The 56,878-nt window shown below is 70.1% G+C and carries 49 protein-coding genes (1 of these 49 cut by a window edge); 25 read left to right on the top strand and 24 right to left on the bottom strand.

The features are described from left to right. The 3 genes from ABEA07_RS10235 to tsaE form a co-directional block, all read right to left on the bottom strand. Positions 1-2,087 carry the 5' portion of an indolepyruvate ferredoxin oxidoreductase family protein gene (locus tag ABEA07_RS10235; RefSeq protein ID WP_345537624.1) on the bottom strand. It extends 1,519 nt beyond the left edge of the window, so 2,087 of the gene's 3,606 nt are visible here — the first part of the coding sequence; the start codon lies at positions 2,085-2,087; the stop codon falls past the left edge of the window. A gap of 119 nt (positions 2,088-2,206) precedes the next feature. Continuing rightward, positions 2,207-3,706 carry an N-acetylmuramoyl-L-alanine amidase gene (locus ABEA07_RS10230; RefSeq protein ID WP_345537623.1) on the bottom strand — a complete coding sequence of 500 codons (1,500 nt, stop codon included), beginning with the start codon at positions 3,704-3,706 and terminating at the stop codon, positions 2,207-2,209. After that, positions 3,703-4,200, bottom strand: a complete 498-nt coding sequence (gene tsaE, locus ABEA07_RS10225) for a tRNA (adenosine(37)-N6)-threonylcarbamoyltransferase complex ATPase subunit type 1 TsaE (protein WP_345537622.1) — start codon at positions 4,198-4,200, stop codon at positions 3,703-3,705. Before tsaE ends, ABEA07_RS10230 begins: the two co-directional genes overlap by 4 nt. Between tsaE and queG the strand changes: the two genes are divergently transcribed. Continuing rightward, on the top strand, positions 4,186-5,250 hold the full coding sequence (queG, locus tag ABEA07_RS10220) for a tRNA epoxyqueuosine(34) reductase QueG (protein ID WP_345537621.1): 1,065 nt from the start codon (positions 4,186-4,188) through the stop codon (positions 5,248-5,250). The genes tsaE and queG overlap by 15 nt on opposite strands. A gap of 162 nt (positions 5,251-5,412) precedes the next feature. Continuing rightward, a complete protein-coding gene (locus ABEA07_RS10215) occupies positions 5,413-5,790 on the top strand; it encodes a hypothetical protein (RefSeq protein ID WP_345537620.1) in 378 nt (125 codons plus the stop codon). Positions 5,791-6,009: 219 nt separating this feature from the next. Here ABEA07_RS10215 and ABEA07_RS10210 read toward each other — a convergent pair whose 3' ends face one another. Then, entirely contained in the window at positions 6,010-6,564 is a 555-nt protein-coding gene (locus tag ABEA07_RS10210; protein ID WP_345537619.1) for a DUF924 family protein, read from the bottom strand. 110 nt (positions 6,565-6,674) lie between these two features. Between ABEA07_RS10210 and ABEA07_RS10205 the strand changes: the two genes are divergently transcribed. Continuing rightward, positions 6,675-7,124 carry a CHRD domain-containing protein gene (locus ABEA07_RS10205; RefSeq protein ID WP_345537618.1) on the top strand — a complete coding sequence of 150 codons (450 nt, stop codon included), beginning with the start codon at positions 6,675-6,677 and terminating at the stop codon, positions 7,122-7,124. 49 nt (positions 7,125-7,173) lie between these two features. Here ABEA07_RS10205 and ABEA07_RS10200 read toward each other — a convergent pair whose 3' ends face one another. Beyond that, a complete protein-coding gene (locus ABEA07_RS10200; RefSeq protein ID WP_345537617.1) occupies positions 7,174-8,133 on the bottom strand; it encodes a bifunctional helix-turn-helix transcriptional regulator/GNAT family N-acetyltransferase in 960 nt (319 codons plus the stop codon). A 174-nt stretch (positions 8,134-8,307) separates the two neighbouring features. Between ABEA07_RS10200 and ABEA07_RS10195 the strand changes: the two genes are divergently transcribed. Together ABEA07_RS10195 and ABEA07_RS10190 are read left to right on the top strand one after the other, a co-directional pair. After that, complete coding sequence (locus tag ABEA07_RS10195; RefSeq protein WP_345537615.1) at positions 8,308-10,644, top strand: YgiQ family radical SAM protein; 2,337 nt, start codon at positions 8,308-8,310, stop codon at positions 10,642-10,644. Positions 10,645-10,702: 58 nt separating this feature from the next. After that, the gene (locus ABEA07_RS10190; protein WP_345537614.1) at positions 10,703-11,608 is read left to right on the top strand and encodes a hypothetical protein; all 906 of its coding nucleotides are present in this window, start codon (positions 10,703-10,705) and stop codon (positions 11,606-11,608) included. Positions 11,609-11,627: 19 nt separating this feature from the next. Here ABEA07_RS10190 and ABEA07_RS10185 read toward each other — a convergent pair whose 3' ends face one another. Both ABEA07_RS10185 and ABEA07_RS10180 read right to left on the bottom strand, forming a co-directional pair. After that, positions 11,628-12,074 (bottom strand): universal stress protein, encoded by a 447-nt coding sequence (locus tag ABEA07_RS10185; RefSeq protein ID WP_345537613.1) that lies wholly within the window; start codon positions 12,072-12,074, stop codon positions 11,628-11,630. A gap of 103 nt (positions 12,075-12,177) precedes the next feature. Beyond that, positions 12,178-13,434 carry an MgtC/SapB family protein gene (locus tag ABEA07_RS10180; RefSeq protein ID WP_345537612.1) on the bottom strand — a complete coding sequence of 419 codons (1,257 nt, stop codon included), beginning with the start codon at positions 13,432-13,434 and terminating at the stop codon, positions 12,178-12,180. Between the two features lie 118 nt (positions 13,435-13,552). On the opposite strand from ABEA07_RS10180, the gene ABEA07_RS10175 reads away from it, so the two are divergent. Beyond that, positions 13,553-14,461 carry a protein NO VEIN domain-containing protein gene (locus ABEA07_RS10175; RefSeq protein ID WP_345537611.1) on the top strand — a complete coding sequence of 303 codons (909 nt, stop codon included), beginning with the start codon at positions 13,553-13,555 and terminating at the stop codon, positions 14,459-14,461. Between the two features lie 6 nt (positions 14,462-14,467). On the opposite strand, the gene ABEA07_RS10170 is transcribed toward ABEA07_RS10175, so the two are convergent. After that, positions 14,468-15,382 (bottom strand): LysR family transcriptional regulator, encoded by a 915-nt coding sequence (locus tag ABEA07_RS10170; RefSeq protein ID WP_345537610.1) that lies wholly within the window; start codon positions 15,380-15,382, stop codon positions 14,468-14,470. A gap of 223 nt (positions 15,383-15,605) precedes the next feature. On the opposite strand from ABEA07_RS10170, the gene ABEA07_RS10165 reads away from it, so the two are divergent. From ABEA07_RS10165 to ABEA07_RS10115, 11 genes are all read left to right on the top strand, one after another. Continuing rightward, positions 15,606-16,259 (top strand): hydrolase, encoded by a 654-nt coding sequence (locus ABEA07_RS10165; protein WP_345537609.1) that lies wholly within the window; start codon positions 15,606-15,608, stop codon positions 16,257-16,259. Positions 16,260-16,280: 21 nt separating this feature from the next. After that, a complete protein-coding gene (locus tag ABEA07_RS10160; protein ID WP_345537608.1) occupies positions 16,281-16,574 on the top strand; it encodes a XapX domain-containing protein in 294 nt (97 codons plus the stop codon). 104 nt (positions 16,575-16,678) lie between these two features. Next, positions 16,679-18,568, top strand: a complete 1,890-nt coding sequence (locus tag ABEA07_RS10155) for an amidohydrolase (RefSeq protein WP_345537633.1) — start codon at positions 16,679-16,681, stop codon at positions 18,566-18,568. Between the two features lie 2 nt (positions 18,569-18,570). Next, positions 18,571-18,969, top strand: a complete 399-nt coding sequence (locus ABEA07_RS10150) for a DoxX family protein (RefSeq protein ID WP_345537607.1) — start codon at positions 18,571-18,573, stop codon at positions 18,967-18,969. Beyond that, entirely contained in the window at positions 18,962-20,560 is a 1,599-nt protein-coding gene (locus ABEA07_RS10145) for an MFS transporter (RefSeq protein ID WP_345537606.1), read from the top strand. The genes ABEA07_RS10150 and ABEA07_RS10145 overlap by 8 nt, the downstream gene beginning before the upstream one ends. Positions 20,561-21,021: 461 nt before the next feature. Further along, entirely contained in the window at positions 21,022-22,242 is a 1,221-nt protein-coding gene (locus ABEA07_RS10140; protein ID WP_345537605.1) for a calcium-binding protein, read from the top strand. A 266-nt stretch (positions 22,243-22,508) separates the two neighbouring features. After that, positions 22,509-23,501 (top strand): FecR domain-containing protein, encoded by a 993-nt coding sequence (locus ABEA07_RS10135; protein WP_345537603.1) that lies wholly within the window; start codon positions 22,509-22,511, stop codon positions 23,499-23,501. A gap of 66 nt (positions 23,502-23,567) precedes the next feature. After that, positions 23,568-24,437, top strand: a complete 870-nt coding sequence (locus tag ABEA07_RS10130; protein ID WP_345537602.1) for a Tll0287-like domain-containing protein — start codon at positions 23,568-23,570, stop codon at positions 24,435-24,437. Positions 24,438-24,538: 101 nt separating this feature from the next. Continuing rightward, on the top strand, positions 24,539-26,071 hold the full coding sequence (locus tag ABEA07_RS10125) for a serine/threonine-protein kinase (protein WP_345537601.1): 1,533 nt from the start codon (positions 24,539-24,541) through the stop codon (positions 26,069-26,071). 12 nt (positions 26,072-26,083) lie between these two features. Next, positions 26,084-27,403 (top strand): type VI secretion system-associated FHA domain protein TagH, encoded by a 1,320-nt coding sequence (tagH, locus tag ABEA07_RS10120; RefSeq protein ID WP_345537600.1) that lies wholly within the window; start codon positions 26,084-26,086, stop codon positions 27,401-27,403. After that, positions 27,385-28,125 (top strand): PP2C family protein-serine/threonine phosphatase, encoded by a 741-nt coding sequence (locus tag ABEA07_RS10115; RefSeq protein WP_345537599.1) that lies wholly within the window; start codon positions 27,385-27,387, stop codon positions 28,123-28,125. The genes tagH and ABEA07_RS10115 overlap by 19 nt, the downstream gene beginning before the upstream one ends. Before the next feature lie 6 nt (positions 28,126-28,131). Here ABEA07_RS10115 and tagF read toward each other — a convergent pair whose 3' ends face one another. From tagF to ABEA07_RS10060, 11 genes are all read right to left on the bottom strand, one after another. Further along, positions 28,132-28,743, bottom strand: a complete 612-nt coding sequence (gene tagF / locus ABEA07_RS10110; protein ID WP_345537598.1) for a type VI secretion system-associated protein TagF — start codon at positions 28,741-28,743, stop codon at positions 28,132-28,134. After that, on the bottom strand, positions 28,737-32,057 hold the full coding sequence (gene tssM / locus ABEA07_RS10105; RefSeq protein ID WP_345537596.1) for a type VI secretion system membrane subunit TssM: 3,321 nt from the start codon (positions 32,055-32,057) through the stop codon (positions 28,737-28,739). Before tssM ends, tagF begins: the two co-directional genes overlap by 7 nt. Continuing rightward, entirely contained in the window at positions 32,054-33,187 is a 1,134-nt protein-coding gene (locus ABEA07_RS10100; protein ID WP_345537594.1) for a DotU/TssL family secretion system protein, read from the bottom strand. Before ABEA07_RS10100 ends, tssM begins: the two co-directional genes overlap by 4 nt. 68 nt (positions 33,188-33,255) lie before the next feature. Next, complete coding sequence (gene tssJ / locus ABEA07_RS10095; protein ID WP_345537593.1) at positions 33,256-34,599, bottom strand: type VI secretion system lipoprotein TssJ; 1,344 nt, start codon at positions 34,597-34,599, stop codon at positions 33,256-33,258. Positions 34,600-34,752: 153 nt separating this feature from the next. Further along, the gene (locus ABEA07_RS10090; RefSeq protein WP_345537591.1) at positions 34,753-35,364 is read right to left on the bottom strand and encodes an OmpA family protein; all 612 of its coding nucleotides are present in this window, start codon (positions 35,362-35,364) and stop codon (positions 34,753-34,755) included. 68 nt (positions 35,365-35,432) lie between these two features. Continuing rightward, positions 35,433-36,158, bottom strand: a complete 726-nt coding sequence (locus tag ABEA07_RS10085; protein ID WP_345537589.1) for a GIN domain-containing protein — start codon at positions 36,156-36,158, stop codon at positions 35,433-35,435. 37 nt (positions 36,159-36,195) lie between these two features. Then, entirely contained in the window at positions 36,196-36,612 is a 417-nt protein-coding gene (locus ABEA07_RS10080) for a hypothetical protein (RefSeq protein ID WP_345537588.1), read from the bottom strand. After that, positions 36,596-38,248, bottom strand: coding sequence for a DUF4384 domain-containing protein (locus tag ABEA07_RS10075; RefSeq protein WP_345537587.1), 1,653 nt, complete (start codon positions 38,246-38,248; stop codon positions 36,596-36,598). Before ABEA07_RS10075 ends, ABEA07_RS10080 begins: the two co-directional genes overlap by 17 nt. 29 nt (positions 38,249-38,277) lie before the next feature. Further along, complete coding sequence (locus tag ABEA07_RS10070) at positions 38,278-38,607, bottom strand: hypothetical protein (RefSeq protein WP_345537585.1); 330 nt, start codon at positions 38,605-38,607, stop codon at positions 38,278-38,280. A gap of 199 nt (positions 38,608-38,806) precedes the next feature. Continuing rightward, positions 38,807-39,376: a hypothetical protein gene (locus ABEA07_RS10065; RefSeq protein WP_345537583.1), complete on the bottom strand. Its 570-nt coding sequence runs from the start codon at positions 39,374-39,376 to the stop codon at positions 38,807-38,809. Between the two features lie 218 nt (positions 39,377-39,594). After that, entirely contained in the window at positions 39,595-40,167 is a 573-nt protein-coding gene (locus tag ABEA07_RS10060; RefSeq protein ID WP_345537582.1) for a hypothetical protein, read from the bottom strand. 166 nt (positions 40,168-40,333) lie between these two features. Here ABEA07_RS10060 and ABEA07_RS10055 point away from each other — a divergent pair, with 166 nt between their 5' ends. The 4 genes from ABEA07_RS10055 to ABEA07_RS10040 all read left to right on the top strand — a co-directional run bounded on the left by ABEA07_RS10055 (position 40,334) and on the right by ABEA07_RS10040 (position 47,999). Further along, positions 40,334-41,293, top strand: coding sequence for an alpha/beta fold hydrolase (locus ABEA07_RS10055; protein ID WP_345537580.1), 960 nt, complete (start codon positions 40,334-40,336; stop codon positions 41,291-41,293). 177 nt (positions 41,294-41,470) lie between these two features. After that, positions 41,471-45,922, top strand: coding sequence for a two-partner secretion domain-containing protein (locus ABEA07_RS10050; protein ID WP_345537578.1), 4,452 nt, complete (start codon positions 41,471-41,473; stop codon positions 45,920-45,922). Further along, complete coding sequence (locus tag ABEA07_RS10045) at positions 45,877-47,556, top strand: DUF637 domain-containing protein (RefSeq protein ID WP_345537577.1); 1,680 nt, start codon at positions 45,877-45,879, stop codon at positions 47,554-47,556. Before ABEA07_RS10050 ends, ABEA07_RS10045 begins: the two co-directional genes overlap by 46 nt. Next, positions 47,553-47,999, top strand: a complete 447-nt coding sequence (locus ABEA07_RS10040) for a hypothetical protein (protein ID WP_345537576.1) — start codon at positions 47,553-47,555, stop codon at positions 47,997-47,999. The genes ABEA07_RS10045 and ABEA07_RS10040 overlap by 4 nt, the downstream gene beginning before the upstream one ends. Positions 48,000-48,469: 470 nt before the next feature. On the opposite strand, the gene ABEA07_RS10035 is transcribed toward ABEA07_RS10040, so the two are convergent. The 3 genes from ABEA07_RS10035 to ABEA07_RS10025 all read right to left on the bottom strand — a co-directional run bounded on the left by ABEA07_RS10035 (position 48,470) and on the right by ABEA07_RS10025 (position 50,667). Next, positions 48,470-49,297: a caspase family protein gene (locus ABEA07_RS10035; RefSeq protein WP_345537574.1), complete on the bottom strand. Its 828-nt coding sequence runs from the start codon at positions 49,295-49,297 to the stop codon at positions 48,470-48,472. Positions 49,298-49,302: 5 nt separating this feature from the next. Continuing rightward, entirely contained in the window at positions 49,303-49,920 is a 618-nt protein-coding gene (locus tag ABEA07_RS10030; protein WP_345537573.1) for an anti-sigma factor, read from the bottom strand. 150 nt (positions 49,921-50,070) lie between these two features. Further along, complete coding sequence (locus tag ABEA07_RS10025; protein WP_345537572.1) at positions 50,071-50,667, bottom strand: RNA polymerase sigma factor; 597 nt, start codon at positions 50,665-50,667, stop codon at positions 50,071-50,073. Between the two features lie 212 nt (positions 50,668-50,879). Between ABEA07_RS10025 and ABEA07_RS10020 the strand changes: the two genes are divergently transcribed. Beyond that, the gene (locus ABEA07_RS10020) at positions 50,880-51,077 is read left to right on the top strand and encodes a hypothetical protein (RefSeq protein WP_345537571.1); all 198 of its coding nucleotides are present in this window, start codon (positions 50,880-50,882) and stop codon (positions 51,075-51,077) included. A gap of 318 nt (positions 51,078-51,395) precedes the next feature. Then, on the top strand, positions 51,396-52,454 hold the full coding sequence (locus ABEA07_RS10015; protein WP_345537570.1) for a class I SAM-dependent methyltransferase: 1,059 nt from the start codon (positions 51,396-51,398) through the stop codon (positions 52,452-52,454). A gap of 20 nt (positions 52,455-52,474) precedes the next feature. Here ABEA07_RS10015 and ABEA07_RS10010 read toward each other — a convergent pair whose 3' ends face one another. Further along, positions 52,475-53,689, bottom strand: a complete 1,215-nt coding sequence (locus tag ABEA07_RS10010; protein ID WP_345537568.1) for an MFS transporter — start codon at positions 53,687-53,689, stop codon at positions 52,475-52,477. Positions 53,690-53,787: 98 nt separating this feature from the next. Between ABEA07_RS10010 and ABEA07_RS10005 the strand changes: the two genes are divergently transcribed. Further along, complete coding sequence (locus ABEA07_RS10005; protein ID WP_345537567.1) at positions 53,788-54,378, top strand: TetR/AcrR family transcriptional regulator; 591 nt, start codon at positions 53,788-53,790, stop codon at positions 54,376-54,378. 50 nt (positions 54,379-54,428) lie between these two features. Here the strand turns inward: ABEA07_RS10005 and ABEA07_RS10000 are convergent, their stop codons facing one another. After that, positions 54,429-55,676: a glycerophosphodiester phosphodiesterase gene (locus tag ABEA07_RS10000; protein WP_345537565.1), complete on the bottom strand. Its 1,248-nt coding sequence runs from the start codon at positions 55,674-55,676 to the stop codon at positions 54,429-54,431. Positions 55,677-55,817: 141 nt separating this feature from the next. On the opposite strand from ABEA07_RS10000, the gene ABEA07_RS09995 reads away from it, so the two are divergent. After that, entirely contained in the window at positions 55,818-56,732 is a 915-nt protein-coding gene (locus ABEA07_RS09995; protein WP_345537563.1) for a LysR family transcriptional regulator, read from the top strand. Positions 56,733-56,878 lie beyond the last annotated feature (146 nt).

Genomic DNA, 56,878 nt, shown 5'->3' with positions numbered 1-56,878 from the left:
TTGGCGCAGGAGTAGTCCTTGTTGCAACTGCTCTGGTCGATCTTGCGCTTGCGGCCCAGCGGCGTTTCCAGCGGCAGCACGGCCACGCAGTTGCTCTGCACCGAGCAGTCGCCGCAGCCTTCGCAGACGCGATCGTTGATGAAGAGGCGCCGTGCGGGGTCGACCAGCTCGCCCTTCTTGCGCCGGCGGCGCTTCTCGGCCGCGCAAGTCTGTTCGTAGATCAGCACCGTGACGCCGGGCGTCTCGCGCAGGCGGCGCTGCACCGCGTCGAGCGCGGCGCGGTCGTGGAACTCGGTGCCTTCGGGAAAGCGATGGCGGATCGGCTTGTACTTGCCGATGTCGTCGGACAGCACCACCACCTGCTTCACGCCCTCGGCCTCGACCTGGCGCGCGATGCCGTCCACGCTGATGATGCCGTCCACCGGCTGGCCGCCGGTCATCGCCACCGCATCGTTGAAGAGGATCTTGTAGGTGAGCGTGGCGCGCGCCGCGACGGCCTGGCGGATGGCCAGGTAGCCCGAGTGGTAGTAGGTGCCGTCGCCGAGGTTCTGGAACACGTGTGGCACGCGGGTGAACATCGCGTGCGAAACCCAGTCCACGCCTTCGCCGCCCATCTGGATCAGGCCCTCGGTCTCGCGGTCCATCCAGCTCGCCATGAAGTGGCAGCCGATGCCGGCCTGCGCGCGCGATCCCTCCGGCACCCGCGTGCTGGTGTTGTGCGGGCAACCGGCGCAGAAGTAGGGCAGGCGCTTGACGCTGTCGCCGGCATTGGACAGCAGCTCGGGCGGCGTGAAGTCGCGCACCAGGTGCCGGCGGTCGAGGTCCGGGAAGTGCACCGCGAGCCAGCAGGCCACGACTTCGATCAGGCGCGAGGGACGCAACTCGCCGAGGGCGCTCACCAGCGGCATGCCGCGTTCGTCCAGCTTGCCCACGAGGGTCGGGCGCTCGGCGTCGTTGTAGAACAGGGCGCGCAGCTGGTCCTCGACCACCGGGCCTTTCTCTTCGATCACCAGCACTTCCTTCAAGCCCTGCACGAAGGCGCGCATGCGGGTCGGCTCGACGGGATAGGTCAGGCCGAGCTTGTAGATGCGCACGCCGTGGCGCGCCAGCGTCTCGGTCGAGATGTCGAGCCGGCGCAGCACTTCCATGAAGTCGTAGTGCGCCTTGCCGGCGGTGACGATGCCGATGAACGCATCCTCGCATTCGACGATGTGGCGGTCGATGCTGTTGACGCGCGCGAAGGCGCGCACCGCATCCAGCTTGGCATGCAGGCGCTGCTCGATCTTCAAAGAGGGCAGGTCGGGCCAGCGGTAGTGCAGGCCGTCGGCGGGCGGCGTGTAGCCGGTGAGGCGCCGCACGGCGTCGCCGTCCTGCCAGGTTGCGGCCCGGGCATTCACCTGATCCAGGTCGACGGTCGAAGCGCTCTCCACCACCTCCGACAGCGCGGTGAAGCCGACCCAGTTGCCGGAGAAGCGCGACAGGGCCCAGCCGTACAGGCCGAACTCCAGGTACTCGCCCACGCTGCCCGGCGACAGCACCGGCGCGTGCCAGGACTGGAAAGCCTGGTCGCTCTGGTGCGGCATGGAGGAGGAGACGCAGCCGTGGTCGTCCCCCGCCACCATCAGCACGCCGCCGTTCGGCGAAGCGCCGTAGGCGTTGCCGTGCTTGAGTGCGTCGCCGGCGCGGTCCACACCCGGGCCCTTGCCGTACCACATCGAGAACACGCCGGCGCAGGTGCGTTCGGGGTCGGCCTCCACGCGCTGGGTGCCGAGCACCGCTGTCGCGCCCAGTTCCTCGTTGATCGCCGGCAGGAAGCGGATGCCGCTCTCGTCGAGCTTCGGGCCGGCCTTCCACAGGGCCAGGTCCACCATGCCCAGCGGCGAACCTCGGTAACCGCTGATGAAGCCGCGCGTGTCCAGACCGGCGGCGGCGTCGCGCTGGCGCTGCATCAGCATCAGGCGCACCAGCGCCTGCGTGCCGGTGAGGAAAATGCAGCCGCTCGTGGCCCAGAGGCTGTCGCTCAGGCGGTAGTCGGGGCGCGCCACGGGAGCGGGCGCGGTGGGGTCTGCCATCACATCGGATGCCATCGGATCGGACTCCTCGCGGGAGAGGCTAACGCGGGATGATGACGAAGAATGCGGGACGGCGCCGACGGTGTGGGTGATGTCCGCAGGCGTCGGCGAGGTCATCGAGCCGGTGGCTGCAACTACAGCTGCCGGCTGCGCGCCAGCGGCGGGTTCTGCGCGAAGTAGCGCTGGATGCCCCGCATCAGCGCATCGGCCAGGTCTTCCTGGTAATCCACGCTGCGCAGCTTGGCCTCTTCCTCGGGGTTGCTGATGAAGGCGGTTTCCACCAGCACGCTGGGAATGTCGGGTGCCTTGAGCACGGCGAAGCCGGCCTGCTCCACGCGTGGCTTGTGCAGGCGCGCGCCGATGCCGCGGATCTCGCCCAGCATGGCGCCGCCGAGCTTGAGGCTGTCGTTGATCTGCGCGGTGGTGCTCATGTCCAGCAGCGCGCGTTGCACCTGTGCCTCGTGCGAGCCCACGTTGACGCCGCCGACCCGGTCGGCCTGGTTCTCCTTGTTCGCGAGCCAGCGTGCGGCGCTGCTGGAGGCACCGCTCTGGCTCAGCGCGAACACGCTGGCGCCGCGTGCGTCGGGGTTGGTGAAGGCGTCGGCGTGGATGCTCACGAAGAGATCGGCCTGCACGCGGCGCGCCTTCTGCACGCGGGTGCCCAGCGGCACGAAGAAATCCGCGTCGCGCGTGAGGAAGGCGCGCATCGGGTTGCCGTTGACGCTGCTGGCGTTGATGCGTTCGCGCAGGCGGTGCGCGACTTGCAGCACGATGTCCTTCTCGCGCGTGCCGTTGGGGCCGATCGCACCCGGGTCCTCGCCGCCGTGGCCCGGATCGAGCGCGACGATGATGATGCGGTCTGTGCGGCTGGCGGTGGCGACATTGCCGTTGCCGTTGCCGTTGCCGCCGTGAGGCGGCGCGATGGCCGTCGCCGGCGCGGTGCCGACCACCGGCGGCAGGGGTGCGGGTGCCACCAGTGCCGGCGCGGGCGCCGCCGTTGGCCCGCGGGGGGCGGGCCGCATCGACTGCTGGGCCATCAGGTCGCCCAGCGGATCGGCGGCCGGCGGTGCGGGCCGCAGCGGTGCCGGTGTGTCGCCGGGTGCGCCCGCGTTGCGCGGCGCGATGCCGGCGACCGTGGCGTCGCGGCCTTGGGCTTTGGGCGCGTCGCGCAGGCGCTCGGCGATCAAGGCCTCCATCGGATCGATGGCCTGCTGCGGATAGAGATCGAGCACCAGCCGGTGCCGGTACGCGGCCACCGGCGCGAGCGAGAAGACCTGCGGCGCAACGGTCTGCTTGAGGTCGAACACGATGCGCACCACACTCGGCGCGAACTGCCCGACGCGCAAGCCGTTGATGTACGGGTCTTCGGGGCGGATCTTGCCCACCAGTTCGCGCAGCGCGGGATTGAGATCGATGCCCTCGATGTCGACCGCCAGCCGTGGCGGGTTGCCGACCACCAGCTGCTGCGAGTGGAGGCGGCCGTCGGATTCGATGGTGACGCGGGTGTAGTCGTTCGCCGGCCAGACCCGCACCGCCACGATGGTGGCGCCGCGCGCGATCTCGGCGGTTCCCAGGAGGAGGGCGAGGCTGCCGCCTTGCAGCAGCGTGCGTCGTTGCAGTCCGTTGGTCTTCATGCGGCGGCGTCGAGCAGCCGGCTGCCGCGCACGGTGTTCGCGTGCAGGGTCACGGTGCGGGTGTCGTCGTTCATTGCTTCGATTTTAATAGCAAGATCAGCAACTGGAATGCGCCCCGCCGCGTTTTCCGGCCATTCCGCGAGCTTGAGGCCCGTGCCGGCGAAGATGTCGCGGAAGCCGGCGTCGTCCCATTCGTGCGGATCGCTGAATCGGTAGAAGTCGAAGTGGAAGATGGCCAGGCCGCCGGGGGCCTCGTGCGGCTCGACCACTGCATAGGTCGGGCTCTTGATGCGCGATGCGATGCCCAGGGCCCGCAACAGGTGGCGAACGAAGGTGGTCTTGCCGGCGCCGAGGTCTCCATGCAGCGCAATGAACGCATCGCGCAACGCATCCGATGACGCGAGCTTGCGCGCGAGCGCATCGCAGTCGTCCTCGCTGGCCCACTGCTGCACGAGGGTTCGCGTTTCTACAATCGGCAGGTGATCGGCAGCCATCAACTCGTGAGTCGGATTCGGGCCTGGGCCCGGGAGCTCGGATTCTCCCAAATCGGCATCGCGGGTGTCGACCTGTCGAGTGCCGAGCCCGGCCTCGCGCAATGGCTGGCGCAAGGCTTCCACGGGGACATGCATTACATGAGCGCGCACGGCATGCGGCGCGCGCGGCCGGCCGAACTCGTGCCGGGCACGGTGTCGGTGATCACGGCGCGCATGGACTACCTGCCGCGCGGCACCCCGGGCGACTGGCAGGCCGTCGAGTTCGAGCGCCTGCGAAGGCCGGGCGAGGCGATCGTGTCGCTCTACGCGCGGGGCCGCGACTACCACAAGGTCCTGCGCTCGCGCCTGCAGAAGCTGGCCGATCGCATCGGCGAAGAGGCGGGCAGCGTGGGGCATCGCGTCTTCACCGACTCGGCGCCGGTGCTCGAGGCGGAACTCGCATCGCGCAGCGGCCAGGGCTGGCGCGGCAAGCACACGCTGGTGCTCGACCGCGAGGCGGGCTCCATGTTCTTCCTGGGCGAGATCTACATCGACATGGCCTTGCCCGTGAGCGAGCCTGCGAGCGCGCATTGCGGCAGCTGCAGCGCCTGCATCGACATCTGCCCGACGCGGGCCATCGTCGCGCCCTACCGGCTCGATGCGCGGCGCTGCATCTCCTACCTCACCATCGAGCATGCAGGCGGCATTCCGGTCGAACTGCGGCCTCTGATAGGCAACCGCATCTACGGTTGCGACGACTGCCAGCTGACCTGCCCCTGGAACAAGTTCGCGAAGAAGAGCGCGCTGCCGGACTTCGATGCGCGCGAGGGCCTGACGGGGCGGGCGCTGGCCGAACTCTTCGCCTGGGACGAAGACACCTTCCTGCGCTTCACCGAGGGCAGCCCGATCCGCCGCATCGGCCACGAGCGCTGGCTGCGCAACATCGCGGTCGCGCTGGGCAATGCGCTGCGCGCGGGCGAGGAGGGTGCGCGTGCGGCCTTGGCGGCGCGGCGCGATCACCCCAGTCCGCTCGTGCGCGAGCATGTGGCGTGGGCGCTCGCGGCGCCCTAGAAGCACTCTGTGTCCGGTCCTCAATGCAGCCAGTCTGACGGCCACGGCTTGACGAACGCGGTGATGGCGATGGCCTTTCCTGATCAGCCCCGGCGAAAGTTGACCGTGGCCGGCTCGGCGGCAAGAATCGTCAGCCAGATGCGAAAGCCGAGGAGAGATGTCATGTCAATGCCTGCCTATCAGTGCAGCCTGTTCGCTGTGGCGTTTGGCGTCTGTGCAGCGGGCGGCTTGGCGCTGGCGGGCGAGTGGGAGCGCGAGCGTGATGCGATGGGCCTCTACAAGGAGCCGGTCTGTGATTTCGGCTTTCGAGTCAAAAGTGCGCTGACCAATATCGCGAAGCAGCATTCGACAGGCGTCAAAGCGACGACTGCCCAGTGGGAAATGGAAGTATTCAACAACCCTGATTCGAAGAGTTGGACACTGGTCGGCAAGAGCAAGGCCCCGGATGCGAGCCCAAACAAGCTTTGCCGACTGTCAGGTGGCCAACAGAGTCCGTACGACGAGCAGCCTTGGTTCAAAGAGTACTTCGGCATGAAATAGAGAGGTCCTCCCCCGGCGTGGCCAGCACCACTTGCATCTCATTGCGTCGCCGCTGAAGGTCGATCTCCCTGTCCCACTGGTCGCTGGATGCCGTGATGCCCGTGCGATCTGATCTGCTGGTTGGCTCAAGCGCTGATCCGGGATCCAGCGTCGTTGCATCCTGGTCCGGCACGTCTTGCCGGCACGGGCCTTCCTTCGCCTATGGAGCGACCATCATGTCTAGCCCGCGAAGCCGCCCCCGTCCAGGAAGGCCTGTTCTTCCGGTGTGGTCTCGCGCCCCAGCATCGGATTGCGGTGAGGGAAGCGGCCGAAGCGCGCGATGATGTCCCGGTGCAGCACGGCGTAGCGCTGCGTGTTGGCGTCGAGCGCGGCATTGAGCTCCACCGAGCGCTCCTGATCCTCCAGCGATTCGGAATGCATGAAGGGCAGGTAGAAGAAGGACCGCAGCGCCGCGTCGCACTGCCGGTCCAGTCCCGCCGCGATGGCGGCTCGTGCCACGGCCCGCGCCTTGCCGTCGGTGGCGAACATGTGAGCGCTGCCGCGCCAGGCGTTGCGCGGGAACTGGTCCAGCAGCACCAGGAGGGCCAGCGCGCCCTCGGCATCGGATGCCCAGCCGTCGAGCGCCCCGGTGGCGGCGGCATGGTGCGCGGCCTCGAAGCGCGACTTGAATTCGGCGTCGAAGGCCTCGTTCTTGGAGAACCAGCGTTCGGGGCCGGCGTTGCGCCAGAAAGCGGCGACTTCGTGGGCGGAGGGCAGCGGAGCGGCATGCGTCATGCGCCGGATCATGCCATCGCGCTTTGTCGAAACTCGGGCTCGCGGCCGACACGCGAGGCGCTGCGCGCGGCCTATGCTGGTGCGGTGTTCTGCACTGATGGAGATCCCTCATGAACCGATATGCCACCCTCTTGCGCGCTGCTCTTGTCACCGGCGTGGCGACCGCGGCCCTGGCAGGCTGCGGGATGATGTCCAGGTCCAACACCGCGAGCTTCAGCGGCAGCATGAACGCCGCCAGCGAGGTGCCGCCCAACATGACGCGCGGCAGCGGCCTGGTCGAGGCTTGGCTGAACAGGGACACCAATGTCCTCAAGTACAAGATCGTCTACACGGGCTTGAGTGGCCCGGCCACGGCCGCGCACCTCCACGGCCCTGCATCCGCCGGCGAGAACGCGGGCGTGGTGCTGCCCTTCAAGGATCCGGGCAGCCCGATCGAAGGCCAGGCGACGCTGACGCCGGCCCAGGCGGCCGACCTGTCCGCCGGCAAGTGGTACGCCAACATCCACACGGCCGCCAACCCCAACGGCGAAATCCGCGGGCAATTGCTGCCCAAGATGTAGCGGGGCGACGCAGCGTATCGGACTCCTCATGGGGACCATCCGAGGCTGACTACAGCTTCAGCTCCCAGGTCTCGCCCACCAGCTGCTGGCCGAAGCCCTCGTAGGCCTCGGACTGGGTCAGCCTGAAAGCTCGCGACGCATAGATGCCGCGCGCGGCCGTGAGGCAGCTGTTGGTCCACAGCACCATCTTCCTGTAGCCCTTGCGGCGAGCGAAGGCGATGCATTCGTCCGTCAGCCGCGCGCCCAGGCCCAGGCCGCGCGCCTGCGGGGCGAGGATCAGCATGCGCAACTGCGCCACGCTGGCCGACTTGCGCACCAGGAACACGGCGCCGACGCGCTCGCCGCCCAGCTCGGCGATCCAGCATCGTTCCCATTCGGGCCGGAACTTGCGCAGGAACTGGCCGGCGATCTCGGCCACCAGCCCTTCGAATTCACTGTTCCAGCCGTACTCGCGTGCATAGAGCTCGCCGTGCAGCTGCACCACCCAGCCGATGTCGCCCGACTGCGGATCACGCAGTACCGCGGTGGGTGGGCGCGTGGGCGCATCGGTGGCGGGCTCGATCAGCGCCTCGACCTGCTGCATGGCGGCGATCAGCTCGCGTCGCCGCGTCGGCGAGAGTGGCGCCAGCAGCGCCCGGGCCTCGTCGCGCGACTTCTGCTGCAGCGGGGCGAAGGCCGCGTGCCCGGCTTCGGACAGGCGCAGCACGCTCTGGCGCGCGTCGCGCGGATGGGTCTCGCGCGCCAGCCAGCCCTGGGCCTCGAATCGGCGCAGGATGCGGCTGAGGTAGCCGCCGTCCAGGCCCAGATCCTTCCCGATTTCGCTGGCCACCGACTGCTCGCGGTGCGCCAGCTCGTAGAGCACGCGCACCTCGGTGAGGGACATCCCGCTGCCCAGGTAAGGGTCGAGGGCGCCGATGCGGCGGGTGTAGAAGCGGTTGAAACGGCGCACCGCCTTGACGGCGGCGACTTCTTCCGGGGAGGGTGCGGTGGCGGAAACGCGCGCGGTCATGCTTGCCATTGTCAAGCGATTTGATTGACTTTGGCAAGTAATCGGCGCACGCCTGCTGCCACCCTGCCGATGACCCTGGAATAGGAGGGCCACCCCCCGGCCCTTAAAATCGCGGGTTGCCCGGAACCGGGCCACCGCGGCCTGCATTGCCGCTGCACCGCCGCAACTCTCCACATGAACGCCCCAGTCGACGTCTCCTTCTTCGCGCGCGCCGCCAAGCCGCTCACCAGCTACCGGAAGTACTGGGCGGCCCGCTTCGGCACCGCCCGCTTCCTGCCCACCAGCCGCGCCGAGATGAGGGCCCTGGGCTGGGACAGCTGCGACGTCGTGATCGTCACCGGCGACGCCTACGTCGACCACCCCAGCTTCGGCATGGCCGTGATCGGCCGCATGCTGGAGGCGCAAGGTTTTCGCGTCGGCATCATCGCCCAGCCCGACTGGCACAGCGCCGAGCCCTTCAAGGCGCTGGGGCGGCCGAACCTGTTCTTCGGCGTGACCGCCGGCAACATGGATTCGATGATCAATCGCTACACGGCGGACCGGAAGATCCGCAGCGACGACGCCTACACCCCCGGCGACGTCGGCGGTCGGCGGCCCGACCGCGCGGCCATCGTCTATTCGCAGCGCTGCAAGGAAGCCTGGAACGACGTGCCGATCGTGCTCGGCGGCATCGAGGGCTCGCTGCGCCGCATCGCGCATTACGACTACTGGCAGGACAAGGTGCGGCGCTCGATCGTCGTCGACGCCAAGTGCGACCTGCTGCTTTACGGCAACGCGGAGCGGGCGATCGTCGAGATCGCCCACCGGCTGGCCGCGCGCGAGCCGGTGCAGCACATCACCGACGTGCGCGGCACGGCTTTCGTGCGGCGCGAGACGCCGGAGGGCTGGTTCGAGATCGACTCCACCAGCGTGGACCTGCCGGGCCGCGTCGATGCGCACGTCAATCCCTACCTGATGGTGTCGGAGCAGGCCAAGGCCAACGGCGCGACCTGCGCGAAGGAAGACGAGGCCCAGGCGGTCGCCGCGCAGGCCCAGGCGACCGCGGCGCCGGTGCACTTCGTCCCCAATCCCGCCGTGCGCCTGAAGCCGCCGCCGCGCGAGCGCTCGGTGATCCGCCTGCCTTCCTACGAGCAGGTGCGCGCCGACCCCGTGCTCTACGCCCACGCCAATCGCGTGCTGCACCTCGAGACCAACCCCGGCAACGCCCGTGCCCTGGTCCAGGCCCATGGCGAGGGCACGACCGCGCGCGACGTGTGGATCAACCCGCCGCCCATCCCGCTCACCACGGCCGAGATGGACCACGTGTTCGACCTGCCCTATGCCCGCAGCCCGCATCCGCGCTATGCGGACGAGAACGGCAGCCACGACGGCGCGACCAAGATCCCGGCCTGGGAAATGATCCGCTTCAGCGTGAACATCATGCGCGGCTGCTTCGGTGGCTGCACCTTCTGCTCCATCACCGAGCACGAAGGCCGCATCATCCAGAGCCGCTCGGAAGACTCGATCATCAAGGAGCTCGAGACCATCCGCGACAGCGTGAAGGGCTTCACCGGCACCATCTCTGACCTGGGCGGGCCGACCGCCAACATGTACCGCATCGGCTGCAAGAGCCCGGAGATCGAGGCCGCCTGCCGCAAGCCCAGCTGCGTGTACCCGGGCATCTGCCCGAACCTCAACACCAGCCACGATCCGCTCATCAAGATCTACCGCCGCGCGCGGGCCTTGAAGGGCATCAGGAAAATCCTGATCGGCTCCGGCCTGCGCTACGACCTGGCCGTGCAGTCGCCCGAGTACGTGAAGGAGCTGGTGCAGCACCACGTGGGCGGCTACCTCAAGATCGCGCCCGAGCACACCGAGCAGGGGCCGCTGTCGAAGATGATGAAGCCGGGCATCGGCAGCTACGACCGCTTCAAGCAGATGTTCGAGAAGTTCAGCGCCGAAGCGGGCAAGAAGCAGTACCTGATCCCGTACTTCATCGCCGCGCATCCGGGCACCAGCGACGAGGACATGATGAACCTCGCGCTCTGGCTCAAGCGCAACGGCTTCCGCGCCGACCAGGTGCAGACCTTCTACCCGTCGCCCATGGCCACCGCGACCGCGATGTACCACACGGACCGCAATCCGCTGCGCAAGATCACGCGCGACAGCGAAACGGTGGACATCGTGCGCGGCGAGAAGCGCCGCCGCCTGCACAAGGCCTTCCTGCGCTACCACGACGCCAACAACTGGCCGCTGCTGCGCGAGGCGCTGAAGAAGATGGGACGGGCCGACCTGATCGGCAACGGCAAGCACCACCTGATCCCCACCTACCAGCCGCTCACGGACGGCGGCTACCAGAGTGCGCGGCGCAAGAACTCGACGCCGGTGGCGCAGAAGCAGAATCCGGTGCAGTCCGCGCAGCCCGCGAAGCCGGTGAAGCCTGCACGAGGCCGCATCCTCACGCAGCACACCGGCCTGCCGCCGCGGGAGACCGGCGCGGCGCGCGTCAAGCCGGCCCGCAAGGCAAAGTAGCCCAGCGAGCGGCAGCCGCCGATCGCACCGCCCGATCGAGTCGTTGTATGGTGCGGGGATGAACAGCCGTCCGGCCTCCTTCCGGCTTCCTGCCATCGGGCTGGGCCTGCTTCTTGCCGCCGTCGCAGCCATCGCGCAGGCGCCCTCCCTGGATGCGGGTTCCGCGCCCGCCCTGCGCGAGCAGCACCAGAAGCTCGCCGGCCAACTGGCCGGCAGCCCGCTCAAAAGGCCGATGTACCTGGAATCCACCGAGACCGACGGCGGCCTGCAGGGCGACGTCTACGCCGTGGTCGATCATCCGCTCGACCAGGTGCGCACGGCCCTGGCCAAGGGCGGGCAGTGGTGCGAGATGCTGCTGCTGCACATCAACAACCGGCGCTGCCGCGTCAGCAGGCAAGGCCAGGATGAGGTGCTGACGCTCAGCGTGGTGAAGCGCTACGACAAGCCGGTCGAGCAGGCCTTCGAGCTGAGCTTCGTCCACCGCGTCGCGAGCAGCAGCAGCGACTACCTGGCGGTGCAGCTGTCGGCGCAGAGCGGGCCGCTGGGCACCAGCAACTACCGCGTCTCGCTCGAGGCCGTGCCGCTCGGGGAACGCCGGACCTTCCTGCATTTCGGCTATGCCTACGATCACAACCTGATGGCGCGGCTGGCCACCAAGGCCTACCTCGCGACCTTCGGCAGCCACAAGATGGGCTTCACAGTGATCGGACAGAAGCCGGACGGCGAGCCTGAGTACATCCGCGGCGTGCGGGGGCTGATGGAGCGCAACGCGATGCGCTACTTTCTCACCCTCGACGCCTACCTGGACAGCCTCGACGCGGCGCCCGCCGAGCGGGCCGAGAAGCGCCTGCACGCCTGGTTCGAACAGGCCGAGCGCTATCCGCGGCAACTGCACGAAGTCGACCTCGCGACCTACCTCGAGCACAAGCGCGCGGACCGCAAGCGCGACGAGCCCAAGCCCTGATCGCCGGGGGGCTCGGCCTTCAGCGCAGCACCAGCACCGGCGTGTGCGAGTGCGTCAGCACGTGCAGCGTCTCGCTGCCCATGAGCAGCCGCTTGAGGCCGCGGCGCCCGTGCGAGGCCATCACGATCAGCTCGCTCTTGTGCACGCGGGCGGCCTCGATGATGGCCTCGGCCACCAGTTCGGATTTCATGACCACGGCCAGCGTGCTGCGCACGCCGCGGGCCTCGGCCTTGGCCTTGACCGCGTCGACCACGCGCTGGGCCTCCGCGTCGGCCTCGCTTTGCATGCGCTTGACTTCCATCTGCGTCAGCAGCAGCGAGCCTTCGAAGTAGCCGGTGGGATAGTGGTGGACCACCCTGACGGCGACCAGCTCGGCGTTGGTGAGCAGGGCGAGGTCGATCGCGCTGTTGACGGCCAGGTCCGAGAGCTCGGAACCATCGGTGGCGACGAGTATGCGTTCATACATGGCGCTCTCCCGGGCGGGAGACACCCGCCCCGCTCGCAGGGTAGCGCCGGCGGGCGGGGGCAACAAGCGCGCGGTCTAGGTGCGAGCGTCCAATCGCCGGCGCTCAGAAGAGCAGGGCCACGGCCCACCCGAGACCCAGCCCCAGCAGCAGCGCCCCGCCCACGCGCAGCGCATAGCGCGGGCCGCCGGCGATCGTGGCCACCGCGCAGCGCGTCAGCGTGTTGACGCTGACGGCGACCAGCGCGCCGTGCACGAAGCGCTCCGTCGCCATGGTGCCCGCCGCATGCAGCGAGGCCATGGAGGCGATGGGCGAATGCGCGTCGGCCAGCGCCGCGATGGCCACGCTGATGAGCAGGCCGGCTTCGCCGAAGCGGTCCTGCGCGTAACTGACCACCAGCGCCACCACGGCCAGCAGCGCGGCCACGGCCAGCGCCTCGCGCGGCCGCAGTGCGCTGCGCGTGCTGGCGGGCGCTTCGATGGCGTCGCTGCCGCGGGCGCGGCGCGACAGCAGCGGCAGCAGGCCCGCCACCGCCGTGCCGGCCGCGGCGGCCAGCGCCGCCGGCAGCAAGGCCAGCGCGGCCGCCGGCGACAGCGCCGCGCCGAGCACCAGCGCCTGGGCCCAGGTGGCAACGCCCGACAGCGCCGCGCCGCCCGCCAGCACGCCGGCCTGGCCGGGCTGCGCCTTGGCGCGGCCGCCGAAGGAGGCCACGGTCGCGGTGCTGGAGATGAAGCCCGAGACAAAACCCGAGCCCAGCATGCCCGCGCGCGCACCGAGCCAGCGCGCCGCCATGTGGCCACCGGCCTGGATGGCCAGGATCAGCACGACCATCGCCGCCAGCGGCCTTGGGTCGATGCCGCCCAGCCACGGCAGCGGGCCGGCGGGAATGAGCGGCAGCACGATCAGGGCGAGCGCGGCCAGCAGCAGTCCGTCGTGCAACTCCTGCTCGCTGAGCAGCTGGGTGGCGAAGCGGTGCAGCCGGCGGCGCATGGCCAGCAACAGCGCCAGGCCGGCGCCGCAGGCTGCGCCCAGCGTCGGCGCGATGGCCGACTGCACGCCGATCAGGTAGGTGGTGAAGAGAGCGAGCTCGGTCGTGAGCCCCGGGTCGTCCTCGCCGCTCTTCCAGTACGCGAGGATGCCGGCCAGCCCGATGAAGGCTGCGCCAACCGGCACCAGCCCGGGCACCGGCAGCAGCTGCGCCAAGGCCCCGCACAGTGCCGCGACGGTGAAGGTGCGCAGGCCGGCGGCGCCGCTTTCCGTGCCCTCGCCCTTGCGGCGCTCGCGCTCGATGCCGATCAGCATGCCGACGCCGAGGGCCACGGCCAGGCCGATCGGAGCGTCGGGTGGAATGCTGGTGTTCATCTGTCGGCGTGGCGTGGTGGGAAGAAAAAGGCGCGGGCGATTTTGCCCAATGCGCGGAAGTCGCCTGCGCTTCCCGGCATACTCGCAGCGCTCGCAACCTGCATGAATCTCGCAAGCCATGGACAAAGAAGTCGAACCCGCGGTCCTCGCCGTCATCAATGAAAAACGTCTGTCCGGCGAAAAGCGCACGCCGGTGGACATCATCGCCAGGATGGGCGTGTTCGAGGCCCGCGACAAGGCCTCGGACCAGGCCTGGCTGGCGACCGGCGACAACATCATCGCCACCATCTGGGCCGAGCTCGTGAGCATCGGCGCCGGCGGCCGCTGGTTCCTGCTCGAATCGCTGGACACGCAGCGCCGCATCGGCGGCGGCGACCGCAGCGTGCTGCAGATCCAGCGCGCCAAGGACCGCCTCGGCCTGCTCAAGCGCGCGCTGGACGCGGGCCAGGGGGTGAGGGCGGTGCTGCAGACCAACCGCGTGGCCATCCGCGACGCGGAAAGCGACCGCGCCGCCCGCGTATCGACCCGGGTGCCCGACGACGAGGAGTGGCACGTCGCCCTCTGGGAGCCGGCGCGCAAGTTCGCCGTGCTGGTCCGCGGACAGCACGGGTGGCTGCCGAGCGACGAAGAGATCCAGGCGGCGCGGGCGCGCATCGGCATGCCCGAGGAGGCGCCGCAGGGCGCATCGGGCGAGGCCGCGGCGGACGATCCGCAGGCCGCCGCCATGGACTACCTGGCGCGCCACTTCGCGGGCTACGGCTACAAGGCCGAGGACGTGTCCGCGCGCAAGCTCGGCTACGACATCGAGGTGTCGGACAAGAAGGGCAAGGTCCTGCTGCAACTCGCGGTGAAGGGCACCGCGACGGGCAAGACCGGCTTCAAGCTCACGGACGAGGAGCGCGCCTGCGCGAAGAAGGGCGACCCCTGGCGTCTGGCGGTGGTGACCGATGCCTTCGGTCCCGCGACGCAGCACAAGCTCTACAGGGCTTCCGAAATCGACAAGGCGCCCGGCCTCGAGCCGTTCTGATCTCCGTCACGCGAGGACCGTTCGCGGCAGCAGCGCCGGCACCAGCGGGCGGTTCAGCCGCTCGCGCCACCAGCGCAGCGCGCGGCCTTCGGCGCCCGTGCGCCACGCCAGCCAGAAGAACTCGGTGGGCCGCGGCTCCTCGGTCTCCAGTTCCACCAGCGTGCCGCGGGCCAGCTCCGCGCCGATGCAGGCGCGCGGCAGGTAGCCGTGGCCCAGGCCTTCGACCTGGCAGGCGATCTTGGCCGCCATGCTGGGCACGGTGATGCGCGGCTGCCCCGCGAGCAGGCCCACGGTGCGGTCCGACAGGCTGCGGGCGCTGTCGCCCACCACGATCGCGTTGCAGTCGAGCAGGTCGCCGCGCTGCAGCGGCCGGCCCAGGCGGGCGAGCGGATGGGTGGCCGCCACGCAGAAGGCGAAGTCCAGGCTGCCCACGTTCACCGCCTGGTAACCGCCGCCGGTGGGGCCCTCGCCGGCGGCGATGACGACGTCGGCGCGGCCCTCGCGCAGCGCCTCCCAGGCGCCCGTCATCGCTTCGCAGCCGATGCGCAGACGGGTGCCGCAGCGCAGGTCCTCGAAGGCGCGCACGTCTTCGATCAACGCCTGTGTCGGAATGAGCGAGTCGTGCACCAGCTGCAGCTCCGATTCGTAGCCGGTGGCGATCTGCCGCATGCGTGATTCGAGGTCGCCCGCGGCCCTCAGCAGCCAGCGACCCTCCCGCAGCATCTCGTCGCCCGCGGACGTGAGGGTGACGCGCGGTCCGTTGCGCTCGAAGAGCTGCATGCCCAGTTGCTCCTCCAGCTTCGCCACCGCGTACGAGATGGTCGAGGGCACCTTGTTGAGCCGCGAGGCCGCCTGGGCAAAGGAGCCGTGGCGGGCGATGGCGTCGACCAGTTCGATCGCTTCGAGGGTGAGCTTGAGCATGGCAGGTTTGTATGTTCGAAAAATTCGATGATGATCCCCGAAAAATTTCGTCAAAAAGCGGTGGACGGGCCCCGATGATTGCGCCCATGCTGAGGGGAAGCAAAAGACAAGATCCTCGAAGCAGATTGTGAATTCGATCGAATTCACGGACGTCACGGGTTTCCACCAAGGGCCTGCGGCGTCCGACCCCCACCCCGCCCACTTGAACCCTGAGGAGCATTCCATGACCGTCAAAGCCACCCCCGCCCCCGGCAGCAAACTGCTCACCCCCACCGACCACACGCTGGTGATGATCGACTTCCAGTCGCAGATGGCCTTCGCCACGCACTCGATCGACGCCGTCAGCCTGCGCAACAACGCGGCGGTGGTGGCGCAAGCGGCCGCAGGTTTCAAGGTCTCGACCATCCTGACCACGGTGGCCGAGAAGAGCTTCTCCGGCCCGATGTTCAGCGAGATCACCGAGGCCTTCCCCGGCCAGAAAATGCTGGACCGCACCTCGATGAACACCTGGGAAGACGCCGCCGTGATCGAGGAAGTGAACCGCATCGGCAAGCCGCGCATCGTGCTGGCCGGCCTGTGGACCAGCGTGTGCATCGTCGGCCCGGCGCTGTCGGCGCTGGACCAGGGCTTCGAGGTCTACGTGATCGCGGACGCCTGCGGCGACATCTCGGCCGAGGCCCACGACCGCGCGATGGAGCGCATGGTGCAGGCCGGCGCTCGCCCGATGACCTCGCTGCAGTACCTGCTCGAACTGCAGCGCGACTGGGCCCGCGGCGACACCTACGAACTCACCACCGGCATCGCCAGGAAGGTGGGCGGTGCCTACGGCCTCGGCATCACCTACGCCAAGAGCATGTTCGGCGCGCACGAAGGCTGAGCCCCGACCGAGGCGCCGGCCATGAAGCCCTACCTTGTATCCCTTGCGCTGGGCCTGCTGGTCGGCGTGATCTACGCACTCTTCCAGGTGCGCTCGCCGGCGCCGCCGGTGATCGCCCTGGTCGGCCTGCTGGGGATCCTGCTCGGCGAGCAGATCCCGCCCTTGGTCAAGCAGGTGTTCCAACGCGAAACGGTGAACACATCGTGGCTGCACCACCAGGTCAAGCCGCACATGTTCGGCGAGCTGCCGAAGTGCGCGCAGGTGCAGGCGCAAGACGCGTCCAGCGTCCGCTCAGCTGCAGAGCGAAGCTCATGACATCATCCGCCGCCGACGCCGGGCGCCGCCGCTTCCTGGGCGCGCTCGGCGCCACCCTGGCCGCCCCGGGCCTTGCACAGACCCCTCACCGGAGCCCCTCCGCCATGTCCGACACCTCGACGCCCGACCTGATCCTGCGCAACGGCCGCATCACCACGCTGGACCGCGCCAACCCTGTCGCCGATGCCGTGGCCATCCAGGGCGGCCGCTTCACCCACGTGGGCCGCGACCTGGACATCCTGCCCCTGGCCGGGAGCGCCACCCGCGTCATCGACCTGAAGGGCCGCCCGGTGCTGCCGGGCCTCATCGACAACCACCTGCACATCATCCGCGGCGGCCTGAACTTCAACCTCGAGCTGCGCTGGGACGGTGTCACGAGCCTGGCCGACGCCATGGCCATGCTCAAGCGCCAGGTCGCCATCACCCCCGCGCCGCAGTGGGTGCGCGTGGTGGGCGGCTTCACCGAGCACCAGTTCGCCGAGAAGCGCCTGCCCACCATCGACGAACTCAACGCGGTCGCGCCCGACACGCCGGTGTTCATCCTCCACCTCTACGATCGCGCCCTGCTCAATGCCGCCGCGCTGCGCGCCGTGGGCTACACCAGGGACACGCCCCAGCCCCCCGGCGGCGAGATCACGCGCGACGCCCGCGGCAACCCGACCGGCCTGCTGCTGGCCAAGCCCAACGCGGCCATCCTCTACGCCACCCTGGCCAAGGGCCCGAAGCTGCCGATGGAGTATCAGCTCAACTCCACCCGGCACTTCATGCGCGAACTCAACCGCCTGGGCGTGACCGGCGCCATCGACGCCGGCGGCGGCTTCCAGAACTATCCCGAGGACTACCAGGTCATCCAGCAGCTTGCCGATGCCGGCCAGCTCACCATCCGCCTGGCCTACAACCTCTTCACCCAGAAGGCCAGGCAGGAGAAGCAGGACTTCCTGAACTGGACGGCCAGCTCCAGGTACAAGCAGGGCGACGACTACTTCCGCCACAACGGCGCCGGCGAGATGCTGGTCTTCTCCGCCGCCGACTTCGAGGACTTCCGCCAGCCGCGCCCCGACATGGGCCCCGAGATGGAAGGCGAACTCGAAGAAGTGGTGCGCATCCTGGCGCAGAACCGCTGGCCCTGGCGCATGCACGCCACCTACGACGAGACCATCGCGCGCGCGCTGGACGTCTTCGAGAAGGTGAACCGCGACATTCCGCTGTCGGGCCTGAACTGGTTCTTCGACCATGCCGAGACCATCTCCGACAAGTCCATCGACCGCATCGCCGCCTTGGGCGGCGGCGTGGCGGTGCAGCACCGCATGGCCTACCAGGGCGAGTACTTCGTCGAGCGCTACGGCGCCGCGGCGGCCGAGGCCACGCCGCCGGTCAAGCGCATGCTCGAGAAGGGCGTGAAGACCTCCGCCGGCACCGATGCGACCCGCGTGGCCTCCTACAACCCGTGGGTGTCGCTGTCGTGGCTCATCACGGGCAGGACGGTGGGCGGCCTGCAGATCACGCCCCAGCGCAACCTGCTCGACCGCGAGACCGCGCTGCGCATGTGGACCGAGAAGGTGACCTGGTTCTCCGACGAGGAAGGCAAGAAGGGCTGCATCGCGGCAGGCCAGCTCGCCGACCTGATCGTGCCGGACCGCGACTTCTTCGGCTGCGCCGAATCGGAGATCGCCGGCACCAGCGCGCTGCTCACCATGGTGGGCGGCAAGGTGGTGTGGGCGGCCGGCGAGTTCGCCGCCCACGACGAGGGCGCGGTGCCGCCGGCCATGCCGGACTGGTCGCCGGTGCGTCGCTATGGCGGCTATGGCGCCTGGGGTGAGAAGGAAGGTGCGCCGCTGCAGAAGGTGATGCGCCAGGCCGCGATGTCCTGCGGCTGCGCCAGCAGCTGCAACGTGCATGGCCACCGGCATGCGTCGGCCTGGGGCAGCCGGCTGCCGGTGTCGGACCTCAAGAGCTTCTGGGGCGCGCTGGGCTGCGCCTGCTGGGCGGTGTGACGATGCGCTGGAGCACCTCCCCCGCGCTGCGCTGGACTGCCTTGCTGCTGCTGTGCGCGGCCTACCTGCAGGGCGGGCTGCAGAAGGCCTTCGACTTCCCGTCGGCGATCGCGGAGATGAATCACTTCGGTCTCTCGCCCGCAGCCCCGGTGGCGATCGCGGTGATCGTGCTGGAGCTGGGCGCCGCGGCGCTCATCCTCTCCGGCCGCCTGCGCTGGCTGGGCGCGCTGGCGCTGGCGCTGTTCACGCTGATGGCCACCTTCGTGGCGCTGCGCTTCTGGGAGATGCCGGCGGGGCAGGGGCGCTTCATGGCGGCCAATGCCTTCTTCGAGCACCTGGGGCTGGTCGGCGGCTTCATGCTCGTGGCGTGGCAGGACCTGAGGGAGCGTGCCCATGTCTGAGATCCAGGCCGACGCGAAGGCGCCCGCCCAGCGCGGCGCCTTCGCCCCGCTGCGCCAGCCGGTCTTCGCGGTGCTGTGGACCGCCACCGTGCTCGGCAACATTGGCAGCTTCATGCGCGACGTGGCGAGCTCCTGGCTGGTCACCGACCTCTCGGCCAGCCCGACCGCGGTGGCGCTGATCCAGACGGCAGCCACGTTGCCGGTCTTCCTGCTGGCGATTCCCGCCGGCGTGCTCTCGGACATCCTCGACCGGCGCCGCTTCCTGATCTTCGTGCAGCTGGTGCTCGCCGCCGTGAGCGGCACGCTGCTGGTGCTCTCACACACCGGCGCGCTGACGGTCGAGTACCTCATCGCGCTGACCTTCGTCGGCGGCATCGGCGCTGCGCTGATGGGGCCGACCTGGCAATCCATCGTGCCCGAGCTGGTGCCGCGCGCGGACCTCAAGAGCGCGGTGGCGCTGAACTCGCTGGGCATCAACATCGCGCGCTCCATCGGGCCTGCGGCCGGCGGGCTGATCCTGGCGAGCTTCGGCGCGGCGGTGACCTACGGGGTGGACGTGCTGAGCTACGTCTTCGTCATCGCCGCCCTGCTGTGGTGGAAGCGGCCCCCGGCCACCGACGGTGCGCTGCAGGAAAACTTCTTCGGCGCCTTCCGTGCCGGCCTGCGCTACACCCGCGCCAGCCGCGAGCTGCACGTGGTGCTGCTGCGCGCGGCCGTCTTCTTCGCCTTCGCGAGTTCGGTGTGGGCGTTGCTGCCGCTGGTGGCCCGCCAGATGCTGGGCGGCGATGCCGGCTTCTACGGCGTGCTGCTGGGCGCGGTCGGCGCAGGCGCCATCGGCGGCGCGCTGGTGATGCCGCGGCTGCGCGAGCGGCTGGATGCGGACGGCATGCTGCTGCTGGCCGCGCTGCTCACCGCCGCCGTGATGGGCAGCCTGGTCTTCGCGCCGCCCAAGTGGCTGGCCGTGGCGCTGCTGCTCCTGCTGGGCCTGGGCTGGATCGTGGCGCTGACCACGCTCAACGGCGTGGCGCAGTCCATCCTCCCGAACTGGGTGCGCGGTCGGGGCCTTGCCGTGTACCTCACCGTGTTCAACGGCGCCATGGCCGCGGGCAGCCTGGGCTGGGGCCTGGTGGCGCAAGCCATCGGCGTGCCCGGCACCCTGGTGGCCGGCGCGGCGGGGCTGGTGGTCGCGGGCCTGCTCTTCCATCGCATCAAGCTGCCCCGCGGCGAGGCCGACCTGCAGCCCTCCAACCACTGGCCCGAGCCCTTGCTCGCCGAGCCGATCGCGCACGACCGCGGGCCGGTGATGATCCAGGTCGAGTACCGCATCCGCAAGGAGGACCATGCGGCCTTCCTGGACGTGATGAAGCGCCTGTCGCTCGAGCGCCGCCGTGACGGCGCCTACGCCTGGGGCCTGCACGAAGACACTTCCGATTCGGAACGGGTGGTGGAGTGGTTCTTCGTCGAGTCCTGGGCCGAGCACCTGCGCCAGCACCATCGCGTGTCGCAGGCCGATGCCGATCTGCAAGCCGAGGCCTTGCGCTTCCATCAGGGGGAAGGCAGGCCGGAGGTGCATCACCTCCTGGCGCTTTGAGCTGAGAAGCTTCTCTGCGCAGCGGGCCGCTCTGAGCGGCGGCTTAGGCACTGCCGGACAGCGCGCTGCTTCGCGCGTTTATTCCTGAATCTGATGAATTGTCGCTAAGCGGCAAGTTGATGCGTGCCTTTGCTATGGTCGCGGCCGTCGATCGACGGCGCGGCTGACTCTCCGCGCGGTCGTTGAAGAACAACCCCGTCAGAGAAAACTCAGGGAGAGTCGGATGAGTCGTGACCTTGCGCGCGGCCGCGCGCGCTTCAACGGGCCTGAACCGGGCTCTCCGCCATTCGCACACGCCACGTCGGCGAACCATCTTCTGCCCCATGCGGCCTTTCGGGGCGGGCTCTTCAGCCACGCCCTCAGCCATCGGCCCTCAGGCCACTGGAGGACATAGCGCGAGACTGTTTGTCGATGAAGTGCTCAAACCAACGCAAGGAGCATCGCGTGAGGGCGATGACACATTGGTTGGCGGGGCCGGCGCCGACAGCTATGTCATCGGCGCCGACAGCGGACGAGACACCATCCTCGACGCCGACGACCAAGGCACCATTGAACTGGCCGGCCGCTCCTTGACCGGCGCCGGCGAACTCGTCAGCACGACTGCCGCCACCCGGCCCTACACCGTCTGGTTCGACGACAGCAACGCCGTCCAGCCCATCCGCTACAGCCTCAACACCCTCACCGAAAAACTCACCATCACCGGTGCCGGCAGCACTGTCGTCGTCAAGGACTTCCAGAGCGGCGACCTCGGCATCGCCACGGTCAACTACCTGTACGCCGCCTCGGCCGTGACGGTCAGCCTGGCCGCCACTGGCGCGCAGGCCACGGGCGGCTCCGGCCTCGACACGCTGCGCAACATCGAGAACCTCGCGGGCAGCAGGCACGACGACACCCTGACGGGCAATGCCCTCGCCAACGTGCTGCATGGTGGCCAGGGCCACGACACCCTGATCGGCGGCGCGGGCAAGGACACGCTCATCGGCGGTGCCGGCGTCGACCTGCTCCAGGGCGGCCAGGACAACGACGTGTACTACGTGGACGACAGCGCCGACGTCGTGACGGAGCTACCCGGCGAAGGCACGGACCTCGTGCAAAGCGCCGTCAGCTACACCTTGCCGGACAACGTCGAGAACCTGACCCTGACCGGCACGCAGCGCATCGACGCCACGGGCAACGCACTGAACAACCTGTTGACCGGCAATGCCGCAGACAACATCCTCTCGGGCGGTGCGGGCCATGACAGGCTCAGCGGCGGGGCCGGCAACGACACGCTCATCGGCGGCGCCGGCAAGGACACCTACCTGTTCGGGCGCGGCTCGGGCCGCGACACAATCGTCATCGACGCGACCTGGCGCGACACCGGCACCGACACCGCCACCGATGTCGTGCAGTTCGACAAGGACGTCGCGCTGGAGCAGCTCCTGTTCGACCTGGTCGAGGATAACCTGGAGATTCGCATCGTCGGCACCGACGACAGGCTCACCATCCAGGACTGGACCTGGAACGGTGTCTTTCCCGTCGACGAGTTCAGGACCGGCGACGGACATGTTCTGTCGGGCAGCCAGGTGCACGACCTGGTGGACGTGTCGGCCAGCCTGCCCCCGGCACCGATGTGGCCATCGATGGTGGCGTCCGGCGATCAGGCCGGCCTGGTGGCAGCCAACATGGGGGCCTTGATCTGAGCTCGCTGCGGTCGCCCTGGTCGGCCTGAAGTCGGCCTGAAGTCGGTCCTGCGGCGCTGTCTCCCCCGGCGCCGCCATCACGGCTTGGCCGGTTGTCCAAGCCGTCGACCCGTCCTTCGGGCTAGGTCGAATTGCAGAGGAAGACTGGCCGGAAGAGCATGGCCGGGAAAGGGAGGCGTGAGTAACATCCTGTATGTCAACTTTTGGCTGACATCTCCGTCGGAAGCTTCTCGGGGGATGCCAGCCGCCAGCAGGGGAGTTACGTCTTGCGGCTCACACGGACAACGTCCAGATTTCTTCTGCTGTGCGTCGCGGGCCTGCTCGCGGCGCTGCCGGGCTGGGCGCAGACCGGCAGCCCGGGCCTGGCCACTCAGATCCCCTGGGCGCAGTCGCCCACCATCGTCGGCATCGTCGAAGGCAGCGCGACGCTGATCCGCCAGACCACGCGCTATGCGCTCGCCGAGAGCGTGGCCCTGAACGAGCAGGACATCATCGAGACCGGGCCGGGCGCCTTCGTCCAGATCGAGCTGCCCGGGGGCACGCTGATCGGCCTGGGCGAATCGACCCGGCTGATGCTGCGTCCGCGCACCGGCAAGGGCATGGTGGCGCCACCGCTCTACCTGCTGCAGGGCTGGCTCAAGACCACCAGCCCCGGCGCCTTCGGCTACACCAGCCCCGCCTTCGAACTCTCGGTCCAGGCGGCCAGCACCGTCGCCCATGCCTCGGACACGGGCTACGACGTTTTCGTCGAAAGCGGCACCGCCCGGCTGGCGTTGCGCGACGGGGCCAAGCCGGTGTGGCAACTGGCCGGCGGCGACTTCGCCCAGCGGCGCGAAGGCGCTTCGCCGACGACGGCCCGGCGTGCGCCTCCCGAGTTCCTGGCCAAGGTGCCGCGGCAGTTCCGTGACCGGCTGCCCGCGCGTGGTGAAAAGTTCGGCAAGCGCCAGGCCGCGCCCAAGGCGCTCGGCGACATCGCTTACACCGACGTGGCGGCCTGGCTGCACACCGAGCCGGGGCTGCGCCTGCCCCTGCTGCCGCTGTGGCGCGCCCGCGCCCAGGCCGACCCGGCTTTCCGCGCGGCCGCCAAGGCCGAGCTCGCGCGCCACCCCGAATGGGAACCCTATGCCGACCCCGAGGGCTATGCCCGCCGCATGGCCCAGGAGGCCGAGCGCCGCCGCGCGCGGGAAGCGGCGCGCCAGGCCGCCCGGCGAGCCGCCACGGCGGCGGAGGCCGGCGGCGGATCCTCGGGAAAACCATAGTGAACCGGCCTGTCAGCACCCGCAACCCAGCGGCGTGAAGCCATCCCCCCTGGACTGGAGAAGCCCATGCGCCTGTTGTTCAAGTTCAACCTGATCTTCCTGGTGGTCTTCGTCCTGGGTGTGCTCGGCGCCGGCAAGGTGTCGCACGACCTGCTGCAGAAGAACGCCAAGGAGGAAGTGCTCAACCACGCGCGCCTGACCATGGAAAAAGCCGTCGCCGTGCGCGGCTACACCAACGACCAGATCCGGCCGCTGCTGGAGACGCAGATGAAGTACACCTTCCTGCCCCAGACCGTGCCGGCCTATTCCGCCACCGAGGTGCTGGCGACCCTGTCCAAGAGCTTCCCGGACTACACCTACAAGGAAGCCACCCTCAACCCGACCAACCCGCGCGACCGGGCGGTCGACTGGGAGGCCGATATCGTCAATCGCTTCCGCACCCAGGCCGACTCCAAGGAGTTCGTCGGGGAGCGCGAGTCGGGCACCGGGCGCGCCCTCTACATCGCGCGCCCGCTGCGCATCACCAACCAGGCCTGCCTGACCTGCCACAGCACTGTCGAGGCGGCGCCCCGCACCCTGATCGACAAGTACGGCCCGGCCAACGGTTTCGGCTGGCAGCTCAACGAGGTGATCGGTGCACAGGTGGTGTCCGTCCCGATGGCCGTGCCGCTGGCGCGCGCGGAACAGACCTTCAAGGTGTTCATGGGCTCGCTGATCGGCATCTTCGTGGCCATCGGCATCGTGCTGAACGTGATGCTCTACCTGCTCGTCATCCGGCCGGTGACGACGCTGTCCAAGCTGGCCAACCGCGTCAGCCTGGGCGAGGACGCACCGGAATTCCCCTCGCACGGCCACGACGAAATCGGGATACTGGCGCAGTCCTTCACCCGGATGCGAAACAGCCTCGATCACGCACTCAAGATGCTGGATGCATGAAGCTCTCCCCCAGTCCGCGCTGTTCCCCGGACAGGCCAGGCTTCGCCGGCGGCGTGGGCTGCGGGTGCCAGGCACTTTGAGCAACTGATATGTCGCCGTCGATGCCTGCCTCTGTCGGTCCGTACCCCATCCGGGGGGTGATCGGCTCGGGTGCGATGGGCATGGTGTACCTGGCGCACGACCCGGCCATCGACCGGCCGGTGGCGATCAAGACCATCCACCGGCGCCTGCTCGAAACCGGCGACGACGACCCGAGCGTGGCGGCGCGCTTCCGCGTGGAGGCCAAGGCGGCCGGGCGCCTCACGCACCGCAACATCGTGCAGGTCTACCAGTTCGGCGAGGACAACGACTGCGCCTACATCGTCATGGAGTACGTCGCCGGCCGCAATCTGCGCGACTACATCCATTCGCCGCGCAAGCTCGAGATCGGGCAGGTGCTGTGCCTCATGGGCCAGCTGCTCGACGGCCTGCATTACGCGCACGAGCGCGGCATCGTGCACCGCGACGTCAAGCCCGCGAACCTGCTGATCGCCGACGACGGGCGGCTGAAGATCACCGACTTCGGGATCGCGCGCACGGAGTCGTCGAACCTCACGCGCGGCAGCTCCGTCATCGGCTCGCCCGGCTACATCGCGCCCGAGCAATACACCGACCGCGAAGTGGACCGCCGCGTCGACGTGTTCTCGGCCGGCGTGCTGCTCTACCAGATGCTCAGCGGCTCGACGCCCTTCGCCGGCACCGACGAGGCGATCATGTACAAGATCGTCTACGAGGCGCACAAGCCGCTGCGCGAGCTGATGGACGATCCCGCGCTCGCACCCTTCGACGCGGTGCTCGACCAGGCCCTGGCCAAGGACCCGGCAAAGCGCTATCCCACGGCCCTGGCGATGCGCACCGCCTTGCTCGCCCTGGCCGACGCGCCGCTGCCCGATGCCTTGCCGCCCGAGATCGTGCTCCCGCCCCGGCTGCGCAGCACGGGCGCGAAGGCGGCGGCGGCGAAGGAGCGCGACTCGCCCTCCGGTCGCGGCGCGAGTTCGGTGCCGTCCATGCCCGACCCGGCCACGACGCCGCTGTCGCCTTCGAGGCCCCAGCCGGTCACCGGCCCGGCTTCCGGTCCGCCATCCGTCCCCGTGCCGACGGGCTGGGACACCCAGGCGCTGGCCGGGATCGAACGCGAACTCGCCGAGCACATCGGCCCGGTGGCCCGCGTGCTGGTGCGCCGCGCCGCGCGCGGGCTGACCTCGCTGGCCGCGGTGCGCCAGGCCGTCGCCTTCGCGATCGTCGACTTCGAGGCGCGCGAGCGCTTCCTGGCCAAGGGTGCCTCGCCCACCGGGACCGGCAATGGCGTCGGCACGGTGGCTACCTCGGTCACCCGTTTCAGGCCCGGGACCTCCGGCACTTCCGGCACCGCCGTGAACGCCGCGCCCGCGGGCGCGCCGATGCGCGAGGGCGACGTCGACAAGGCGGCCGCCGCGCTGCTGTCTTCGCTGGGCCCCATCAGCCGCATCGTCGCCAGGCGCTGCGCCGCGAAATCCGAGACCCGCGAGCAGTTCGTCGCGCACGTGCTCGAGCAGCTCACGCCCAACATCGATGCCCGCCGAGTGCAAGCCGAACTCTGGCGGGCGCTCGGCTAGCTCGGAAGCATCGTGATCGCCTTGCGAGTCACGCGCCGCCCCGGCGGCACCGAACCCGACGAGACGGCCCTGCCGATGCCGCCCGAAGGCTTCACCATCGGCCGCTCGGAGGATTGCGGGCTGGTGCTCGCGGACCCGCTGCGCCTGGTCTCGCGCCAGCACGCGCAGGTCCTGCCGGTGGGCGGGGTGGTGCATGTGCGCTGCATCAGCAGCACCTCGCCGATGTGGGTCAACGGCAGGCAGCTCGATCCGGGCGGCGAGCGTGCGCTGCAGGTGGGCGACCGTCTGCGCATCGGCGGCTTCGAGCTGGCCGTCGAGCCGAACGTGGTGGCCACGGTGGCGCAGCGCTCGCGGCTGGACCGCTGGTTCGACCTGGACGATGCGCCCGACCTCATGGCCGCAGGCTCCGCGCTGCCGGCGGTGGCCCTCGCGCACGAGCCGGAGACCGGTGCCGCGGTGGTGTCCTGGCAGGACAGTCCGCATCTCGTGCGCACCGGTGCACCCATTCCGCCGCCGCTGAAGACGCCGCAGGCGCAGCAGCCACAGGTTCCGCCTCAGCCACCGCCACCAGCGCAGCAGCCTGCGCAGCCCGCACAGCCGGTGCGCCACGCACCTGCCGACGCATTCCCTACCGAGCCGACACCCCTCGAGCCCGCGACGCCCGCGGCGCTGCCGTCGAACGCCGCCTCCGCACTGCGCGAACTGGCCGCGGCCTTCGCGCGCGGTGCCGGCCTGCCGAGCGAGCCGCCGGCCCTCACGCCGCAATGGATGGAGCACCTGGGCGCGCTGCTGCGTGCCAGCGCCGAAGGCACGCTGGCACTCCTGCAGAGCCGCGCCATCGCCAAGCGCCAGATGCGCGCCGAAGGCACCCACATCACGCCCCGGCAGAACAACCCGCTGAAGTTCTCGCCCGATGCCACCGAGGCCCTGACCCGGATGCTGCAGCGCGAGCCCAGCCCGGGCTTCCTCGATCCCGTGGCCGCACTGCACGACGCCCACCGCGACCTGCTGGTGCACCAGGTCGCGATGGTGGCCGGCATGCGCGCCGCAGTCTTCGAGCTGTTCTCGCGCCTGGGTCCCGAGGCCGCCGAGAGCGGGGAGGGGCCGGCCTACGGCATCGGGCGCGTGCCGGTGCTGCGCGCCGCGGCGCTGTGGAACCGCCACCGCATGCAGCACGCCCAGCTGCTCGAGCACCTGGACGACGACTTCCAGACGATCTTCGGCCGCGAGTTCCTGCGCGCCTACGAAGCCCAGACGCGGGCTTCGCCGAACGCCGCCCCCTCGCCCGAACCGCCGCCGCCGCAGGAGCCGCCATGGCCGAACGGGCATTGAGCGTCTCGCTCGCCGCGCTGTCCCAGGCCGGGCGGCGCGAGTGCAACGAAGACGCCTTCGGCTACTGGGAAGGCGCCGGCGCGCTCGTGGCCGTGCTGTGCGACGGCGCCGGCGGCCACGGCGGCGGCCAGACGGCATCGCGCGCCGCCGTCACCCACGTGCTGGAAGCCTTCGCGCTCCATCCCGAGGTCAGCATGGGGGCGCTGCGCTGGCTGGTGCAGGGTGCCAACGGCGCGGTCGTGGCGCAGCAGGTGGCCGGCACCTTCACCGCCGACATGCGCACCACCATCGTGGTGGTCGTGCTCGACCTCTACAGTGGCGCGGCGTTGTGGGCCCATGTCGGCGATTCGCGCCTGTACTGCTGGCGCGGCTCGAAGCTGCTCGCCCGCACGCGCGACCAGAGTCTCGCGCAACGCCTGCGCGATGCCGGCCTCGACGCCAGCACGGCCGGCGCCGGGCAGCTGACCTCGGCGCTGGGGTCGCCGGAGGGCTTCGACGTCGAGGTGCTCGACGAACCCCGACTGCTGGCCTCCGGCGATGCGCTGCTGCTGTGCAGCGACGGCCTCTGGTCGGCCTTCGACGATGCCGCGATGACGCGCAGCGTGGCCGGCTGCAGCGCGGCCCAGCCCTGGCTCGATCGGCTCGAAGCGGGCGTGCGCAGGGCGGACCGCAGCGACCAGGACAACTACTCGGCGCTGGCGATCTGGTGCTCGGCCGGCTGACTTTCATCAGCGCCGCTTGCAGGTCACGAAATCCTCTGCACTGGCGATGGGGTGCTCGGTCGGCTGAAGGTCGAGCAGTTCGGGCAGCAGGACCGGCTCCGGTGGCCAGGCCGCGACGCGCGCCGGCGCATCGGCCGGGGCTGTGAGCGGCCACCACAGGCTGGCCGGCTCGATGGGCCAGGCCTGCGAGGGGTCCGTCGCGGGCGAGGTGCGCGGCGGCAGTGCTTCGATCGCCGCCTCCAGCGCTTCGGGGCCGTGCGCCGCCGCATCGAGCAGCGAAGCCAGCCGGGCCGCGCTTTCATGCGGCGGCGCTGGTGTGGCCAGGCGCTCGGCCAGCGTCAGCGGGAACGCGCGTCCCACGCGGTCGTGCGAGGCGACGATGATTCCGCTCCAGGTCTCGCCCGGCGCCGACAGCACCAGGTAGCGCCAGGGCGCGAAGGCGCGCAAGCGTTCCCGCAGCGCCGGGCCATCCCACCGCGTGGCGGCCAGCGCCAACCCGCGCTGCAGCCACCCATCCCACTCGCTGCGCCAGCGCGCCGGCAGCCCGCGGCCGACGAAGTCGCCGCGCGAGGGCAGCTTGCCCCACCAGCAGACGCGACGCGAGGGCAGCTTCACCATGCGGCCTTCGGGCAGCGGAAGCGCGCGAGCTCGCGCAGGGTCCAGACATCGGCCTCGGGCGTGCCCGCGGCGGCGACTTCGACTTCGAGCTTGCGCGTGTCGACGGCGAAGGACAGCCGCGCCGGCGTGCCGCGCTCGCCTTGCCAGTCGCTGCGCAGCAGCACCCGCAACCAGGCGAAGCCGCCCTCGTGCACCTCGGCACTGACGCCGCCGGGCCCCGCCGGGAGGATGCGCATCAGCACCTTCTGCGTCGAGGCCGGTCCGGGCCACACCAACTCCTTCGCGCGCCGCGGACCGTTCTCGAAGCGCAGCAGCTGGCCGTCCACGTCGATGCTGAACTGCAGCAGTTCGGCATCCATGCGCAGCGGCGTGAGGCGCAGCTTCAGCTCGGGCAGCGGCGTGCCGCCGGGGAAGAAGAGGGCGCCGATCGCGGCCGCCTGCTCGAAGGCCGCGGGCAGGCCGGCCTCTGCGCTCGCGCCGCGCACCTTCCACGGGCGGCTGGCGGTGTCGACGCGCTCGCCCAGTTGGTGGCGCCGGAAGTCGTCGAACAGGCCGCCGGGGCCGAAGAGGCGCGCGAAGTCGGCCGGTGCCATGTCGCGCGTGGCAGTGGGACCGAAGGGGAAGCGGTCGCGCGTGAGGGTGCCGCAAGCTTGGGCGAGTTCGGCCAGCGCGGCGTCGAAGCCCAGCCTGGCGCTGTTGCGCGCGCGGATCAGAATGCCGAGCCCGGCGTAGACCTTGCGCAGCTCGGCCGGCGCGCGAGCCGCCTCGGCGCGCAGGCTGGCGTCGAGTTCGGCCTTGCCGGCATCGGCGCCGCGCGAGCTGGCCAGGGCATGCAGGCGGTCCAGTGCCTGCGGGCCGGGGCCTGCGGCGTAGTCGCCCAGGGCGGCGAAGCGCGAGCGCAGCGCGCTGTCGAAGGCACTCTCGGCGGCGCTGCCGCCCTGCGGCATGGCGCTGAACTCGTCGGCCAGTTGCGTCAGCAGGCGGCGCAGCGGCGAGTCGGGGGCGGTGAGGTCGGTGGCCTGGCGTGCGGCACCCTCGGCGTCCGTGCCCGCGGCGAGCGCGAGTGCATCGAGCTGGCGCGACCAGGCGGCGATCACGCGCTGGGCCTGGCGCCGGCCGACCTGCGCGGCGATGTCGTCGCGCCACGCACGGTCTTTCAGGCGGCGCACGTCGGCACCGCTCTCGCCGAGCACCCAGTCGGCCTCGTTCGCCAGCTCGTCGAGGACGGCCTCCAGCGCCGGCGCCAGCCGCTGGCGCCAGTCGGCGGCGCTGGTGTGGGCCGGCATGGGCCCGGCGCCGGAGGCGGCGAAGAGCAGGGCGCCTGCCGCGCCCAGCCGCGCCGGCAGGTCCTGCGCGGGCGCAGGGTCGGCCACGCGCTGCAGCAGCCGCTCGTGCACCCGCTGCGCCAGCGGCATGGCGGCCAGCGCGCTGCGGGCGGCGCGCACGCCGGCCTCGTCGGGGCGCATGGCTTCGGGCAGTCCGCTGCGCTCGAGCAGGGCCTCGACATGCCCGGCGGTCTCGGCGCGCTCGCCGGCACCGCTGGCCTGCGCCAGGGCCAGGCTCACCCACGAACGCAACTCGCCGCGGACCAGCCGGTCCGGGTGGCTGAGCATCAAGGTGGCGCGCAGCGCCTCGTAGCGCGTGGCGCTGTCCTCCGCCTCGCGCAGGTCGCGGCGCAGGCGCTGGACCAGCAGCGGCGCCAGGCTGCGGTCGAGCATCTCGCGGTAGGCCTGCTCGGCGGAGCGCGCCAGCCGCGGCCCCTGGAACAGTCCGAAGCCGAAGCCGGCCGGCGGCTCGTCCGGGTCGATGCCGTCGTTGGCCGCCAGGCGCTCCAGCAGCGCATAAAGCGGCAGCACCTGCTCCAGGCTGGCCGATTCGAGCGAGCCGATGCGCTGGGTGAGCTGCTCGACGCGCGTGCGGACGGCGTCGACGTAGTCCAGGTTGCGCCGGTAGCTCTGCCACCACAGGGCCGAGGCCGCCAGCAGCAGGGTGCCGGCCACGCCCGCACCGGCAATCACCGCTCGACGGCGCCGGCGCATGCGCTGCAGCCGCCGCCCGGCCAGCGGCGCCTCGGCGATCACCAGCTGCTTCAGCAGCGCGGTCAGAAAGTAGGACTTGCCGCCGGCATCCGGCCGCGCCAGCGGCTTGAGGGCCAGGCCGTGGCTGCGCGCCAGCTCGCCGATGACCCGGTCGATCGGGTTGCCTTCCTGCGTGCCGCTGGTCAGCGCGATCGTGCGCAGCCGCTGCGCCGGCTCGGCCGCGATGTTGGCGAAGGCCTTGCGCACGAAGCCTTCGAGCGGCGTGAGCAGGGCTTCGAATTGCGCCGCGAAGGTGTAGATCGGCAGGCGGCGATGCTGCGTGCGCTCCTGCTGCAGCGCCTCGGTGCCGCGCTGGCGCAGGCGCTGCGCCAGCTCGGCCAGGCGCGCGCCCAGGTTGTCGGGAATGAGCGCGGCGTCGGCATCGAAGACCAGGCCCCACAGCTGCTCGCGCTGGGCCGCGTCCAGGTCGCCGAAGGTCTCGGTGAAGCCGGCCAGCAGGTCGGCCTTGGTCACCAGCAGGTACACCGGGAAGGCCAGGTCCAGCTCGTGGCGCAGCTCGTCCAGGCGGGCGGCCACCGCGGCCGCCTGGCGCGCGAGTTCCGCGCCACCGTGCAGCAGGTCGGGCACGCTGACGCTGACCAGCACGCCGTTGATCGGCTGGACCGGGCGGTGCCGCCGCAGCAGCGCGAGGAACTGCTGCCATTCGCGGGCGTCGGCCGCGCTGTCGCTGTCCTGGGTGGTGTAGCGGCCGGCGGTGTCGATGAAGACGGCGTCCTGGCTGAACCACCAGTCGCACTGGCGCGTGCCGCCGGTGCCCGCGAGCGGGTCGCGCCCGAGCTTCTCGGCGAGCGGGAAGCGCAGGCCCGAATGCAGCAGCGCAGTGGTCTTGCCGGCGCCGGGCGCGCCGATGATCAGGTACCAGGGCAACTGCTGCACCTGGCGCCGGGCCTGCCACCAGCGGCGCGTGCCCTTGGCCTCGACCCCCTGCCGCAGCATGGCGAGCGCCTGGCGGAAGCGCTCGCCCAGCTCGGTGCCGCCCTCGCCGGATTCCAGGCCCCTCAACAGGCGCTCGTTGCGGCGCCGGGCCAGCAGCCGGCGCAGCAGCTGCCAGCCCAGCAGCGCCAGCGCGGCCAGCACCAGCAGGGCGGCGCGTGCGCCCGCGCCATCGAAGGGATGCCAGGTGCCGAAGGCCAGCAGCGGCGCGGCGAACCACAGCAGCACACCCGCCGCGCACAGGTTCACGGCGGTCTGGGCGAGGCGGGCGGGCGGCTTCATTGCGGGAACAGCACGATCTCGACGCGCCGCTGCGGCTTGGGCGCCTCGGCGTCGACCCGGGCCTCGACCGCGAGGCGGCCGTCCCCGAGCTGTGGGCGCAGGCGGTCGGCGGTGCTGCGGGCCCATTCCATGGCCTGGTGCCAGGCCGAAGGCGTGCGCGCGGTCGGCGAGTCGCTGCCGTCGGTGTAGCCGACGACGACCACCTTGCCCGGTTGTTTCGCGAGCACGGCGCCGAGGCGCTGGAGGGCGGCGCCGGCGTCGCCCAGTGCGTCGGCCTCGATCACGGCCACGCTGCGCAGCAGCTCGTCGCGCACCGACAGGCGGCCGGCCTCGATGTCCTCCCGCAGGGCCGCGGCGAGCCGCGGCGGCGCGGCCGTCGCGACCGCTGCGATGGGCGAAGCCGCGGCCGAACCTGCCGGCACGATGCGTTGCAGCGAGGCCAGCACGCCGTCGACGCGCGCGGCCAGCTGGATCTGCGTGGCGCTGTAGACGCCCACGGCCAGCAGGCCCAGCAGCAGTACGGCCGGCAACGCGGCACGCGGCGTGCGCGGCGGCCGGGCGGCGGCGGCCGCGCAGTGCCAGCGCGGCACCAGCGGCGGGGCCGGTGCGGCCTGTTGCAGCGCGAGGTGCACGCGCGCGCGCAGGCTCTCGTGGTCGCGCGGGTCGAGCACGGTGCGCGCGCGCAGCCCGAGGCTGAGGCAGGTGTGGAAAAGCTCGAGCAGCGCGCGGTGCTCGCGTGGGTTCTGGGCCAGGCGCGCGACCAGGCGCAGCAGCTTGTCGCCGCCGCCGGCCTCGCCATGAAAGCGCTGCAGCAGGCCCGCGCCCTCCGCACCCCAGGGCGCGGCGGCGAACTGCTCGTCGCCCCAGGCGCAGAGCATGTAGCTGGCGGCCGCCACGTGGGGCTCGGGCACGCCGGCCGCGCGCGCATCGGCCTCGAAGCGGTTGACGGCGGCGGCGAGCGTGCGGCGCAGGGCGGCCGGGTCGGCCGGCGTCGCGTCGCGCAGGCCGGCCAGCAGGGCGACCAGGGGCAGGGCATGCGTGCGAAGGGCGCGTGCGGCGGGTGGCTCGCCGGCGAAGACGGTCGCCGCGTCGGCCTCCGCGTCGACCGGCGTCGGCATAGGTGTCGGCATCGGCATCGGTGCCGATGCCGGTCCCGATGCCACGGCCGGAGACGACGTCGCGCCGGGCGGCCTCGGCTTCACCTGGCCCACCCCAGCAGGATCTGGCGCGCCTGCGCATCGATGCGCGCGCGCGGCACCACCGCGCCCGCGGGCAGCGGCAGGATGGCCCGCCACTGCGCGTGGTCGATTTCGCGGAAGGCGCCGAAGACGGCGACGGCGCGCGCGTCGCCGGCCAGCTCCAGGGCCAGCTCGCGGGCCTCCCCGGGGCGCAGGTGCAGGCTCTCGCGCACCAGCACGTTGGCGCCGAGGGTCGCCTCGTCGTCGTCGTAGAGGCTGTCGAAGCTGGCCTTCTCGAAGCCGCCGGCATCGCGAAGAACGTAGACCCGCAGGGCCAGCGAGGCCGAGGTGTTGCGCGCATCGGTGTTCAGGCTGCGCTGCGCCTGCACCAGCAGCTGCAGGCTGCGCTTGGGCCCGGCCAGCGCGGGCGCGGCGCCCGGGTTGAACATGAAGTTCACCACCATCGAGGTGTTGACCCAGGGGATCTGGCGCTGGCCGGTCTCGCGCAGCACCTTCACGCGCACCGCCTTCATCATCTCTTCGACCTCGACACCCACGGCGCGCAGCTCGGTCGCGAGGTGCTTGGTGTAGACGCTGTTGCCGCCGATGGGCCCGTCCTCGGCCACGCCGCCCGGTGCCGCGGAGAAGCCGATCAGCGCACCCGGCGCCGCCATCTCGGCCAGGCCGTTGGCGCTGCGCGAGGCCCGGCGCGCGGCGAAGGGGTCGTTGCGGCAGGCGTCGATGATGAAGATGCGCGCACGCGGACGCACCCGGTCCACGTGTGCGAGCAACGCCTCCTGCAGGTCGATGGCCTCGTCGCGCACCTCGGCCTCGTCGCGCAGCGCGATGTCCACCGGCAGCAGGTAGTTGCGCCCGCCGATCTGCACGCCGTGGCCGGCGTAGTAGAAGACCGAGGCGACCTGGTCGTCGTCCATGCGGCGCGCGAACTCGCGCAGCACGCGCTTGAAGTCGCGGGCCTTGAGGTTCAGGTGCTCGCCCACTTCGAAGTCCAGTGAGCGCAGGGTCTGCGCGATCAGGCGGGCGTCGTGCTCGGGGTTGTTGAGCGGCTGGTCGGGATAGCGGCCGTTGCCGATCACCAGCGCGATGCGCCGCTGGCGCGAGGCTTCGATCCTGGGCTGAGGCTGGGCCAGCAGGGGGGCACTGGCCAGAAGGGGTAGCAGGCCGAGGCTGGCGACGAGGCGGCGTCGCGTGTCCTGCTCCCTCTGCCTCTTGGAGAAGGTGGGGGTGAGGGCGGCGGCCCGCTGCCCCGGCGCAAGGCCATGCAGAAGCAAGCGCCCGGTGCCCTCACCCCGGCCCTCTCCCGAAGGGAGAGGGAGCAGTTCCGGCGTCGCGAGTTTGGGCACGGCGTGAAGCGCTCCACTGTCGATCGCGTTCCATTCTCTGCGCCGCCCCTGGGTGGCACAAGTCGAGCGAATGGCCAGTGCCGCGTCGACCCTCGGTCGGTGCGAGACCCCTTTGCCAATGCGGCATCGGCACGCCCGGCGCATGGGGAAGCTTCAGGCGCCGTGGAACTGCACCCGGCGGTTCACGCCGGCGTTCGGATCGGTGTGGTCGATCGGGCGGCTCTCACCGTAACCGACCGTCTTCAGGCGAGCGGCTTCGATGCCGTGGTGCTGCACCAGGTAGTCGCGCACGGCGCGCGCGCGGCCGCGCGAGAGCTCGAGGTTGTAGGCGTCGCTGCCGACGGCGTCGGTGTGGCCCTCGACCGTGACGACGCTGTTCGGCGCCAGCAACTTGATGCCGTCGGCCAGGGCGTCGAGTTGCGCGCGCGCGGCCGGCAGGATTTCGGTGGAGTCGAAGGCGAAGCGCACCGGCAGCGACAGGGCCGACGCGTCGGCCGGCGCGCTCTCGCGGCGCGTCGAGGTCTTGGCCAGCGCCACGGCTGCGGCCGAGACGTACTTGGTCGGGGTGGGCGCCGATGCCGGCGCGGAGGCGGACGGCGCCTCGTCGAGCAGCCGGATCGAACGGGTCCTGCCGAGCACGGCCGCCACGTCCTGCGGGTCCACGAGCTGGCCTTCACGGTAGACGATCACCTTCTCGGCATTCGCCTGCGGGGTCATGAAGGCGGCAGCCAGGGCGAGGGCGAGGGTGCTGAGGTAGCGGGTCATGTTCGGCTCCTTGGGCGTTTGGACGGGGTGCTTCGATGCCCATGGGTTGCGCCCTGCGCGCGGCCGGTTCAATCTTTCTCGACCGAGCCGACGCCGCGAATGGCGCGCGTCACGGCCGGATCGCCGTGGTAGCGCACGTGGCCGACACCCGCGATGCGCACCGCCAGCGTGCTGCTGGCGGCGAGCCGCGCTTCGCCGTTGCCGTCGATGGCCACCTCGGCGCGCTCGCTGGCGAGCCGGGGCGCGGCGTAGCTGCCCGTGCCGGTGATGGCGAGCTGCTGCGCCGCCACCTTGCCGCCGCCGACCGCGACCTCGCCGGCGCCGGTGATGCGCACATCGAGCTGGCGCGCGTCCTCCAGCCGGTCGAGTCGGATCGAGCCGCCGCCGGCCAGCACCAGCGCGAGCGCGTCGCTGCGCAGCGGCCCGATGCGGATGTCGCCGGCGGTGCGCGATTCGAAGGAGCGCAAGCTGCGCACGCCGATCCGCGTGCGGATCGGCTGCTGGGTCTCGACCCGGCTGCCGGGCGCCACGCCGATGACCAGGCGGCGGCCCTCGACCTGCGCCGTGATCTTGCGCAACACGGCGGGCTCGGCCTCGAGGGTGAGGGTCTCGCGCGGACCCTGCTCGATGCGGACCTCGCCGGCGAGGGCGAACACGACCTCGTCGAAGTCGGCCACCGAGCGGGTCTCGGTGGCACCCAGTGCCGCACCCGAGGCGGTCGCGGCCATCGCCGCTGCGAGGGTGGAGGCCCGGAGCACCCGCCGGGCGGCGAAGGCATGGATGAAGCGGTGCATGGTCGGGCTCCGGTGGCAGGCGGTCGGTGGCATGAGCTCAGCGCGGCAGCGCCAGGTTGGGCGGCGCGGCGGAGGGGCGCGCCAGGCAGGTGGTCCAGCCGCTGTCGGTGACGATCAGCGTCTTGCCTTGGCGGTCGAAGGCCACCAGCTTGGCGCCTTGCCGCGTCTCGGGGCCCAGGGTCACCGGGCCTTCGTCGAACAGCAGGCGCCCGTACTGCCAGCAGCGCAGCTGGTAGGTGGCGGGGCCTTTCTGGGCCGGCGCCGGCACCGGGGGCGGGGGCAGGGCGCGTTGCGCGACACGATCGTCCCCGCCGGTGGCGACGCCGGCTTCGGCGCCACGGGGCATCTGGAGCAGCGCGCCGGTGAGGGCGGCCAGGGCGAGTCCGGCGAGGGCCGCCACGCGCAGGGCGCGGCGCTTGGCGGGACCGGAGCGGAATTCACTTGGCTTGGACACGGAGGTTCTCCTGGGCGAGCGAGCCGCCGCTGGCTTTGAAGAAGGCAGCACGCACGGTTTCGAGCGTGGTGCCGGGGAGGGGTTCGAAGTCGGTGCCGACCAGGGCCTGCGGCAGCGACGCCATCACGTCGCGCTGGGTCGCGAAGCAGGAGATGGTTTCGGGCGTGCCCTTCGTGTTCATCGTGAGCTGGAATCGCATGGACCCGGGCAGCGCCAGCGGCTTGGCGGCGGCGACGCGCGAGTCGCGGGAGAAGCGGTTCGGGAAGAAGCGGATCACCTTGGCATCCTCGTCCTGCAGGTAGCAATAGACGTGCGCATCCTGCGAGGGAGCGAGGGACAGGCTGATCGGCTCGCCGCCGGCGAAGCGGGTCTGCTGCTTCGGCGTGCTCATCGACAGCTTCAGGGGCGCCGGGGCGGCCGGTGCTGCTGCGGCGGGTGCGGACGTGTGTGCAGAGGCCTGCGCCGAAGCCGTCGCCTGTGCTGCGGCCACGGCGGCAGCGGCTGCCTGGGGCGTGCCGGGTGCCGCGGCCACGGTGGGCGGCGGGACGTAGCGCGCCGGCTGCTCCGGCCGCGGGATCTTGGTGTGGTCGGCGGCGAGGAAGGCGTAGAAGAACTCCTCGTTCAGCAGCGCCTCGCGGCTCAGGCCGAGCGCGGCGCGGTAGTTCGCGATCGCCTCGTCGATGGCCGGGTTGAACTCGCCGTCGATCGGGCCGTCGTAGAACCAGCGCCGGCGCAGCTGGTTCTGGAAGTAGGCGATCAGCTCGATGCGCGTCGCCGCCATCGCGTGGTACCAATCGAACATCTCCAGGCGCGTCTCTTCGTTCTTCTTCGGATCGGTCACGCCCAGGCAGGTCCAGTAGGGTGTCTTGGTGAGCTTGCCGATCAGCTCCACCGCGGCCAGCTCGACCAGCCCGCGCAGCGCCTGCGTCTGGCCTTCGGCCTTCGCCAGGTTCATGCTGTAGTTGATGCCGAACTTGTGGTACGCGGCGTCGCCGTCGATGCCGCTGCCCTGCTTGAGGATCATCACCGAGTTGCGCGAGGTCACGCCGGCGAGCACCCCCATGTCGCTGGTGGTCAGCACGCTCAGGTCCAGCGCCAGCATGCTGGAGCCCGCGTCCTTGGCCGCGCCGATGTTGATGAAGGGCGCGAAGCCGATGCCGATGTCCTTCTGGTTCTTGACCAGGTTCTCGTCGAACTGCGAGACCGAGCCCTTGATGTCGTACAGCGGAATCGCCTGGTAGGCCGCCGCGCTCTGCGCCGAGGCCAGATAGCTGATGACGTTGGCCGTGTCCTTGCCGAAGGCGACCAGGCGCACCGCGCGGCTGCGCCTGGACATGTCCGACACCGACGAGATCAGCATGTCGCGCGTGCCGGCGTTCAGCTTCTTCGTCTCGTCGGTGATCTCCTCGGTCAGCATGGTGATGTCGCGCACGCCGTAGTCCAGCAGCAGGGTGTCCATGCAGCGCAGCGCATGCGAGAAGCCGGTGATCGAGCGCTGCGGCCGGTCTTCCGGCCCCTTGCGCAGCTCGTTGGTCTGCTCGATGGTGGGCTGCTTGACCTCGAGCGTCTGGCAACCGGCGAGGGTTGCGGCGGCGGCCGCGAGTGCGAGGCAGCGCAGGACTTTGGGCGGGTTCATGGCGGGTCTCCGGGGTGCGCGACGTCTGCTCAGCAGCCGCCGCGGCCGACGATGTTGATGGCGTTGGGGGCGAACACGAACACCTCGCGCGGCGCGGCACCGATGCGGCCGCCGGTGTCGATGTTGCCGATGCTCTGGCTGCCGCAGGTGGCACTGCTGCTGCTGCCTTGCTGCTGGGACTTTTGCTTGTCGTCCATCTCGCGCTCCTTGGCGGCGATGCGGATCTTCTCCTTCGCGATCTTGGCGCGGAAGCGCGTGTCGACGCCCATCAGCTCCTGCCCGGCGGTGGCGTGGACGCCGGAGGCCAGTGTGGCGGCGGCGAGGACGATGCGGGCGGTGAGGGCGAGGCTTGCGTTCATGGAGTTCTCCTGAGAGTTGTCTTGAAGTTGATGGCGGTGATGACTGCCTTCCGCTCCATGGGTTGCAACGGCTTCGCAAACGGTTCAAGCAAATTCACCTGCGGAAGTGCCGCCGGCACCGGGCATGAAAAAGCCCGCCGGCGCAGGGGATGCGCGGGCGGGCCGGGCGGCCGCAGCCGACGGAGGACTGTGACGCAACTTACTTGGCGACGCCCACACTCTGGTCGGCGGTGGACAGGAAGCCGGCGGCGTTGTTGAACTGGCCCGTGGCGAGCACCGTCGAATTCGTCAGCTTGCCGCTGCCTTGCGCGCCGCCGATCTGCTGGTGCGCCGAGGCCAGGAAGCCGCCGGCCACGTTGCTCACGCCGGTGGCGCCGACGAAGGTGCCCTGCACCTTGCCGTCGCCCTTGGCGAAGCCCACTTCCTGGTCGGCCGTGCTCAGGAAGCCGACGGCCGCGTTGTTCACGCCCTGGGCGATCACCGCGGTCTGGCTGATCTCGCCGTTCTGGGTGGCGCGGGCGATGCTCTGATTGGCGGTGGACAGGAAGCCGGCGGAGGTGTTCACGGCGCCGTTGACGATCACGGCCGTGTTCCTGATCTTGCCGTTCTGTTCGGCCACGCCGACGTTCTGGCGCGCGGTGGACAGGAAGCCCGCCGAGGTGTTGACCGTGCCGGTCGAGAACACGCCGGAGCCGGAGATCTCGCCGGCCATGGCCGCGCCGAAGGCGAGGCCGAGTGCGAGGACGGAAACTGTGCGAACGACTTGCATGATGGTTCTCCTTCGAGTGGTTTGAGGGGTGGAGGACTTGCGCTTGCATGCCATCCGCCCATGGGTTGCGGTGCTTTCGAAAACGGTTCAAAAGGATTGACGCTCTGGCCCAGGCTTCCTCACTTCGCGTGGTCCGCGGCGTTCCGCGCGGCGCCGACAAAAAAGAGACCCGCCGGCGCTTGGCGCGCGGGCGGGTCGGGTGGCGACAACGGTGTGGCTTACTTGGCGACGCCGATGCTCTGGTCCGCGGTGGACAGGAAGCCGGCGGCGGTGTTGACCGAGCCCGAGGCGATGACCGTCGAGTTCGTCAGCTTGCCGTTGCCTTGCGCGCCGCCGATCTGCTGGCGGGCGGTGGACAGGAAGCCGGCGGCCGTGTTGCTCGCGCCGTTGGCGATCACCGTCGAGTTCGTGACTTCGCCGTTGTCCTTGGCGAAACCCACTTCCTGACGGGCGGTGCTCAGGAAGCCGGCGGCGACGTTGTTCAGGCCGCTCGCGATGACCGTGCTGTTGGTGATCTTGCCGTTCTGCGTGGCGCGGCCCACGCTCTGCTCGGCCGTCGACAGGAAGCCCGCGGCGGTGTTGTTGGCGCCGTTGACGATCACGGTGCTGTTGGTGATCTTGCCGTTCTGCTCGGCCACGCCGATGTTCTGGCGGGCGGTCGACAGGAAGCCGGCGGCGGTGTTCACGGCGCCGGTGGACAGCACCGTGGAGCCGGCGATTTCACCAGCGATCGCGCCACCGAAGGCAAGACCGAGGGCGACGAGGACGGAAGCTTTGCGAACGATTTGCATGATGATCTCCTGAGAGTGGTGGTACGGTTGGTTTCCTGGTGGGGCTTGCCGGATTGCTTGCCTTCCCGCCCATGGGTTGCGGCGCGTTCAGAAGCGGTTCAAACAAATTCGCGGCCGTTTCTCAGAAATTTTTCGAAGGCCGGGGTGCCAGCGTAGGATCGCCCGCATGCTGGACAGGGCTCGCCCGGAACCGCCTGCGCATCCGCCACGCCTGACCGGCCTGCGCGGCACCTTGAACGCGCTGCGCAACTTCGGGCTGGTGGGTCTGGGCGGGTCGCCCGCCGGCGACTACGACAGCTTCATCGCGGGCGATGGCCAGCAGGTGCCGGTGTACGTTCGCGGCGACGGTCCGCCGCTGGTGCTGGTGCACGGGGTCGGCTGCTCGCACAACGACTGGAAGCCGGTGGCGCGGCAGCTGGCGCGGCGCCACTGCGTGCTGGCCTGGGACGCGCGCGGGCATGGCAACTGCCGGCCGGTGCTCGGCAGCATCACCTTGGCGCGGCTGGCGACCGACCTGGCCGAGATGCTCGACCACTTCGGCCTGGAGCGGCCGGTGCTGGTCGGCCATTCGATGGGCGCGCTGACCCTGATGCAGTACCTGCAGCTGTACGGCACGCGGCGCGTCGGCGCGGTGGCGTTGATCGACCAGTCCCCGCGCATCGTGACGGATGACGAATGGCGGCTCGGGCTCTTCGGCGGTTGCAGCGCGGCCATGCTCTCGGGGCTGATCGCCGGGGCGCGCCAGGACCTGGCCGAGATGCTGCTGAATGAAATCGGCGCACTCGGCGGGCCCTGGCTGCGGCGGCGCCTGGACATCGACGCCCCCCTGGGCCGGATGCTGCGGCGGCGGCTGGGACGCGTCGACATCCGGCCCCTGCTGGACCTGGCCGAGTCCATGGCACAGGCCGACTTCCGTGCCTCGCTGGCGCGGCTGGATGCGCCGCTGCTGGTGGTGCTCGGGGCGCGCAGCCCGCACTACGCCGGGCTGCCGCTGGATGCCTGGTACCGCGACACCGTCAAGCATGCGCAGGTCTCGGTGTACGCGCGTGCCGGGCATTCGCCGCACATCAGCGAGCCGCTGCGTTTTGCACAGGAGCTGGAGCGCTTTCTGGCCGACCACGCCTGAGGGCGCCTGGCAGCCCGCGCGGCGGGCGATTCGCGCTATCGGCGCAGCTCTGCGACGAAATATCAGATTTCGATTGGAGCCGATTGGCCCCAGAATCGCGCCCCGCATGGGGAGCGAGGCGGGCAGGCGGTTGAAGCCTGGGGTGGTCTCCTTGTGAATGTGCAGGGAGATCAAGAATTGAACAGAAAGCTTCATCGTCTCGTCTTCCATGCTGCGCGCGGGGTGCGCGTGGTGGTGCAGGAAACGGCTCGCGCTGCGGGCAAGGCCACGGGTGCGACCGCAGCAGTGCTGGGCACGGCGCTGCTGGCTGCTGCGCCGGCGCCTGCGCAGATCGTGGGCGCGCCCGGCGTGCCGCCGGACCTGCGGCCCATCGTGCTGCAGGCGCCCAATGGCGTGCCCCTGGTCAACATCCAGACGCCCTCCGCGGCCGGCGTCTCGCGCAACCTCTACCTCCAGTTCGACGTCCAGTCCCGAGGCGTCATCCTCAACAACAGCCGCACCGACGTGCAGACACAGCTGGGCGGTCGGGTGCAGGCCAATCCCTTCCTCGCGAACGGGCCGGCGCGCATCATCCTCAACGAGGTCGTGAGCGGCAATCCGACGCAACTGCGCGGCGCCATCGAGGTCGGCGGGCAGCGCGCCGAAGTCATCGTCGCCAACCCTGCGGGCATTGCCGTCGATGGCAGCACCTTCATCAACGCCAGCCGGGCGACGCTGACCACCGGCAAGCCGCTATTCGATGCCTCCGGCGGGCTCGAAGGCTACGTGGTGCGCGACGGCACCGTGACCCTCGACGGCGCGGGCCTCGATGCGAGGAGCACCGACTACGCGGCGATCCTGGCCCGCGCCGTGCAGGTCAACGCGGGCCTGTGGGCGAAAGAACTCAAGGTGGCGAGCGGCGCGAACCAGGTGTCGGCCGACCATGGGCAGGTGGCAGCGATCGAGGGCTCCGGCGCGAAGCCCGTCTTCCTGCTCGACGTGGCGCATCTGGGCGGCATGTATGCCAACAAGATCTTCCTGGTGGGCACCGAGCATGGCGTCGGCGCGCGCAACGCGGGCACCATCGTGGCCGCAGACGGCTCGGGCCCGCTGGGCGGCGTGGGCGAACTGGTCGTCACCGCGGAGGGCCGCCTGGAGAACATCGGCACCCTGCAGGCCGGCACCCGTGCCGACATCGCCGCAGCCAGCCTGGCCAACAGAGGCCGCGTCGCCAGCGGCCGGGACCTGAGGATCGCCACCCAGGGGACGCTCGGCAACGTGGGAACGCTGGAAGCGCAGAGCCTGCAACTGGCGAGCGCCGGGGACATCGACAACCGCGGCGGAACGATGCGCCAGGCCGGTGGCGTAGGACTGGCGGTCACGGCGAACGGCTTGAGCAACACCGGCGGCGGGGTGATCGGCGCCTTGCCGGCGAGCACGGCCGCCGGCGGTGGTGCGGCCGACATCTCCACGACGCAGGCTTCACCCGCGCCGGGTGCGATCGCCGCGGCCGGCACCCTCCTCAACGACGGCGGGCGCATCGACGCAGGCGGCCCCATCACGCTGGCGACGCGGCAACTCGACAACGCTGGGGGATCGCTCTCCATCGCGAGCCTGGCCGTCAACGGGCCGAGCTTCGGCAACGCGGGCGGAAGCGTCCAGCTCGTCGACAGCTTCAGCGCCAACGTCGATCGTTTCGACAACGCAGGGGGTGTCGTGCACGGCGGCAACCTGCAGATCGCCAGCAGCGGAGATCTGATCAACAGCGCCGGCGCCATCGTCAGCAATGGCCACGCCGCGGTCGCCGCCGCCAATCTCGGGAACGAAGCCGGGCGCATCTCCGCCGTGGGCGATCTGCGCATCGTCGCCACCGCCCTCGACAACACCGCGGGTCTCCTCGCCGCGGGCGACAGCGTGAGCATCCTCGACCCGCGTGCGGGGACGCCGGGCGCCAAGACCTTGCGCATGACCAACACCGATGGCACCGTCCTGGCGGCCAAGGCCCTGGTCGTCGATGCGGCCTCGCTCGGCTTCGACGGCAAGCTGCTTTCCAAGGGTGACATGCGCCTGACGCTCAACCAGGATGTCGTGGTCGCCGAAGGCAGCCGAACCACGGCCAGCCGCGACCTGAGCATTGCCACCGGCGGCAGCATCACCAACAGCGGGAAGCTGGCCGCCGGCCATGCGCTCACCCTCTCGGCGCGCAACATCGACAACACCGCCAGCGGCGACATCCAAAGCAAGACCACGCGACTGGCGGCCAGCGAGACGATCACCAACCGCGGCGTCATCGACGGCGTGGTCACTCGCATCGACGCAGCGACCCTCTCCAATATCGGCACCGGCCGCATCTACGGCGATGCGGTCTCGCTTGGCGCGGACACGCTGAACAACCTGCCCGAGACCGTGAGCGGGGTTGCTTCCGCCGCCACCATCGCCGCGCGGGATCGCCTGGCCATCGGCGCCCGCACGGTCGAGAACCGCGACGGCGCGTTGATTTTCAGCGACGGTGACCTCGCCATCGGCGGCAGCCTGGACGCCACCGGCCGGGCCACGGGTGCCGCCGCGAGCCTGAACAACCACGCCGCCACCATCGAGGCCACGCGCAGTGTCCGCATCCGCACCGCGGCCCTGAGCAACACCAACGGCGGCGTCACCTGGACCTTGCAGCCGGGCGCTGGCGAGCATGTCGTCGAGTACGCCATCCCGGGCAGTGCCACGCGCCATCCGGCTTCGCAGGTCCTGTTCGCCACGGGCGGTTATCTCCTCACCAACAGCACCGGGTGGAACAACTGGGTGGCCACGGATGCCTCCAACCCTCTCCTGCCCGGCGCCAACGCCGATGCCCGGCTGCTGCTGCCATCACCCGACTACCCGCTAGAGCGCTTCCGCGCCTACTACTTGCGCAGCCCCGCCAACAGTGCCGATCGCAGCTACCAGACCTGCACCGGCGGCGATGCCGGCGCCTGCGAGACCACCGCCATGCCCGGCGCCTGGTACGCGCGCGACGACCCGATCTGGGCCACCTTCGGTGTCGCGCCGCCCCCGGGTGACCTGCCTGCGCGTCATCCCGGGCGCATCGACCCGGGCATCACCGTGGGCCAGCAGGGCCTGAGCACCACCGTCGACGGCCCCTCCGGCCCAGTCACCGTCATCCTGCAGCGCTTCGACCACCCGGTCACCCAGGCCGAGTACGACCAGTGGCAGGCCTACCGCGCGGCCCATCAGGCGCTGGACGTTGCCACGCTCGATTTCATTCACGCCATCACGGGCGTGGTGCGTGGCCCGGAGGGCGACAAGGCGCCTCGCCTGTATTCCACCTATGACGCCTTCGACTACAGCGTGACCCCGTCCACGCCGGTGTTGCAGAGTTCCGCACCGGCCCGGCTCCTCGCGGGCGGCTCGATGGACATCCAGGTCGGCACCGGCACCAACGACATGAGCCAGATCCTGGCCGGTGGGACGTTGACCGTCAGCGGCGGCGTCATCGCCAACGTCGGCCGGATGGTGGATGCGCCCACGGTGCAGACGGGCACCGCCATCCACAGCGATGTTCAGAACGACAGGCGCACGTACCAATTCGCGCCCTATGACCTGACGACGAACGCCACGGTCGCGCTGGCTGCGGCGCGGCAGGAGGGCAACGTGGCCTTCGCGGGCACGGGCCAACTCGTACCGGGCCAGATCCCGCAGGGCGCAGGCGTGAACCCGATCGTGCAAGTGCCCTCGGCAGCAGGCAGCGGCCAGGTCGTTCGCACCAGCACACCGAATGCCGCCATTCCCACGGCCAGCCTGTTCTTCACGCATCCCGATCCCGGCAGCCGCTACCTCGTCGAGACCGATCCTCGCTTTGCCAACGATCAGCAGCAGTCCAGCCTTGACAACCAGCAGACGTCCAGCGTCGCGAACGAGCGCCGACGGCTGTCCAGCGACGCTCTGCTGCGTTCCCTGGGCATCGATCGCGACGGCATCCAGAAGCGCCTGGGCGATGGTCTCTACGAGCAGCGCTTGATCCGCGAGCAACTGACGCACCTGACCGGCGAGCGCCATCTGAATGGCTTCGACAGCGACGATGCCCAGTACGCGGCGCTGATGGATGCCGGCGCGACCTTCGCGAAGGAGTACCGCCTGAGGCCGGGCATCACTCTCACTGCCGAGCAGATGGCGCAGCTGACCAGCGACATCGTCTGGCTGGTCGAGCAGGAGGTGGTCTTGGCCGACGGCAGCACGCAGAAGGTGCTGGTGCCCCAGGTCTATGTGCGGTTGAAGGAGGGCGACATCGACGGCTCGGGTGCACTGCTGGGAGGCCGCAACGTGAACCTGCACCTTGCGGGGGACCTCACCACCCAGGGCGGCACCATCGCCGGCCGGGAAGCCGTGGTGATCTCGGCCCAGAACATTCACAACCTTGGCGGCCGCATCGCGGGCGATGACGTCGCACTTGCTGCGCGCCAGGACATCGACGTCATCGGGGGCAGCGTCGATGCGCAAAACAGCCTGACAGCCGCAGCAGGGCGCGACATCCACGTCGTGACGACCACGCGCGAAGCCGCCAGCGACACCGGCATGTTGTTCGGCTCGGACGCAGCCAGTGGCGTCAGGAGATGGGCCGCAGCGACAGCATCAAGGCCATCGCCACATCGATGCTGACGGCCGGCCTGATCGAGGGCTTGCACAGCTCCGGGCTCGTGCCGGAGAACATCGCCCATGCCACCAACGGCTCGGCACGTCTGCCCGATCAACTTCGGCGCCAACTGATCGACAACGCCGCCGCCTCGGTGGTGCGCAGCGCGGTCAACGGCACGAGCCTGGAAGGCGAACTGCGGCAGGGACTCGCGAATGCCGTGCTGAACACGGGGGCGGCGCAAAGCGCATTCGCGATCGGCGACAACGGACCTCAAGGAAGCCAACGGCTCAATGCCTTCGCCGCTGAAGTCGCACATGCCATCGCGGGCTGCGTGGTGGGCGCAGGACGATCAGGCAGCGCCAATGGCTGCGCACCGGGTGCCTTTGGCGCCGTGGTGGGGCACCTGACCGCGCAGTGGGTTAACCCCACCGGCGATCCAGGCCTCGCGACCGAGACGCTGGCAGCGTCGCAACTGATGGCCGGCATCGCTGGAGCGATCGCGGGTGGGGAAGAGTGGGACGTGTACGTAGCCTCGCGCGCGGGCGTGAACGCAGCGGAAAACAACTGGCTCAGTGGCCAACAGCGAACCCGGGCGCGTCGGGCCGCCAATGCAGCGCAGATCGATGCGTGGGCGAACGCGGACGCGGCGCAGCAGCGCACGCTCGATGCGCTGACGGCAGCGAGGGATGCGGCAGCCATCGCAGGCACGCCGGACGAGTCGAGGGCCGCCTATCAGCAGTTGAAGTCGGCCACGGCCAACGCTTCGGCCCTCGCTCAAGACCTGAGGGCAGCGGGGGACAGCAGCGGCGCGGCCTTCGTGAGCCGGCAACTGCTGGGCGGCACGGTCGCCATGCAGCAGTTGGGTGCTCAGCTTGGCTTGCCGCTGGAGTTCACTTCGGAGCAAAGGCTGGCGCTGGCGAATGCATACAGCGAGTTGGGAATGGCGCTGGCTGGTGCGGAAGGCGGGCTTGCGTCCGGGAGCCTGGGTGGCCGGATTGCTGCGTCCATGCCTCGCATGGGAAACGATGCCACGGAGACGACGATCCGCGGGGCAATCAATAGCGAGCTGGCAATCCAGAACAACTTCTATCGAGACGGTGCCATTGCTGACCCTGCGCAACCGATGTCGATGGCCGGGCCCTGGCGGCCGTCTGCTTTCCTCGCGGCGAACGAGGCAGACATCCTGGTGAGCAACAGCGTGCCGGCAAGCATCAGGATCACCGGTCGAACGAGTGCCAATACAGGGAACGCATCAGCCGTCGCGGATGGGTACGAGCCGCCTTACATTCCGGGCACGAGCATCATCCAAGGAACAACCACGGAGCCGACCAGCTTTTCACGCGTGTATGTGGATCAGATTGGTCGCTCGAACCAGGTCGGGGCTTGGCTCTTGCGCTCTGAGGACATTGCCGGACTGTCTGCCGAGCAGATTGCCAGCAAGTTCGGTTTGCCGCAGGTGCCGACGATGATCACCGATGCAACGATCCCCGCGGGTACGCCGCTGAACATCAGCGCGGCCAATGGAATTTCACCATGGGCGAATCGAGGGATCTACACGGGAGGAAATGGGGGTGGGGGCGGGGTGCAATATGAGTTGGACCTGCCGCGGCGCGACATCGATCCAGGTTGGTTCACGAATGAGAGGCCACTGAAATGAGCGTAGAAGACTTTGAAGGCTGGAGGTATTGCACGGTGCTGTTGCCTGAAGAGGAGCGTCTTGTCTGCTATTTTTTTCGGAACGGTGAGAGCCAAGTGAGCTGCTACGACGAGAACCACAACGTGTTTCGCCTGGACAGAGACGGCAATGTCATCTGGCAGGTTCAGCGCGACGAGCAAGGCAAGCTCAACTGGGAGGCTATGGATGAGCACGCGCGAGTTCGCGGGGAAGATGGTGCGCGCGAACCATTCACAAAGCTGCTGGTGGTGCAACCTGATGGAACCCGAAGACGAAATCCGAAAGATGGGAGCGCGCTGGATGTCGATGAATGGGTGCCTGGCTGCAAGGTGTTTAGTGACAGCGCTGACGGGCAGATCTATGAGATCGATATAGAAGCCGGTGTTGCACGCAACGTCACACCGCATAGACAACGACGGTGGTAGCGAGGTCGAGCAGGGGTGACGGCCTTGGTGGCGGGCGTGGCTGCGGTTGCCTCGGCCCCGATGGCAGCGCAGGCCGGAACTGCGGCGAGCAGCGCAGCGAGATCCGTTGGCGCGAGCGAGAGTCTCCGTGAGCGCCAGCGCAGCAGTGCAGTCCGGCGTGAACGCGCTCGCCAGCCGCGCCGCCATGAGCCTGGCCAACAACGATGGTCCCCTGGGCAGAGTCATCCAGGAGATGGGCAGCTTGACAGTATCAAGGCCATCGCCGCATCGATGCTGGCGGCCCCACGGTAGCGGCGCAGAGCGCCGACAAGATCGGCGACCTCGGGACCGTGCCTTTGCTGACCCTGCGCTAACCGACTTCGAAGGCCGGGCCTTGGCGGCCATCCGCTTCCCTCGCGGCGACCGAGGCAGACATCCCGGCGCGCAGCAGCGTGCCGACAAGCGTCAAGATCACGACGCCGGGCCGCCCCCTAAGAAGACCCACACCGCCCCTTCTCATTCGACTTGAAGCAGAAGTCCGCCGTCAGGCTCGACGACTCCCACGGCACCTGCACCCGGCCAGTGGCCTCCGCCACGCCGATGCGTACCCGCTTGAAGAGCTGCTCGATCTGCAGCCCCGGCGTCGACATGTTCGCCAGCAGGTGCTGCGCATAGACGCTGTGCTTGCCGGTGGCGCCGTCCAGCGCGACGCCGTTGGGCGCGGTCGAGAAAGCGACCAGGGTGCCCACCGGGGCGTCGAGGGTGGCCAGGCCGCCCGGCGTGGCGCCGCGGAACTTCAGGCGCCGCCCGTCGGGGCCGACGATCACGCCGGCGGCGAAGGGGTTCACGCGGCAGGCGTCGAGCACCACGATGTTGATGCCGTTCTGGATGGCGCTGAGCCGGTCCACGAATTCGCCGACGTCCGCGCTCTGCCGCGGGATCTCGTCTTCCGACTGCGGGTCGGCATCGATCGGCACCAGGTAGTTGCGGCCCTTCACCTGCACGCCGTGGCCGGCATAGAAGAGCATGCGCACCGCCGCCTTCGGCGCGCGCACCGAGAACTCGCGCAGCGCCTCGATCAGCTCCGGCAGCCGGGTGTTCTGGCGCAGGCTCACCTCGTAGCCCAGGCCACGCAGGGACTCGGCCACCGCGGCAGCGTCGCCCGGCGGGTTTTTCAACGGGGCGGCGCGGTAGGCGCCGTTGCCGATCACCAGGGCGATGCGCGACTCGGCGGGCGCGGCGATGGCAGGGGCCAGGCGCAGCGCCGTGGCGCCCAAGGTGCATTGCAGCAGCATGCGACGGGTGAGCAGCGTGGCCATGGCGTCTACTCCCGGGGCGGCACACCGGGTGCAAGCGCGGCGGCCTGGACGATGGGCGCGGACTGCACCTTGGCGAGGGCCTGGGCCTCGCTGCCGGCCGGCACGCGCAGGTAGTAGTCGCCCAACTGCCCGGGGCCCCCGGCCAGCTCGCCCTGGACCTGGACCAGCAGCAGGCGGATGTCGGCCTCCTTGGCGTCGGGCGCGAAGCTGACCTTGAGCATCGGGCCTTCCTCGACGCGCACCGCGTTCAGGGCGCGGATCTGGTCGGCATCCTCGCGGGCGTGGCCGAGCAGATTGAGGATCACGCCGCCCTGCACGGCCACCAGCGCCAGCCCGGCCAGGGCGAAGCTCGGGCGCATGCCGAAATTGCCGAAGAAGGCGCCGATGCGCTCGGCCAGGCTCGGGCGGTCGCCCTGGATCAGGCGCATGGTGCGGGCCAGGCCGATGGTGGCCGGCACGGCCGGGACGTTTTCCCGCACGCGCATCTGCAGGGATCGGTACCAGTCCAGCTCACTGCGGGCCTCGGGGTGCTGGGCGAGGTAGTCGTCGACCCATGCGCGGTCTTCGGCACCCAGCGAGCCGTTGACGTACCAGGGGACCAGTTCTTCGAAGCGTTTGTTCATGATGCCTGTGCTCCCGCGGCCTGGGCCGCGATCCGCTTGCACGGGACCTTCCCGTGGCTCCTCTGGGTTGCGGGCCTCGCGCGGATGGTTCAGATTATTTTTGCCGGCTGTCTGGTGCGCCGCAAGCTCGCCCGCCCCGCCCGGCCGCCGCTACGACGCCAGGGCGCCCTTGGCTTCCGGCGCCGTGCCCTCCTTGCGCAGCAGCGATTCCAGGCATTTCTTGATCTTCTGGCGGGCGTGGAAGAGGCGGGTCTTGACGGTGCCCTCCGGGCAGTTCTGGATCTCCGCCACCTCGGCCAGGCCCATGCCCTCGTAGAAGACCAGGTGCATGCATTCGCGGTGCTCGTCCGAGAGCTTGCCCATGCAGTGCTGCACGCCCTCGCGCCGCTGCTTGCCGGCCAGTTCGGCGTAGCCGTCCGGCGTGTCGGCGGCCGTGGTTTCGGCGATGTCTTCGAGATCGCCGTGCACCTCGTCGGGCCGGCGCGAGCGGTAGACCATCAGCGCCTTGCGGCGCGCGATGCCGATGAGCCAGGTGGAGAACTGCGAATCGCCGCGAAAGCGGTCCGGGTGGCGCCAGACCTCGTAGAGCGTGTCCGCCAGCACTTCCTCGGCCCGGGCATGGTCGTTCAGCATGTTGAGCACGTAGGCGTACACCCGCTGGCTGAACGCCTTGTACAGCTGGCGAAAGGCCGCCTGGTCTTCGCGGCCGATGCGTACGAGCAACTGGGTGACCTCGTCGTTGTCCATGCGCGCAGTGGGGATGACGGTGGCTCAATATACGCCCGAGTGCGGCCGCCGCAGGCCCTGCCGTGCTGCCTATGGCAGATGGCCAGAGGGCCGGGTCCGGCGAAGTTGCGCCCCGCCTTTGCGCGCTTTCCTGACACGGAAGCTGCCCTTCGTGCGACGAGGCAGGCCGCCGTCGCGGGGGACGATCGGGCTCGTACCAACGGAGATCCCCTATGAACAAGTACCCGGGCGACCCGGCCGCCGGACGCGCATTCCGCCGCATGGCCTTGCTGCTGGCCATCCTTGTGATCGGCGGCGTGGCGGCGCTCTTCGTCTGGATCAAGGAGCCCGCGGGTACGACCATCGAGCCGACCGGCGGGCCCGAGGCCGCCGGCGCATCCGGCGGCGTCGCCAGGCAGCCGGCGGAGTAGGGCGGCGTCATGGGTCGCAGGCAGCACGACCGGACACTGTGGCGCCTGACAGCGGTCCTGGCGGCGCTCACCCTGGGCTGGGTCATCCTCGTGCTCGTGCTGGTCGAGCCGGTGCGATGAGGGCCTTGTAACCCCGTCCCCCTCCTGGTACGAATAGGAGCTGGAGCCTCTCGGCGTTCGGCCTGCGGATCGCGTCGATGCCTTCCTGAAGCCGGCCTGCCGTGGGCTCTGCCGTGGTGCCGGTGCACGCCGCGTCGCGTGCGCCGGGGCTATCGATCCCGCGGACCCGAGGTCCGTCGTTCCCGGAAGGAGTACGCCATGCAGATCAACGAAAGCAGACTCAACGCCCTGCTCGAACGAATGGTGGGCGAGTTCGGCGCCCTGGCCAGCGCACCGCTCGTGCTGCTCGGGGACCGTCTCGGGCTCTACAAGGCCATGGCGGGCGCCGGGGCGCTCACGGTGGACCAGTTCAGTGAACGCACGGGCCTGCGCCTGCGCTACGCGCAGGAGTGGCTCAACGCACAGGCCGCGAGCGGCTTCGTCGACTACGACCCCGGCGCGCAGACCTATGCGCTCTCCCCGGAGGCCGCCATGGTGCTGGCCGATGACGCCAGCCCGGCCTTCATGGTCGGCGGCTTCGAGGTGCTGATGTCCTTGTTCCTCGACATCGACAAGGTCCAGAAGGCCTTTCGCGACGGCTCCGGCCTGGGGTGGCACGAGCATCATTCCAGCCTGTTTTCCGGCACCGAACGCTTCTTCCGCGCCGGCTACAACGCGAACCTGGCGCCCAACTGGATTCCTGCCCTGGACGGGATGAGCGAGCGGCTTCAAGCCGGGGCGCGCATGGCCGACGTCGGTTGCGGCTTCGGCGCATCGACCATCGTGATGGCGCAGGCCTATCCGGCCTCGACCTTCGTCGGCTATGACTTCCACGAGCCGTCCATCGCCGCCGCGCGCGAGCGCGCGGCAGCGGCCGGCGTCGCCGACCGCGTGCGCTTCGAGGTGGCGGGCGCGACCCGCTATCCGGGGCGCGATTTCGACCTCGTGGCCTTTTTCGATTGCCTGCACGACATGGGTGACCCGGTCGGCGCCGGCAGGCATGTGCGCGAGACACTCAAGCCCGACGGCATCTGGATGATCGTCGAGCCATTCGCCAACGACCGGCTGGAGGACAACCTCAATCCGGTCGGCCGCATCTACTATTCGGCCTCCACGATGGTCTGCACGCCCTGTTCGCTGTCGCAGGACGTGGGCCTGGCGCTGGGTGCCCAGGCAGGAGAGCGGCGCCTGGGCGAGGTGGTTCGCGAAGCCGGGTTCAGCCGCTTCCGGCGGGCAGCGCAGACGCCGTTCAATCTCGTCTTCGAAGCCCGGCCTTAGCTGGCGCGCAACTGCACCGGTCAGCCGGCCCGCCGGCGCATCATCATCATCAGCGCCGTGGCGGCCATGAGCGCGAGGAGGGCCCCCATGCCCAGCGCCGTGGCGCGCAGCCCGAAGAGCCCCGCGCTCAGGCCGGAGCCGATGGCCGGCACGCTGAACGCCAGGTAGCTGAGTACGTAGAAGCTCGCCATCAGCGCGGCCCGCTCGTGCGCTTCGGCCAGCGAGGCCAGGCTGCGCAGCGACCCGCTGAAGGCCGAGCCGAAGCCCAGGCCCGTGACCGCGGCGCCGACGAAGAACGCAGCGGTCGATGGCAGCAGGATGCCGGCCAGGCTCAAGGCCAGGCCCAGCGTCAATGCCGTGGCGCCGAGCGCAAGGGCGCGGTGGGCCGGCCATGCGCGCACCGCCAGCAGCGTGATCGCGCTGCTCAGCACCGTGGCCGTGATCAGCAAGCCGCCGACCATCGGCGCGTCGCTGCCCGTCACGATGCGCGCCAGCGTCGGGCCGAGCGACAGGTAGAAGCCGGCGAGCGCCCATTGCGCCGTGTTGACGGGCAACACCTGCCACAACATGGCGCGGGCCCTGGCGGGAATCGCGAGCTGCGGGCGCAGCGAGCGCCAGGCGCCGGGGCGGCGCGCGACCGTCTCCGGCAGGTACAGGGCCGCGGCGATCTGCAGGGCGAAGACCAGCATCAGCAGGTCGAACACCAGGCGCGTCGGCTCGGGCCCGAACTGCACGAGCAGGCTGGTTCCGAAGGCGCCGGCGGCCATGCCGACCATCGGCGCCACGCCATTGACGAGCGGCCCGCGTTCGCGGTGCAAGTCGAGCAGGCCCGCGCTGAGCGCGCCGGTCGCGATGCCCGTGGCGATGCCCTGCAGGACGCGCGCCGACAGCAGCCAGGCCACCGAGTCGGCGCGCCAGAACAGCAGCGTGGCGGCGAACTCCAGCACCAGCGCGCCGAGGACCACGTCGCGCCGGCCGAGGTGGTCGGACAGCCGACCGAAGACCAGCAGCGCGCCCAGCAGGGCGAAGGCGTAGCTTGCGAAGATGACCGTCAGCGTCAGCGCGGAGAAGCCCCAGGCGTCGCGGTAGAGCGCGTAAAGCGGCGAGGGCGCCGTGGAGGCCGCGAGGAAGCTGACCAGCAGCGAAGCCTTGAGCCAGAGGGCGCGGCCGTGGCCCAGGCGCGTCTGGGGCCAGCCTGCGGTGATGGGGGGATGGGGGGTCGAGCCGGACAGCATGGGGTTCCTCTGATCTGATAAACGCAAAAAAATTGCGTTTGTGGATTGTGAGGGTTTGGACGCATTAACGCAAATCCTTTGCTTTAGAATGGTCGGCCATGAGTTCAATACCCGTTCCCCGCCCCGGTGGACGCAGCGCGCGCGTCCAGGCCGCGGTCCACCTGGCCACGCGCCAACTGCTGGACGAGCGGGACCGAGCAGACATCACCGTGCCCATGATCGCGGCGCGCGCCGGTGTCACGCCCTCGACGGTCTACCGGCGCTGGGGCGACCTGGCGGAGTTGCTTGCGGATGTCGCCGTCGAGCGGCTGCGGCCCGAAGGCGAGCCGCCCGACACCGGCAGCGTCCAAGGCGACCTGGTGGCTTGGGCCGATCAATTTCGGGATGAGATGAACTCGGATCTCGGGCGCGCGATGGTCCGCGACGTGGTGCTGGGGCGGGGCGTGGACGCTGCGGACGAGCCTTGCGCCTGCGCCCGGTTCTCGAAGAGCCAGTTGGAGGTGATCCTCGAGCGCGGCAAGGCGCGCGGCGAGCAGGGGCCCGAGGTCGACGTGCTCATGGACCATGTCGTCGCCCCGATCGTCTACCGCATGATGTTCGGCCTGCCGACGGCCTCGCAGGCCGACGTTCGGGCCTGGGTGGAGGCTTGTGTCGAAGATGCCGCGCCGCGGCAACGCGCCGGGAGGTAGCAGCATCCCGCCCGAGGGGTGCGGCCGCCGCCAGAGGCCCGCGGCTTCCCTCAGTCGTTGTTGCGCTCGCACCGGCGCGCGTTCACCAGGCAGCGCGCGTAGTCGGGATCGTTCTTGAGCAGGAACATCGCCCGCGCCGCCACGGCGGTGTCGGCGAAGTCGGTGAACAGGCCGTCCACGCCGGCTTCGTAGAAGGCCAGGTACTCGTTGACCGGGTTGCCCTCGAAGGTGCCGGTCAGCCGCTTCTGCTCGTTGCGAAAGGTGTAGGGGTGCACCAGCAGACCGAGCCGGTGCGCGTTCTCCACCACCGGGGTGGGCGGCAGCAGCACGCGGTCGCGGTCGTCCACCGCGCCGTCGCCGGTGACGTCCGCGCAGGCGCCGTTCTGGATAGTCTTGCAGGCGCTGGGGATCAGGTAGGGCTTCCAGGGGCCGATGCCGTCGGCATAGCCCTTGACCTCTTGCAGCCCGCGCGGGGTCAGCAGGTCACCGAAGGTGCCCTCGCGGCCCGACACCGCCCAGTCGTAGGGCTTGTCGTAGGGCTTGGTGAAGTCCATCGTGCCGTCGGGTTTCACATCGTTGGCGTCGATCAGCTGGATCAGACGTACGCTGGTCTTGGTGCGCAGGTAGCGCAGGTTCGCGGTCTCGAAGGACTGGATGAAGACCGGCGCGTTGCGGTGGTTCCAGCCGGCCTGGGTGAGCACGTTCAGCAGGCGGTCTTCCAGTGGCAGGCCGATCTGCTGGTGGTAGGTCGGGTGCTTGGTCTCGGGGTAGATCCCGATGCGGCGCCCTTCCTCGCGCGACTTGCGCTTGGCCAGCTCGATCACTTCCTGCAAGGTCGGGATCTGGAATTGGCCGTTGAAGGCCTGATCGCGCTCGGGGAAGGACTGCACGGCCCGCAACTGCCTGATCTCGGCCAGGGTGAAGTCGCTGGCGAAGAAGCCCTCCGTGGGCACGCCGTCGAGCATCACGGTGCGGCGGCGGTCGGCGAATTGGGGGAGGCTCTTGACGTTGGTGGTGGCTATCAAATTGGGCTCGTGGCGCGCGATCAGGTGGCCGTCCTTGGTGGCGACCAGATCCGGCTCGATGTAGTCGGCACCCAGCAGGATGCCCATGGCATAGGCTTCCAGCGTGTGCTCGGGCAGGTAGCCGCTGGCGCCTCCGCGATGGCCGATCACCAGCGGCGCGTTGTCGGCCCTGCGGCGATTCCCCTGGCCGTCATGGGCCGCCGCAGGAGCGGCCGCGGCGAGCAGCATGCCGGCGGCGAGCAGGGCGGTGCACAGGTTTCTGGCCTTGTTCATGAAACTCTCCTCTCGATGGTGGTGGTGGGTGACGACGGTATGCGCAACGCGTGACATCCGAGTGAACGAATGTTTCCCGGGCCTAAGATGCCGGTCCGGGCCGAGGGCCGAACGAAGACGCATGGAGACGCGTGGAGACGCATGGATCGCTGGACCGAAATCGAACTGTTCGTTCACGTCGCCGAGCTCGGCAGCCTGTCGCGCGCCGCGGAGGCGACGGGCCTGTCGAACGCCGCGGCCAGCCGGCGCCTGGCCGCGCTGGAAGCCCGGCTGGGCGCGCAGCTGGTGCAGCGCAACACGCGCCGCCTGGCGCTGACCGAGACCGGCGAGCAGTACCACGCCCGATGCAGGGCCATCCTGGCGGACCTGCGCGAGGCGGACTCGGCCGTCAATGCCTCCGCCGCGGAGCCGATGGGCACGCTGCGCGTGAGCGCCTCGCTCTCCTTCGCGGTGCAGCACATCGCGCCGCTCCTGCGGGCCTACACCGAGCGCTACCCGCAGGTCACGGTGCATGTCGAAGCGGCCAACCGCTACCTGGACCTGATCGACAACAACATCGACGTGGCGATCCGCACCCGCGAGTACGAGAACGACTCCGGCATCACGATCCGCGGCCTGGCCGAAACGCGGCGCATCCTGGCCGCCTCGCCCGGCTACCTGGACCGGCGCGGAGCGCCGCGCACGGTGGACGAGCTGGCCGGGCACGACCTGCTGATCTACACCTATGCCAACAACCCCGACGAGCTGAGCTTCCGGCGCGGCGAAGAGCGGCGCGCGCTCAAGGTGAAAGGGCTGCTGGAGTCCAACGACGGCCAGGTGCTGCGCGCGGCCGCGCTGGACGGCCTGGGCATCCTGGTGCAGCCCAAGTACATCCTCTACGACGACATCGTGGCCGGCCGGCTGGTGCCGGTGCTGGACGACTGGGACCTGCCGCGGCTGCGCATCAACATCGCCTTCCAGAGCCGGCGCCACATGTCGGCCAAGGTGCGGACCTTCATCGACTTCCTGGTCCGGCACTTCGAGCGCATGGAGTACGAGCGCAAGTGGACGTGCTGATGCGCCGATGCGCCGATGCATTCGGCGCGGCCGGCGGTATTCAGCGCGGCGGCGCGCCGTCGAAGGCCCGCTGCAGCAGCGCGCGGATGGCCTGGCGCTCGGGTGGGCCGAAGGGCCGCGGGTTCCAGTAGGGGTTGGCCACGGCG

Origin of the sequence: Variovorax defluvii (assembly GCF_039541515.1) — a bacterium.
In the GTDB taxonomy this organism is placed as follows: Bacteria; Pseudomonadota; Gammaproteobacteria; order Burkholderiales; family Burkholderiaceae_C; genus Variovorax; species Variovorax defluvii.
This window is presented reverse-complemented; position numbering and strand designations above follow the sequence as displayed.

Coding starts and splice junctions, on each gene's coding strand:
- ABEA07_RS10060 (WP_345537582.1), bottom strand. CDS start 40,167: ATGCAAATCGTTCGCAAAGCTTCCGTCCTCGTCGCCCTCGGTCTTGCC.
- ABEA07_RS10175 (WP_345537611.1), top strand. CDS start 13,553: ATGGACAAAGAAGTCGAACCCGCGGTCCTCGCCGTCATCAATGAAAAA.
- tagF (WP_345537598.1), bottom strand. CDS start 28,743: ATGGTGAAGCTGCCCTCGCGTCGCGTCTGCTGGTGGGGCAAGCTGCCC.
- ABEA07_RS10150 (WP_345537607.1), top strand. CDS start 18,571: ATGCGCTGGAGCACCTCCCCCGCGCTGCGCTGGACTGCCTTGCTGCTG.
- ABEA07_RS10130 (WP_345537602.1), top strand. CDS start 23,568: ATGCGCCTGTTGTTCAAGTTCAACCTGATCTTCCTGGTGGTCTTCGTC.
- ABEA07_RS10020 (WP_345537571.1), top strand. CDS start 50,880: ATGAACAAGTACCCGGGCGACCCGGCCGCCGGACGCGCATTCCGCCGC.
- ABEA07_RS10145 (WP_345537606.1), top strand. CDS start 18,962: ATGTCTGAGATCCAGGCCGACGCGAAGGCGCCCGCCCAGCGCGGCGCC.
- ABEA07_RS10090 (WP_345537591.1), bottom strand. CDS start 35,364: ATGACCCGCTACCTCAGCACCCTCGCCCTCGCCCTGGCTGCCGCCTTC.
- ABEA07_RS10035 (WP_345537574.1), bottom strand. CDS start 49,297: ATGGCCACGCTGCTCACCCGTCGCATGCTGCTGCAATGCACCTTGGGC.
- ABEA07_RS10185 (WP_345537613.1), bottom strand. CDS start 12,074: ATGTATGAACGCATACTCGTCGCCACCGATGGTTCCGAGCTCTCGGAC.
- ABEA07_RS10215 (WP_345537620.1), top strand. CDS start 5,413: ATGTCAATGCCTGCCTATCAGTGCAGCCTGTTCGCTGTGGCGTTTGGC.
- ABEA07_RS10230 (WP_345537623.1), bottom strand. CDS start 3,706: ATGAAGACCAACGGACTGCAACGACGCACGCTGCTGCAAGGCGGCAGC.
- ABEA07_RS10030 (WP_345537573.1), bottom strand. CDS start 49,920: ATGAACAAACGCTTCGAAGAACTGGTCCCCTGGTACGTCAACGGCTCG.
- tsaE (WP_345537622.1), bottom strand. CDS start 4,200: ATGGCTGCCGATCACCTGCCGATTGTAGAAACGCGAACCCTCGTGCAG.
- ABEA07_RS10085 (WP_345537589.1), bottom strand. CDS start 36,158: ATGCACCGCTTCATCCATGCCTTCGCCGCCCGGCGGGTGCTCCGGGCC.
- ABEA07_RS10055 (WP_345537580.1), top strand. CDS start 40,334: ATGCTGGACAGGGCTCGCCCGGAACCGCCTGCGCATCCGCCACGCCTG.
- tssM (WP_345537596.1), bottom strand. CDS start 32,057: ATGAAGCCGCCCGCCCGCCTCGCCCAGACCGCCGTGAACCTGTGCGCG.
- ABEA07_RS10025 (WP_345537572.1), bottom strand. CDS start 50,667: ATGGACAACGACGAGGTCACCCAGTTGCTCGTACGCATCGGCCGCGAA.
- ABEA07_RS10045 (WP_345537577.1), top strand. CDS start 45,877: ATGGGCCGCAGCGACAGCATCAAGGCCATCGCCACATCGATGCTGACG.
- ABEA07_RS10065 (WP_345537583.1), bottom strand. CDS start 39,376: ATGCAAGTCGTTCGCACAGTTTCCGTCCTCGCACTCGGCCTCGCCTTC.
- ABEA07_RS10010 (WP_345537568.1), bottom strand. CDS start 53,689: ATGCTGTCCGGCTCGACCCCCCATCCCCCCATCACCGCAGGCTGGCCC.
- ABEA07_RS10195 (WP_345537615.1), top strand. CDS start 8,308: ATGAACGCCCCAGTCGACGTCTCCTTCTTCGCGCGCGCCGCCAAGCCG.
- ABEA07_RS10040 (WP_345537576.1), top strand. CDS start 47,553: ATGAGCGTAGAAGACTTTGAAGGCTGGAGGTATTGCACGGTGCTGTTG.
- ABEA07_RS10075 (WP_345537587.1), bottom strand. CDS start 38,248: ATGAACCCGCCCAAAGTCCTGCGCTGCCTCGCACTCGCGGCCGCCGCC.
- ABEA07_RS10005 (WP_345537567.1), top strand. CDS start 53,788: ATGAGTTCAATACCCGTTCCCCGCCCCGGTGGACGCAGCGCGCGCGTC.
- ABEA07_RS10165 (WP_345537609.1), top strand. CDS start 15,606: ATGACCGTCAAAGCCACCCCCGCCCCCGGCAGCAAACTGCTCACCCCC.
- ABEA07_RS10180 (WP_345537612.1), bottom strand. CDS start 13,434: ATGAACACCAGCATTCCACCCGACGCTCCGATCGGCCTGGCCGTGGCC.
- ABEA07_RS10115 (WP_345537599.1), top strand. CDS start 27,385: ATGGCCGAACGGGCATTGAGCGTCTCGCTCGCCGCGCTGTCCCAGGCC.
- ABEA07_RS10205 (WP_345537618.1), top strand. CDS start 6,675: ATGAACCGATATGCCACCCTCTTGCGCGCTGCTCTTGTCACCGGCGTG.
- ABEA07_RS10210 (WP_345537619.1), bottom strand. CDS start 6,564: ATGACGCATGCCGCTCCGCTGCCCTCCGCCCACGAAGTCGCCGCTTTC.
- ABEA07_RS10200 (WP_345537617.1), bottom strand. CDS start 8,133: ATGACCGCGCGCGTTTCCGCCACCGCACCCTCCCCGGAAGAAGTCGCC.
- ABEA07_RS10125 (WP_345537601.1), top strand. CDS start 24,539: ATGCCTGCCTCTGTCGGTCCGTACCCCATCCGGGGGGTGATCGGCTCG.
- ABEA07_RS09995 (WP_345537563.1), top strand. CDS start 55,818: ATGGATCGCTGGACCGAAATCGAACTGTTCGTTCACGTCGCCGAGCTC.
- ABEA07_RS10190 (WP_345537614.1), top strand. CDS start 10,703: ATGAACAGCCGTCCGGCCTCCTTCCGGCTTCCTGCCATCGGGCTGGGC.
- ABEA07_RS10160 (WP_345537608.1), top strand. CDS start 16,281: ATGAAGCCCTACCTTGTATCCCTTGCGCTGGGCCTGCTGGTCGGCGTG.
- ABEA07_RS10070 (WP_345537585.1), bottom strand. CDS start 38,607: ATGAACGCAAGCCTCGCCCTCACCGCCCGCATCGTCCTCGCCGCCGCC.
- ABEA07_RS10015 (WP_345537570.1), top strand. CDS start 51,396: ATGCAGATCAACGAAAGCAGACTCAACGCCCTGCTCGAACGAATGGTG.
- ABEA07_RS10100 (WP_345537594.1), bottom strand. CDS start 33,187: ATGCCGACACCTATGCCGACGCCGGTCGACGCGGAGGCCGACGCGGCG.
- ABEA07_RS10155 (WP_345537633.1), top strand. CDS start 16,679: ATGTCCGACACCTCGACGCCCGACCTGATCCTGCGCAACGGCCGCATC.
- ABEA07_RS10000 (WP_345537565.1), bottom strand. CDS start 55,676: ATGAACAAGGCCAGAAACCTGTGCACCGCCCTGCTCGCCGCCGGCATG.
- ABEA07_RS10170 (WP_345537610.1), bottom strand. CDS start 15,382: ATGCTCAAGCTCACCCTCGAAGCGATCGAACTGGTCGACGCCATCGCC.